Genomic DNA, 56944 nt, shown 5'->3' with positions numbered 1-56944 from the left:
GACCAGCGCCTTGACGTCTTCCGGTTGCTTCTCGATCACGCTGCAATTGAGCGCGACCACGTCGACGATCACCCCGGGGGTGCTGCTGCTGTCGATCAGCACTTTGCCTTGTTGCTTGTCGCGAACCATCGACAGGTGCGGCTCCCAGGTCACCGCCGCGGGCACGCGACCGGCGATGAACGCGGTGGCGGCATCGTCAGCGGTCATGTTCTGCACGGTGATGTCGCTCATGCTCATGCCGTTTTTCTTCAGCAGGTACGAGAGCCAGAACTGTGAAGTCGAGCCTTCGTTGACCGCGACGGATTTGCCCTTGAGCTCTTGCAGGCTCTTCACGTCCTTGCCGACCAGCACGCCGTCGCCGCCATGGCTGTCATCCAGCGCCGCGACCGCTTTGAAGCAGAACTGCGGACGATATTTGAGCACCTCATCGATGGTCGACGCCGAGCCGGACAATTGCCCCGAAGCCTGCGCGGCCATGTACATCGACGCTTCTTCGACCACCGGCAATTCGACGGTCAACCCGTTTTCCTTGAAGTAGCCCAGATCCTGAGCCAGATAGAGCGTGCCGTAACCGACCCACGTGGTGTGGCCGATGGACAGGGTGCCGGCCTGGGCGCTGGTCGCGACCGTGGCGGCCAGAGCGGTAATTGCCAAAGGGTGAGTGAGACGAATACACAAGGATTTGATCATGGAGCACTCCCGACGCTGTTGATTTAGTTTTGTCATGGGCAGTACGGTCGCCGGCCGTTGTGCAGTTGCTGCCGTTGGTCTCTCGCGGACGCTTGGGCGGACAACATTCGGCTGGCGGGCAAGATCGATGGTGGCCCATGTGCGCGGCGAGGAAAATCAGGAAATTGTTGGCTGCAAATGATGAAAAAACTGGGTAGTGCGCACTGCTTCAGGGCGGGGATTGCGGGGGTGCGCGAGGTGAGTGCAGATTGGGGGTTTTCGGCGAGTGGAAGAATCTCATCGCTGGCAAGCCAGCTCCCACAGGAATCTCAGTTGTACCCCGGTTTTTGTGAACACCGCTGAAAACTGTAGGAGTGAGCCTGCTCGCGATGGCGTCAGGTCAGTCCATATCTCGGCTGCATGACACACCGCTATCGCGAGCAGGCTCACTCCTACAAGGGTCTAGGGTGTGGCTGGATTTCATGCATACCGCTGAACCTGCGGGAGCTGGCTTGCCAGCGAAGGGGGCGACTCGGTCTCAGCGCAGCTGGAACCAGGTGGTTTTCAACTGGGTGTATTTATCGAACGAGTGCAGCGACAGATCCCGACCAAACCCCGATTGCTTGCCACCACCAAACGGCACCGTCACATCCAGCGCATCCACCGTGTTGACCGACACCGTACCCGCGCGCAACCGACGTGCCACGCGGTGTGCGCGGTTGAGGTCATCGGTCCACAACGACGCCGCCAAGCCATACACACTGTCATTGGCCAGTCGCACCGCTTCTTCCTCGCTGTCGAACGGCATCACCGCCAACACCGGGCCAAACACCTCTTCACGAAACAGCGGCATGTCGGCAGTTACACCGGTAAAAATCGTCGGCTCAATAAAATTGTCCGACCCGTTAAATCGCCGCTGCTGCCCGCCGCACACCCGCGTCGCGCCCGACTGCTCGGCACTGCGAATAAAACCCATGATGCCCGCCGTCTGCTTGCTATCGACAATCGCCCCGGCACTGCTCTGCGGATCCAGCGGATCCCCCGGCAACCAACGTTCGGCCTGCGCTTTCAGCCGTTCGACAAACTCATCATGAATGGAACGCTCCACCAACAATCGCGAATTGGCCGAGCAGACTTCACCCTGATTGAAGAAGATCCCGAACGCCGCTTTTTCCGCCGCCAGATCCAGATCCTGACAATCGGCGAACACCAGATTGGCGCTCTTGCCGCCGCACTCCAGCCAGACCTGTTTTAGGTTGGATTGCGCGGAGTACTGCATGAAATATTTCCCGACCTGGGTCGAGCCGGTGAACACCAGACAATCGACATCCGCGTGTAAACCCAGCGCCTTGCCAGTCTGCTCGCCAAGCCCCGGCAACACGTTCAGCACACCGGCCGGCAGCCCTGCTTCCAGCGCCAACTCGGCCAGACGCAATGCCGAAAACGGCGACTGCTCAGCCGGTTTTAAAATCACCGAATTGCCCGCCGCCAGCGCCGGCGCGAGCTTCCACGCAGCCATGTCCAACGGGAAATTCCACGGCACCACGGCTGCCACCACTCCGAGCGCTTCGCGGGTAATGGTCGCCAACACATTCGGCGCACTGGGTGCCAGCTGATCGTAGAGTTTGTCGATGGCTTCGGCGTACCAGCGGAACACTCCGGCAGCGCCCGGCACGTCGATGTTGTAAGCATCCATCACCGGTTTGCCCATGTTCAGCGAATCGAGCAGCGCCAGCTCTTCACGATGGCTCATCAGCAAATCAGCCAGACGCAGCAGCACTTGCTTGCGCTCGGCCGGGGAGCGTTGCGACCAGATACCGGACTCGAACACCTGACGCGCATTGCGCACTGCCGCGTCCACATCCTCTTCGCCACACGCCGCGACATTGGCCAGGCATTGCCCGGTCGCCGGGTTGATCGCGGCAAAAGTCTGCCCCGATACCGCGGTGCAATGCTTGCCGTCGATCACGGCTTGATCGGGAAACTTCAATGCAACGGCGCGGCGCTGCCACTCTGCAAGCTCGAACACGACGGATGCTCCTGAGACGTTATTGTCAATCGATGGTCGCTCAGGCCCGCACGGGCTAAAAATAGTAAAAATGTCTTCGCAGGCAATAAAAACACTGGGCAAGGACTTCCCCCAAATACTGCGCAGGTGGCTATGGTTGAAGGATAAAAACATCGTCGCGCAACGGACGTGGCGGCGCACAAATTGCTTTGAAGTCGAGTCCGCTCGTCCTGAGGTTTGCCGTGGCCGCCTACAATTTGCGTCAGTTGAAATACTTCATCACCACCGTCGAATGCGGCAGCGTTGCCGAAGCCTCGCGCAAGCTGTACATCGCGCAACCAGCGATTTCCACGGCGATCAAAGGCCTGGAGGACAGCTTCGGCGTGCAACTGCTGATCCGTCATCACGCCCAGGGTGTGTCGCTGACCCCAAGCGGTGCGCGGTTTTTTCGCAAGGCTCAAGAGCTGCTGCGCATGGCCAAGGAGTTTGAGCAGAACGCGTTGGCCGACAACGACGTGGTCGCCGGACAGATCGATATTGGTTGTTTCGAAACGGTCGCGCCGTTGTACCTGCCGCAATTGATCGCCGGGTTCTCGGCGCTGTATCCGGGGGTGAAAATCCGCATCCGCGACGGTGAACAGCAAGAGCTGGTGCAAGGGCTGACGTCGGGCACGTTTGATCTGGTCATCCTCTATGAACACGAACTCGACGCCACGATTCAGACCGAACCGCTGATGCCGGCGCAACGGCCATATGCGCTGTTGCCGGCGGATCATCGTTTTGCCCAGTACAAGCAGGTTTCGCTAAGGGATCTGTGCCTGGATCCGATGATCCTGCTCGATGTGCAGCCGAGCCGGACTTACTTCGTCAGCCTGTTTGAAGAGCTCGGGCTGACCCCACGCATCGAGTTCAGCTCGCCGTCGATCGAGATGGTGCGCGGGATGGTCGGCCAGGGTTTCGGCTTCTCGATTCTGGTAACCAGACCGCATTCGGAATGCACTTACGACGGCAAGAAAGTCGTCTGTGTGGACATCGTCGAGGACGTCACCGGTTCAGGCCTGGTGGCGGCGTGGCTCAAGCGCGGGCAGTTGACCAAACCGGCGCAGTTGTTCGCTGATTATTGCCGCGAGCAACTGACGGCCAAGTCGCACCCTTGACAGCAAAAGATCGCAGCCTTCGGCAGCTCCTACAGTAGATCGATGTCGCAGCATTATTTTGTGGCCGACTCCAATCCTGTAGGAGCTGCCGAAGGCTGCGATCTCTTGATCTTCAGGTCCCGCGCGGCTTGGCCCGTGCGGTCGCCTCGGCCACCAGCGGATCATCCGGCCAGTAATGCTTCGGATACCGCCCCTTCAAATCCTTCTTCACCTCGGCATAGGTGCTACGCCAGAAGTTCGCCAGATCCTGCGTCACCTGCACCGGCCGCCGCGCTGGCGACAGCAGATGCAACTTGACCACCTGGCGCCCGCCGGCGATTCGCGGTGTATCGGCCAGCCCGAACAGTTCCTGCAAACGCACCGCAAGGATCGGCGGAGACTCGCTGTAATCCAGACGAATCGACGACCCAGACGGTACGCTCAGATGATGCGGCGCCAGCTCATCGAGCTTCTGCGGCAATGGCCATGGCAGCAAATTGCGCACGATGCTCGACAGATCGAGATTGGCAAAATGGCTGAGTCGCGAGACTTTACCCAGATAGGGCATCAGCCAGTCTTCGAGAGTGTTCAGCAACGTTGCATCGCTGACATCTGGCCACGGACTGTCGTCCTGATTGTTCAATTCCAACTGACGCAACAACGCCACCCGCGCTTGCCACTGACGCAGCTCCGGCGTCCACGGCAACAGCTCCAGACCCTTGCGCCGCACCAGATTGACCAGCGCCTGACTGCGCGCATTTTCATCAAGACCGGTCAACGGCTCGCGGCTGAGAATCAGCTCGCCAACCTTGCGTTGCCGCTCGGCACGCAGCACGCCTTCGCGTTCGTCCCAGTCAAGTTGATCGACGTTGCGCACCTGTTCGGTGAGCACTGAATCGAACAGCGCCGGATCGAAATCCGCCGCCAGATAAATCCGCTCTTCGCGCTGGCCCTGACGGCTGCCGAGGTCGGCGATGACAATCCACGGCTCTTTCATCAGGCTGTCGGCTTCGGCGAACAGCGCCGCACGACCGTTGGCCAGGCGATATTCCGCGCCACCGGCTCGCCGCTGTTGCGCAACGCGATCGGGATACGCCAGCGCCAGCAAGGCGCCGAGCCAGCGCGGATGATCAGGATCGCTGACCGGTGCGCTGGCCTTGCCGCGCAGATAACTGCGATATTGCCGGGCGAGTTGCTTAGCCCGTTGTACGCCGCCCTGCGCACCTCGGGCGGCACGCTCTTCGCCGGATAGCAGCAGCAATCGACTGTGCAAATCCGCCCCGGCGCCACGCAAGATATCGCGCTCACCAAGCAATGCGGCGACGTCGCAGGCCATGTTGGCCAAACCCAACGCCTGTCCGCGCAACAACAAATGACCGATGCGCGGATGCGCCGGCAACTCAGCCATGGCCTGACCGTGGGAAGTCAGCGCGTCACCTTCCAGCGCACCGAGCCGTTGCAGCAAATCCTGCGCCTGTGCATAAGCCGCCGCTGGCGGAACGTCGAGCCAGACCAGTTCGCCCGGCGTCACGCCCCAACGGCCCAGTTGCAACGCCAGACTGGCGAGATCCGCCGAAAGAATTTCCGCACTGCCATAAGCAGCGAGTTGTTCGTGCTGATCCTGCGACCACAAGCGATAACAAACACCCGGTTCCAGACGCCCCGCACGACCCGCACGCTGCGTGGCGCTGGCCTTGGAAATCCGCTGGGTATCAAGGCGCGTCATGCCGCTACCGGGATCGAAACGCGGCACCCGCGCCAGCCCGGTGTCGATCACCACGCGCACGCCGTTGATGGTCAGACTGGTCTCGGCGATGTTGGTCGCCAGCACCACTTTGCGCTGACCGGCCGGCGCCGGATCGATCGCCGCGCGTTGCGCATTAAGGTCGAGTTCACCGTGCAACGGGCACAGCAACACGTCGCTGCGCTCACCCATGGCGTCGACAAGTTGTTGATGCACGCGACGGATTTCCGCCTGCCCCGGCAGAAACACCAACAGGCTGCCGGTTTCATCGTGCACCGCTTCGAGCACGGTTTGCGTAACACGCTGATCAATATATTCGCCGGGCTGAAACGGCCGCCCCCAGCGCATCGTCACCGGATACATGCGGCCTTCGCTGCGCAGGATCGGCGCGTCATCCAGCAACCCGGCGAGGCGCTCGCCTTCGAGCGTGGCCGACATCAGCAAAATCTTCAGCGGTTGTTCAGCTCGAAACAGCTCCCGACCGTTCAGACTCAAGGCCAGCGCCAGATCGGCATCAAGACTGCGCTCGTGGAATTCGTCGAAGATCAGCAAACCCACGCCTTCCAGCGCCGGGTCATCCTGCAAGCGCCGGGTGAGAATGCCTTCGGTGACCACTTCGATGCGCGTGTTGGGGCCAACCTTGCTGTCGAGGCGAATGCGATAACCGACGGTTTCACCGACCTTCTCACCCAGCTCGCTGGCCAGCCGTTCCGCGGCTGCACGCGCGGCGAGACGGCGCGGCTCGAGCATCAGAATGGTCTGCCCGGCCAGCCACGCTTCATTGAGTAGGGCCAACGGCACGCGGGTGGTTTTACCGGCGCCGGGCGGTGCTTCGAGCACGGCTTCATGGCGAGTCGCCAAGGCTTCACGCAGGGCGGGTAAAACTTCATCGATTGGCAAAGAATTCATGCTGGCTCCAAAACAGAGGCCCGAGTATAACGGCGAACTGGCGGGCGTTCGTCAGGGTCTTAACTTCACACGACGACGCTTCGTTCTTAGATCAATCAGGAGATTTTCCCATGCGCTTACCTTTTCGCCTGATCGGCGGTGTACTGGTCGCCACCCTGCTCACGCAAATCACCGCGTGCGGTTCGATTTTCTACCCGGACCGGCGTGGTCAGATCGACGGCAAGATCGACCCGGCGATTGCCGTGCTCGACGCCGTGGGCCTGCTGTTCTACGTCATTCCCGGCCTGATCGCGTTTGCCGTCGACTTTGCCACCGGCGCGATCTATTTCGAACCGGGCCACACCGCGCAGATTGACCCGGCCAAGCTCAAGCAAGCCATTGGCCCGGACGGTCAGGTCGATAATCACAAGCTGCAGGCTATTCTCGAAAGCGAGTTGGGCCGAGATTTCCCACTGGATGATCCGCGCCTGATTCAACACAAGGGCAGCACTCAACAACTGGCGATGTTCGGCCTGCAACCCGCCGCTTAAAAAGGACGTTCAATGACATCCAGCCCCGAACACGCTCGCCTGCTGCGGCTGGCGACCCGCGCCTCGGTGGCGGTCGCCTGCACGCTGATCGTCGCCAAAGCCATCGCCTGGTGGCTCAGCGGTTCGGTGAGCATGCTCGCCGGCCTCACCGACTCGGCGCTGGATGGCGTCACCTCGATGCTCAATCTGCTCGCGGTGCATTACGCGCTGCGCCCGGCCGATGACGATCACCGTTATGGTCACGGCAAAGCGGAATCCCTGGCGGGCATGGCGCAGGCGCTGTTCATTGGTGGCAGTGCGCTGTTGATCGCGTTTCAGGCGTACGAGCGACTGCACGATCCGCAACCACTTGGGGCGCCGTGGCTGAGCATCGGTGTGATCGTGTTTTCGCTGTTGCTGACGGCGGCGTTGCTAGTGTTGCAGCATCGGGTGATCAAGCAGACCGGCTCCAACGCCGTGCGCGCGGATTCGCTGCACTATCGCTCGGACATGTTGCTCAACGGCAGCATTCTGATTGCGCTGATTTTGGCCGGGTTTGGTTTTGAGCAACTGGACGCCTGGTTCGGTCTGGGGATTGCCGCGTACATTCTGTGGAGTGCAATCCAGATCGCCCGGGAAAGTTTTTCGGTGTTGATGGATGAAGAACTGCCGGCGGATGTCAGTCAGCACATGCTCGAATTGGCCTGCAGCGTGCCGGGGGTGTTGGGCGCGCATGACTTGCGCACGCGGATCTCCGGCAACCACTGGTTCGTGCAGTTGCACCTGGAATTGCCGGGGGAATTGACCCTGTCAGTGGCCCATGGCATCAGCGATCAAGCCGCCGATGCCATCCACAAAGCCTACCCGCGCGCCGAAGTGCTGGTGCACGCCGACCCGCAGGAAGTGGTGCTGGCCGCTCGGGCTCAGTAACTGACCTGATAACCGCGACTGCTCAGGCAATTGCCCTGAGCCTGGCGGTACGCCTGAACCACTTCGGGCGCTGGTTGATAGGTCGCGGTGCGCGGGTCGAAACCGCTTTGCTGCACCGCGTACTGGTAGCACTGGTAACCATCCTGCTGCACCTGTTCCGGCGACTGGCCGTTGGCCGGGTACGCTTCAACGTCATAGCCTTGAGACTGCGGTTGCGGCTGCTGCTGAACCGGCGGTTCGACCACGATGTAATCCTGCGTCGCTTCCTGATAGGCATAGTAGGAACCGGCGGCGAGGAACAGCAGCGAACCTCCGATCCACACTTCACGGGCGTAGTCCGGCAGATACTGAATGCGAATCCCGCGCGGCGGCTGCACGACGATGTAGCGTGGGCCTTGCGGGCGATACCAGTAGCCGCCGGAGAAGAAGTAATCCTGACCGCGATATGGCACGCGATAGTCGCGATCCGGGAAGCGGTCGATCACATGCCCCGGCCGATATTGCGGGCCGGGGCCCCAGCCATTGCCGTGCCCGTCCGGGCGTCCCGGCCAGCGATTGTCGTTGGGTCGGTTGTTGGTCTGCCAATGCTGATTGTTGTAGCCGTTCTGCGGACGCTCGTCGCGGTAGTAACCCTGACGCGGCTCCTGAGTCTGGCGTACGGCGTCGGGCCGAGGCTGGATCGGCAGGCTGTTGGCCGGCATTTGCGGCGGCGGTGGCGGCTGCCGCACCGGGTTGGGGTTGTAGGCCGGCCGGTTCTGATCGTGGTTTTGCCACTGGCCATTGTTGTTGCCGTTGTGCTCGAACTGACGACTGTTGTCGCCTCGAATGATCTCGTTGCTCTGTGGGCGCGGCTGATTCTGTTGCGGCGAATTCTGCGATGGATTGTTCTGCGGACGCGGCTGATTGTTACCGCCATGGCCCTGATTGCCGCCCTGAGGGCCCTGCCCGTGGCCACCGCCATCCGGCCCACGATTCTGCGGCTCGTCAGCAAGCGTTTGCGCACTGACACTCACACACAGCAAACCAACACCGGCCAGACGCCAAATGCGCGACTTCATGCTTTTTCTCACTGCGGGGCCTGTAAATGTAAGAGGGCTTGTCACTAAGACCGGCAATACACACACCGGGTTCTGCAACAGGTTATCAGTCGCGCAACTTATTTATTGAGCGCCGCCACATGAAATCGCAGGCAAGAAAAAAGGGAGACCCGTCGGCCTCCCTTTAGAGAACTTCGTCCTGGCTCGACGCTTTTGACGTCGGCTCACCTCACGCCGTCTTCTGGACAGTGTGCAGCTCGGGGGCCGGCACAACCCCGGTGGGGGTGGCGGCCGCGGCAGGCCGAATAGGGCGGGCCGCGTGGACTGTGTTACCGAGCAGTGATTCTGGTGATAAGAATAGGCCTGAGGCCGCGACAGATGATTGCGAAGATTGCTGAAATAAACTCTACTTGCGCAATTTTTAACCCTGGATAGATAATCCGCCGCAATAGTTACAACCAAGGACAGATTGATGAGCAAACTCGACCGTTACGACCTGAGCATTTTGGCGGAATTGCAGCGCGACGCCCGCATCTCCAACCAGGAGTTGGCCGAGCGCATCGGTCTGTCGCCCTCGCCTTGCTCACGTCGGGTCAAGCAACTGGAAGACGATGGCTACATTTCGCGCCAGGTTGCGCTGCTCGATCGCAAGATGCTCGGGCTGAGCCTGACCGCTTATGTGCTGATCGGAATGGATCGGCATACGCCGGAGCGTTTCGAGAATTTCGAAGCGGCAATTCGCACGTTGCCGCAGGTGCTGGAGTGCAGTCTGGTGACCGGTGTGGATGCCGATTACCAATTGAAAGTGGTAGTGCCGGACATGGATCATTATCAGAAGCTGTTGCTGGGGCACCTCACACGGATTGAGGGCGTGACCAGCGTTCGTTCGAGCTTCGTACTGAATCAGGTGCTCAACAGCACTGAACTGCCCTTGACCCACCTGCGCAACTGATCAAAGGCACCCTCACCCCAGCCCTCTCCCAAAGGGAGAGGGGGCCGACCGAGGTGTCTGGCGTCATACATCGACCTGAAAGATTGAGTCGATTATGGATTCACAACAAAACGTCCAGGTCGGCGTATTCCTTGAACATCCCCCAATCAGTCCCCTCTCCCTCTGGGAGAGGGGGCCGACCGAGGTGTCTGCTGTCATACATCGACCTGAAAGATTGAGTCGATTATGGATTCACAACATCTGGACCAAGTCGGTGTAGTTCTCAAGCATCCCCCGGTCAGTCCCCTCTCCCTCTGGGAGAGGGCTAGGGTGAGGGCAAAGGCTTCGGATCAGACCCAGATCAATGCCACCCCACACACCTTGGCGTATACTCGCCGCGCCCTTTTAGCCCCGCGCGCGCCGGAGAAACCCAATGGATCCAGCATTATTAGAAGAATGGATGATGACCGGTCTGGTCAGCATCCTGATCATTTTCATGGGTTTCATCGTCTGGGATCTGGCGAAGAAGTCCAAGGCCGGGCGCTTTGGCTCGTTCATTCTGTTCTTCGTGCTGGGCCTGGGCGTGGCCGCGTTCATCATCAAGAGTGTGGTGATCGGCCTGATCGAATCCGGCGCTCTATAAGCGCGCCGGCACTTCTTTCCACTGGCCCTGATCGAGGCCTTCGATCGTCCAGTCTCCAATCCTGACCCGCACCAGCCGCAACGTCGGCAGCCCGACTGCCGCCGTCATGCGCCGCACCTGACGGTTGCGCCCTTCGCGAATCACCAACTCCAGCCATGACGTCGGTATGGTCGCGCGAAAGCGTACCGGCGGATTGCGCGGCCACAACTGTGGCTCATCCAGTTGTCGCGCTTCGGCCGGCAAGGTCATGCCGTCGTTCAACTCGACGCCGTCACGCAGACGTTGCAACTGCTCGGCCGTCGGCACCCCTTCGACCTGTACCCAATAAGTCTTTGCCAGCTTGTGCTTCGGATCAGCAATGCGCGCCTGCAACTGCCCGTCGTTGGTCAACAGCAGCAACCCTTCGCTGTCACGATCAAGGCGTCCGGCCGGGTAAATCCCAGGCACGTCGATGTAATCCTTGAGCGTCGCTCGCCCTTCGCCGTCGCTGAATTGCGTCAGCACATCGAACGGTTTGTTGAACAGAATCAGCTTCGGCTCGGCCGGGGGTGCCTTGGCAACACGACGCGGCGAGGAAGACTGAGGCTTCGCGCCGGGACGGCGGGAAGGTGGACGCGGGGGACGGGACATAGGGAGAAAAAATATTTAGCGATCAGGGCTGACAATGCTAGTGCCCCGACCGCCAAATGGCCACGACTAACCGTTAACGGAACGGCGGTTCGTCGAAGCTGCGCAGTTTGCGCGAGTGCAGCGAGTTGAGTTCGGTGCGCAGCAGGTCCACCGCTTCGATGCCGATCTTCAAGTGCTGGCTGACCGCGCGTTCATAGAAGGCGTTGGCCGAACCCGGCAGCTTGATTTCACTGTGCAGCGGTTTATCCGAGACGCACAACAACGTGCCGTACGGCACCCGCAAGCGATAACCCTGCGCGGCAATCGTGCCGCTTTCCATGTCCACCGCGACCGCACGAGACAGGTTGATCAACGGCCGTTCCTGCGCCCAACGCAATTCCCAGTTACGGTCGTCGTAAGTCAGCACGGTGCCGGTGCGCAGGCGTTTTTTCAGGTCATCGCCCTTCTCGCCGGTGACATTCGCCGCTGCTTGCTGCAGCGCCATTTGCACTTCGGCCAGGGCCGGGATCGGAATGTTCGGCGGCACCACGCGGTCGAGAATGCCGTCGCGACGCATATAAGCGTGGGCCAGCACGTAGTCGCCGATGGTCTGCGACTGACGCAAACCGCCGCAGTGGCCAATCATCAGCCAGCAATGCGGACGCAGCACCGCGAGGTGGTCGGTGATGTTCTTGGCGTTGGACGGGCCGACGCCAATATTGACCAAGGTCACGCCGTGGCCATCGCTGGCGATCAGATGATAGGCCGGCATCTGGTAACGGTGCCAGACCACACCGGCAGCAATCGCCGACGCTTCGCCGTGATCCATGCCCTTCTCGATGATCACATTGCCCGGCAACACCATACGCACGAAACGCGGATCACTGCGCAACTGCTCCAGACCATGGACGATGAACTGGTCGACGTACCGGTGATAGTTGGTCAGCAGAATCCACGGCTGCACATGGCGCCAGTCGCTGCCGGTGTAGTGCACCAGGCGACGCAGCGAGAAATCCACACGTGCGGCGTCGAACAAGGCCAGCGGCAGCGGATCGGTATTTTCCCAGTCGTAGAGACCGTCGGCGATGCCATCGGTGGCGGCAGACAGGTCGGTGCTCGGAAACACCCGCGCCAGCACGGCAGCGGTGACGCCGGAGCCGGCCAGTTCATCGCCCTGCTCGACCACGTACGGATACGGAATGTTCTGCTGGCTGACACCGACTTCCACGGTCACCGTGAAGTCGTGCATCAATGGCGTCAGTTGTTCGAGCAGGTATTTGCGGAAGGCCGCCGGGTGGGTGACGGTGACGCTGTAGGTACCCGGCAATTGCACCTTGGCGTAAGCGCGGGTGGTCTGCGGGACTTCGCCCTGGCAGTGATAGGTCAGACGCAGTTCGGGATAACGAAACAGAGCACGCTGCGCAGCGTCGGGCTCGACGCGATCCTTGAGGTAACGCTTGAGCGCCGAGTTCAGCGCAGTGGTGGCCCGCTCATGCAACTCGGCCAGACGATCCACGGCTTGTTCGGCGGTTTGAACGACAATAAACGCTTCGGTCACGATCAGCTTCCTGTGTTCTGACTTGCAGAGCTTCATCTTGCCTGCATCGTCGCGTCACGGGAACAGTGGCATGTTGGCAACCGCACAATATATGGGCCACCACGATCCCTGTAGGAGCTGCCGAAGGCTGCGATCTTTTGATCTTGCTGTTTATAAGATCAAAAGATCGCAGCCTTCGGCAGCTCCTACAGGGGATATGTGGTGGGTCAGAGAATCTGTGGGGTTGAGCGGGTGACGATGGCTTCGACGTCCAGGCCGCGCGGCAAGGCGCCGTAGACTCGGCCGCCACCGCTCAAGCGACTGGCAATGAACGCGTCGCTGACCACCGAGTTGCCGGCCTCCAACAGGAGCTTGGCCTGCAAACCGAGCGCGATGTCTTCGGTCAGTTGCCGCGCCCGGTACTGAATGTCGCTGGTGTCCTTGAACTGCGCCTGCAATTGCTGAATATGCGCAGCCAGCCGCTTATCGCCATGCCCATCACCGAGTTCGCTGAACAACACATCCAGCACCCCGGGTTCTTTCGACAACGCGCGCAGCACATCCAGGCATTGCACATTCCCCGAGCCTTCCCACGTCGAGTTCACTGGCGCCTCGCGGTACAGACGCGGCAGGATGCTGTCCTCGACATACCCGGCACCGCCCATGCATTCCGCCGCTTCGTTGATCATCCCCGGCGCGCGTTTGCAGATCCAGTATTTGCCCACCGCTGTCACCAGCCGGGCAAATTGCGCTTCGTGGTGATCATCCAAATGATCCAGCGCCTTGCCCATGCGCAAACTCAGGGCCAGCGCGGCTTCGCTTTCCAGGGCCAGATCGGCCAGCACGTTCTGCATCAATGGCTGTTCACTGAGCAATTTGCCGCCGACCTTGCGATGCGCGCAGTGGTGGCTGGCCTGGGTCAGCGCCTGACGCATCAACGCGCTGGATCCGACCATGCAATCGAAGCGAGTCATCGCCACCATTTCGATAATGGTCGGCACGCCGCGCCCTTCTTCTCCGACCATCCACGCCAGTGCGCCACGGAACTCCACTTCGCTGGAGGCGTTGGACTGGTTGCCGAGTTTGTTTTTCAGGCGCTGGATATAGAACTGATTGCGCGTGTCGTCCGGGCGATGGCGCGGCAGCAGGAAGCAGCTCAAACCCTTGTCGGTCTGCGCCAGCGTGAGGAACGCATCGCACATTGGCGCCGAACAGAACCACTTGTGCCCGACCAGCTCATAAGCCTGCCCCGGGCCGCTGGCGCCGACCGGATAAGCCTTGGTGGTGTTGGCGCGCACGTCGGTGCCGCCCTGTTTCTCGGTCATGGCCATGCCGATGGTCACGCCGGACTTGTGCGCCATGCCGACGTTGCGCGGGTCGTATTCGCTGGCGAGGACTTTCGGCAGCCATTGCTCAGCGATGTTCGGCTGCAAACGCAAGGCCGGCACGCTGGCGAAGGTCATGGTCAACGGGCAACCGCTGCCGGCCTCGGCCTGGCTGTGCAGATAAGTCATCGAGGCGCGAGCGACGTGGGCCCCATCCTGTGGATGCGCCCATGGCAGCGAAGTCAGGCCATGCTCGATCGCCGTACGCATCAGTTCGTGATAGGCGGGATGAAACTCCACCAGATCGATGCGATGGCCGTAGCGGTCGTGGCTGGCAAATACCGGTTTGTTCTGGTTGGCGAGGAACCCCGCTTCCATCAGCGGCCCGCCGGCGAGCGCGCCGTAAGCATCGATCCGCGATTCGGCCCAACCGGCACCAAACCGGCGCGACCATTCCTGCAATGGCAGGTCGATGCGGTACAGGTTGGTGCCGTCCAGCGACGGCGGCTGGTTGGTGACTTCGTGGGTTTCGGCGAACTGATGCAGGTTCATGACGGGGCTCCTTTGGGCAACCAAGGAACTCAGTTAAGCACCGCACCGCAAGCGGTCAAAGTGTCATACCAGCCGAATTTGCGGCGCTTTTACCCTATTAACAGCACAGAACCCGGCGTTCCAGCGCGGATTGCAAATCTTCGAATTTCACCGGTTTGCTCAGGTAGTCGATTGCAGCCCCCGTTGCGCAAAGCTCACGATCAGCGTTCAACGCCAGCATGAACACCGGCAGATTGGCGCAGCCCGGCAATGCGTGAATCTGGCAGCACAACGAAGCGCCCTCATGGCTCGGCAACTGGCAATCGATCAGCACCGCATCGACCGTTTCACGCTGCAGACAATCGAGCGCAGTCGCGCGGTTGTCGGCGGTACGCACGCGAAAGCCAAGCTTGAGCAACATGCCACGCATCACCAATTGGTTGACGCTGTTGTCGTCCACCAGCAACACCGTGCAGTCCTGCGGTGCACGCACGCAATCACGCGAAGACGCAGAAATCGGCGCAGATTCAACCACCGGCAGTTCGAACTCGACATCCAGCTGAAAGCGGCTGCCGCTGCCTGGTTCGGAACGATGGGTGAGTTTGCCATCGAGCAGCTCGACCAACTGTCGGCAAATCGCCAGACCAACGCCGAGGCCGCCGTATTCACGAGTCATCGAACCGTCGAGCTGGAAAAATCGCTGATACATCGTCGCTTCGCCCAGATCGGTAAAACCGATGCCAGTGTCGATCACCGCAAACGACAGCGCCAGACGATTGCCCGTCGACGGTTTGCCGGTTACTCGCAGCGCAAGCCCGCCGACACGGGTGAACTTGATCGCGTTGTCCAACAGGCATTCCAGGCATTGCGCCAGTTTGGCGCTGTCGCCGTGCAGGCGATCCGGCAGCGTCGGCAGCACCTCGACTTTGAAGTCCAGTGACTTGCTCGACGCATTGCCATCGAACTGCACGCGCAACGCCTCGACCACCGCACGCAGGCTGAAAATGCCCGGCGCGGCCTTGAGCTTGCCGGCCTGCAATTCGGTGAGGGTGAGGATGCCGTTGACCATGCGCATCATGTCCCGCGCGGAACCGGCGGCGGTTTGCTGATATTGCTCAAGCTCCGGATCCAGATCGACGGTCTGCATCAGTTCCAGCGAACCGATCACACCGTTCATCGGCGTGCGCAGTTCATGCGTCAGGGTCGCGAGGAATTCATCCTTGAGCTTGTTGCTGTGGGCCAGTTGCTGGTTGAGCACTTCGAGTTTCTGCCCGGCGTCGTAAAGCGTTTGCGCCTGCTGCTCGCGCATCGCGTTGATGCGGTCGGCCAGTGCCAGCGACAGCAGCGCCACTTCAATGGCCGAGCCGATCTGACTGGCGTACATGGTCAGGAACACGTTCGGCAGCAAGCCCAGCACCATCAGCGTGTTGACGATGCCGCCGAGCAGAAACGCCGACCAGGCAATGATGAAGTACCGTGCCACACGCAAGCCGCGCCACCAGGCCAGAATCCCGGCGGCGAAAATCACTACCGTAAAGGTCAGCGCCAGTATCGTCGCCAGACGCAGCGACAACGCGTAACTGGTCATCAGCGACAAACCAACCACCAGCGCGCCGAACGCGATCAGTGCAATCAGCAAGCGATCAAGCCAGCGGCTGTGGTTTTTGGTCTGCAGGAAACTGCGGGCGAACTGACTACCGAACAGGCCGGCGCAACCGATGAAAAACGGCGTCGCGGCGTTGGCCCACCAAGGGTTATTCGGCCAGAAGTATTCGACCGCTGCACCGTTCACCGACAGTTGATAGAGGCCGAACGAGGCGATGTAGAAGATGTAATAGAGGTAGCTGGTGTCGCGCACGCTGAGGTAGATGAACAGGTTGTAGACCACCATCCCCAGCAATACGCCATAAATGATGCCCAGCACATACAGCCGCACCGGCTGGTCCTCGAGGTAGGCGGTGCTTGACCACAACGTTACCGGTGCCTGGATCGAGCCTTCGCTGGCAAGTCGCAGATAAACGGTTTGCTGTTGATCCGGTTCAAAGGCCAGGTCGAACAGGTAATTGTTCTGGCGGATCTCACGACTGGCGAACGGCAGCGCATCGCCAGTTTGCCGGGCGAGGCGGTAATCGCCATTGGCGTCGGCGAGATACAAATCGAGGTGATCAAGCGGCGGATAAGCCAATTCCAGCAACCAGGTGCGCTGGGCAGCGGGATTGCTCGGACGATAATGCAGGTCGATCTTCAGCCAGAACGCCGAGCGTGAGTAACCGGCATTGAGCGTGGCTTTATCGTGAAGTTTGAAATTGCCGGCGGCAGCCTGCGCGCGAACATCGGCAATGTTCGCCTGACCGCTCGGGTCTTCGAACACTTGCAGCGACCGGCCCAGAGGCAGGCTCTGGGTAAATTCGTCGAATTCGACGGCGCTCGCCATGAGGGGCAAGCAGAACAGCAACATCAGCAAATAGCGCATTGAAGCCCCAGCGTGGCTCGTCCGGTTGTGTCAGGAAGCCCCCCATTCCCTTTGAGTAGACGTAAAACCGGTATTACCTGTTATTGGTTTGGATCCAGACTAGCATAGCCGTTGATGGCCATTGAGCACCATTGAAATTTTTCCTACAAAGGCTCTAGCACGGGCGTTCCAGAGCAAAGTAGCGGACTAGAGCTGTTGGGTTGGTCAGGTAGATCAAAAGATCGCAGCCTGCGGCAGCTCCTACATTGATCTGGAGTTTCCTGTAGGAGCTGCCGCAGGCTGCGATCTTTTGATCTTGCTCCGCCAGCCACACCCGAAAATCAGCTTTGGTGGTAAGCTCGCGCACCATGAATATCTACAGCTCCCGCCCCGTTGTCCTCTGTCTCTCCGGCCACGACCCAAGTGGTGGCGCCGGCTTGCAGGCAGATATCGAAGCTCTGCTCGCGCAGGGTTGCCATGCGGCTCCGGCCGTCACCGCGCTGACCGTGCAAGACACCGTCAACGTCACTGACTTCCGCGTCCTCGACCGTGAGTGGGTATTGGCCCAGGCCAATGCCGTGCTCAACGACTCCGAAGTCGCAGCGGTCAAACTGGGCATGCTCGGCTCGCTGGAGATGGTCGACACTGTTGTCGAACTGCTCTCGGCGCACCCGCACTTGCCGGTGGTCTGTGACCCGGTACTGCGCGCCGGCGGCGGCGGACGCCTGGGCAAGGACGAGGTCGGCTATGCGATGCGCGAGCGACTGCTGCCGCTGTCGATCATTGCCACCCCTAACCTTCCTGAAGCCCGCATCCTCGCCGAACTGCCTGAGGGCACTGCGGACGAGTGTGCGGAAAAACTCCTGCCGTTCGTCAAAAACCTGCTGATCACCGGCGGCCATGGCGACGAAACTGAAATCCACAACCGCGTGTACAGCCGCGACGGTCTGCGTGAAACCTTTATCTGCCAGCGTCTGCCGGGTAGCTATCACGGTTCCGGTTGCACATTGGCCAGCGCATTGGCCGGGCGACTGGCGCAAGGCGAACACCTCGCCAGCGCCGTGCGCAGTGCACTCGATTACACCTGGCGCACCCTGCGCGATGCCGAACAACTGGGCAAAGGCCAGTTCGTCCCGCGTCGCCTGCCGCTGGATTTCTGCTCGTAACGTCGTGAGGTCTGCCCGATGAAACTACGTGGCCTGTATGCCATTACCGACAGCGAGCTGCTGGCCGGCAAGTTTCTGTCTTATGTAGAGGCGGCGCTGGAAGGCGGCGTCACCCTGCTGCAATACCGCGACAAAAGCAGCGACGAGGCCCGCCGCTTGCGCGAGGCCGAAGCGCTGCGCGATCTGTGCGAGCGCTACAAAACGCAACTGATCATCAACGATGACGCCGAACTGGCGGCACGCCTCAATGTCGGCGTGCATCTGGGCCAGACCGATGGCCCGCTGTCGCCGACCCGCGCCCTGCTCGGTTCGAAAGCGATCATCGGTTCGACCTGCCACGCGCAAATCGCGCTGGCCGAACAAGCCGCCAAAGAAGGCGCGAGCTACGTCGCCTTCGGCCGCTTCTTCAACTCCAACACCAAGCCCGGCGCGCCGACCTGCAGCCTCGACCTGCTGGACGAAGCCAAGCGCACGTTGCACCTGCCAATCTGCGCGATTGGCGGCATCACCCTCGACAACGCCGCCCCGCTGCTGGCCCATGGCGTCGACCTGCTTGCCGTGGTTCACGGTTTGTTCGGTGCCGAGAGCACCGCCGAAGTGACCCGCCGCGCCCGCGCATTCAACGAATTGTTCAAATCCTGAAGATTGAGAGCCCGATCATGTCTCGTTCCGAAACCCTGTTTGCCAATGCTCAGAAACACATTCCCGGTGGCGTAAACTCGCCAGTCCGTGCATTCAAGAGCGTTGGCGGCACACCGTTGTTCTTCAAGCACGCTGAAGGTGCTTACGTTACCGATGAAGACGACAAGCGTTATGTTGATTACGTCGGCTCGTGGGGCCCGATGATCCTCGGCCACAGCCACCCGGACGTGCTCGACGCGGTGCGCAATCAACTGCAACACGGCTTGTCGTACGGCGCGCCGACCGCGATGGAAACCGAGATGGCCGATCTGGTCTGCTCGCTGGTGCCGTCGATGGACATGGTGCGCATGGTCAGCTCCGGCACCGAAGCGACCATGAGTGCGATCCGTCTGGCCCGTGGTTACACCGGCCGCGACAGCATCATCAAGTTCGAAGGCTGCTACCACGGTCACTCCGACAGCCTGCTGGTCAAGGCCGGCTCCGGCGCCCTGACCCAAGGCGTGCCGAGCTCGGCCGGCGTACCAGCGGCATTCGCCAAACACACCCTGACCCTGCCGTTCAACGACATCGACGCCGTTGAAAAAATGCTCGCCGAAGTGGGCGAGGACGTGGCATGCATCATCGTTGAGCCGGTGGCCGGCAACATGAACTGCGTACCACCAGCGCCGGGCTTCCTCGAAGGCCTGCGCTCGCTGTGCGACAAACATGGCGTGGTGCTGATTTTCGACGAAGTGATGACCGGTTTCCGCGTCGCCCTCGGCGGTGCTCAGGCTTATTACGGTGTAAACCCTGACCTGACCACCTTCGGCAAGATCATCGGCGGCGGCATGCCGGTCGGCTGCTTCGGCGGCAAGCGCGAAATAATGGAGCGCATTGCGCCGCTGGGCCCGGTATATCAAGCCGGTACGCTGTCGGGTAACCCGCTGGCGATGGCCGCTGGTTTGACCACGCTGCGTCTGATCAGCCGTCCGGGTTTCCACGCCGAGCTGACTGACTACACCACGCGGCTGCTCGATGGTCTGCAACAGCGCGCTGATGCGGCTGGCATTCCGTTCGTGACCACCCAGGCTGGCGGCATGTTCGGTCTGTACTTCAGCGGCGCCGACGACATCGTCACCTTTGAAGACGTGATGGCCAGCGACGCGGCACTGTTCGGTCGCTTCTTCCACCTGATGCTGGAAGGTGGCGTGTACCTCGCACCGAGCGCCTTCGAAGCCGGTTTCACCTCGATCGCCCATGGTGAGGCCGAGTTGAAACTGACCCTGGACGCTGCCGAACGCGCCTTCGCTGCACTGAAGTAATCGCCGTACCGCTGACGTTGGCTATGGCCAGCGTCAGCATTCACCTACACCCACGCTGTTTTTCCGATGCTCCTGCTAAAAATCTTCCCTAAAGTGGGCGATATATTCCCCGCGCAGCAGAAAAACGAGTAAAGACTTTGTAAGGTTGGCCCTGCTTATTTCATAATGCGCGCTTATTGGATCCCTCGATGGGTCCGCGTGCCCTTCAGAGGTAAGTCGATTCCCATGAACCGCACCGGCCGCACCCTTGCCTTGGGCTGCCTGTTGCTCCTTCAGCCCCTGCTCGCGCATGCACAAGCAGGCGGCAACTCGTTGTTGATCCCGGCGATGGGTCGTTGCACCCTCAATACTCAGCCGCAAGACGTCACGCAGGCACTGGCCGCCTGCCAGAAAGCGGCGGACGAAGGGGATGCGCAAGCGCAATACGAGTTGGGTGAGTTCTACTACGACGGCAAGAATGCGCCGCGCGACCTCAATCAAGCCCTGAGCTATTTCGAAAAAGCCTCGTTGCAAGGCCACGCTCAGGCGCAATTCAAGCTCGGCACCATGTTCTTCCACGGTGAAGGCGTGCAGGCCAACAACATTCAGGCGTATATCGTGCTGAAGATGGCCGCGGTCAACGGCGCTGAAGATGCGCTGGACACCGCCGACGAAGTTTCCGAAAAGATGTCCCGCGAAGATCTTGAGACCGCCACCCAGGTGCTCGGGCAGATTTTCCGTAAATACCTGATGGAACTGCAGAGCGCCGATGGGCGTACGCCGTTTTCGCCTCTTCCCTGATCAGCGATAGTTCCCACGCTCTGCGTGGGAATTCATCCCGTGACGCTCCGCGTCACCGACGCAGAGCGTCGAGGGCGGCATTCCCACGCAGAGCGTGGGAACTATCATTGAGGCAACTCGGTTTTAGGGCTTCTCAGGCATCGGCATCGGAAACGGCATCACATTGCCGACCGCGCCGCGGGCTTCGCTGATTTTCGGGGTACCCAGACGCTCCACCTCGTCGATGCGCACAATCGAATGCATCGGCACAAAGCTGCGCACCACGCCTTCGAACTGCGCCTTGAGCTTTTCTTCGCTCGGGTCGACGACCACTTGCGTACGCTCGCCAAAGACGAACTCTTCCACTTCCAGAAAGCCCCACAGATCACTTTGATAGATCTGCTTGGCGTACATTTCGAACACCTGGCCCTGGTTGAGGAAAATCACCTTATAGATTGGAGCTTCGCGTTTGGTCATGGCGGGGGGATAACATCGGGGATAAAAATGAGGGCGCAAACTATAGCATAGCCTCCGGGCGCACAGCGGTAGGAACCTGAGGGCTTGTTCCCTATAATGCCGGGTTCTTTGAATCACGTGATGACCCTAATCCATGGCCAAGAAGCTTTACATCGAAACCCACGGTTGCCAGATGAACGAGTACGACAGCTCGCGCATGGTCGATCTGCTGGGTGAACATCAGGCCCTGGAAGTCACCGCCCGCGCGGAAGACGCCGACGTGATTCTGCTCAACACCTGCTCGATCCGCGAGCGCGCCCAGGATCGCGTGTATTCGCAGCTCGGCCGCTGGCGCGAACTGAAACTGGCCAACCCGGAGATGGTGATCGCCGTTGGCGGTTGCGTGGCCAGTCAGGAAGGCGCAGCGATTCGTGATCGCGCCCCATACGTCGATGTCGTGTTCGGCCCGCAGACGCTGCACCGCCTGCCGGAAATGATCGACGCCGCGCGCATCACCAAGCTGCCGCAAGTCGACGTGTCGTTCCCGGAAATCGAAAAATTCGACTACTTGCCCGAGCCGCGCATCGATGGCCCGAGCGCTTATGTGTCGGTGATGGAAGGCTGCAGCAAGTACTGCACGTTCTGCGTGGTGCCTTACACCCGTGGCGAAGAAGTCAGCCGGCCGTTCGATGACGTGATCGCCGAAGTCATCCACCTCGCCGAAAACGGTGTGCGTGAAGTGACTTTGCTGGGTCAGAACGTCAACGGCTATCGCGGTACGACCCACGATGGTCGTTTGGCCGATCTCGCCGAGCTGATTCGCGTAGTTGCCGCCATCGATGGCATCGACCGCATTCGTTACACCACTTCGCACCCGCTGGAATTCTCCGACAGTCTGATTCAGGCCCACGCCGATGTGCCGGAACTGGTGAAACACCTGCACTTGCCGGTGCAATCGGGTTCCGACCGGATTCTCGCGGCGATGAAGCGCAATCACACCGCGCTGGAGTACAAATCCAAGCTGCGCAAACTGCGCGCTGCGGTACCGGGGATCTGCATCAGCTCGGACTTTATCGTCGGTTTCCCCGGCGAAACCGAGAAAGATTTCGAACAGACCATGAAGCTGATTGCCGACGTCGGTTTCGACTTTTCCTACTCGTTCGTTTACAGCCAGCGACCGGGCACCCCGGCTGCCGATCTGGCCGACGACACACCGGAAGAGTTGAAGAAGGAGCGCCTGAACGCACTGCAACATCGTTTGAATCAGCAAGGTTTCGAGATCAGCCGACAAATGGTCGGCTCGATCCAGCGCATTCTGGTGACCGATTATTCGAAGAAAGACCCGGGCGAGCTGCAAGGACGCACCGAGAATAATCGTATCGTCAACTTCCGCTGCGACAATCCCACCCTGATCGGCCAGTTCGCCGACGTGCACATCGACGCGGCGCAGCCGCACTCGCTGCGCGGCTCGCTGATCCAATAAATGCAAAAGATCGCAGCCTTCGGCAGCTCCTACATGGATTACATTCCGCTGTAGGAGCTACCGAAGGCTGCGATCTTGACGGTGTCGACGCCAAGAATATTTAAGAGCTTTCGCACCCAGGCCTCTGGCGTTATCCTTGATTTCATCTCAATTGCCCCAGGGCGGCTAAATACGACCTTGAACGCACCCATAGAACCACATCGTTTTATCCTCGAGCCCTTTGAGGCTCGCCGCTTCGCCAATCTGTGCGGGCAATTCGACGAGCATTTGCGCTTGATCGAACAGCGCCTGACCATCGAGATCCGCAACCGCGGAAACCAGTTCGAGCTGATCGGCGATCCCAAGCACACCACGTCTGCGGAAAATCTGATTCGTCGCCTGTACCGGGAAACCAAGGGTTCAGAGCTGTCGCCAGATACGGTGCACCTGTTCCTGCAGGAATCGGCCGTGGTCGAGCTGGACAATCACGCCCCCGCCGAAGCCTCCGTCGCCCTGCGCACCAAGAAAGGCATGATTCGCCCGCGCGGCTTGAATCAGTTGCGCTATGTGAAGGAAATCCTCGGCAACGACATCAACTTCGGCATCGGTCCAGCCGGTACCGGCAAGACCTATCTGGCCGTTGCTTGCGCTGTCGATGCACTGGAGCGTGAACAGATCCGTCGCATCCTGCTGGTGCGTCCGGCGGTTGAAGCGGGTGAAAAACTCGGCTTTCTCCCCGGCGACCTGTCGCAGAAGATCGATCCGTACCTGCGCCCGCTCTACGACGCGCTCTACGAGATGCTCGGTTTTGAATACGTGGCCAAGCTGATCGAACGTCAGGTGATCGAAGTCGCGCCGCTGGCCTACATGCGCGGTCGCACGCTGAACAACAGCTTCATCATTCTCGACGAAAGCCAGAACACCACCGTCGAACAGATGAAGATGTTCCTCACCCGTATCGGCTTTGGCTCTACCGCAGTCATCACCGGTGACATTACCCAGGTCGACCTGCCGAAAGGCACCAAGTCGGGTCTGCACCATGTGATCGAAGTGCTCAAAGACGTGCCGGGCATCAGCTTCACGCACTTCCAGCCCAAAGACGTCGTGCGCCATCCTTTGGTCCAGCGGATCGTCGAAGCCTACGAGCGCTTCGAAAACCGTGACGAAGCCCCCAAGGACACCTCGCGAAATGCTTGAGCTAGACCTGCAAATCGCGACTGAAGCGAGCGCGCCGAGCGAGGCCGACTTCCGCCTGTGGTGCGAACTGGCCCTGCGCCAACGCACCGCCGACTCGGAAATGACCATTCGTCTGGTCGACGAGGAAGAAGGTCGCGAACTCAACCACACCTGGCGCCACAAGGATTACGCGACCAACGTCCTGTCGTTCCCGGCGGAAGTGCCTGACGAGTTTCTCGACATCCCATTGCTTGGCGATCTGGTGATCTGCGTGGCCGTGGTTGAGCGCGAAGCTGCCGAGCAAGGCAAGGAACTAAAGGCCCATTGGGCACATCTGGTCATTCACGGCTGCTTGCATCTGCTCGGTTACGACCATATAGATGATGAAGAAGCCGAAGAAATGGAAGCACTGGAACGCGGGTTGCTTGCCGAATTGGCCTATCCCGATCCGTACGCGGACGACGAACCCGAAACATCCCCTATCGTTACAACAAAGGATTCAGAGTAATCGCTATGAGCGAAGATCGATCGAGCAACGGGCAGAAGTCATGGCTGGGTAAACTGACCCAGGCTTTTGCCCACGAGCCGAAGAACCGCCAGGAGCTCCTCGAGCTGCTGCGCGATGCACATCAGAACAAACTGCTGGACAGCGAAGCGCTGGCCATCGTCGAAGGCGCCATTCAGGTGGCTGACCTGCAAGTACGCGACATCATGGTGCCGCGCTCGCAGATGATCAGCATCAAGGCGACCCAGACACCGCGTGAATTCCTTCCGGCCGTGGTCGACTCGGCCCACTCGCGCTATCCGGTCATCGGCGAAAGCCATGACGACGTGATGGGCGTGCTGCTGGCCAAGGATCTGTTGCCGCTGATCCTCAAGGAAAACGGCGACAGCTTCAACATCAAGGATCTGCTGCGCCCGGCCACCTTCGTGCCGGAGTCCAAGCGTCTGAACGTGTTGCTGCGTGAGTTCCGCGCCAACCATAACCACATGGCCATCGTCATCGACGAATACGGCGGCGTGGCGGGTCTGGTGACCATTGAAGACGTTCTCGAACAGATCGTCGGCGACATCGAAGACGAGCACGACGTCGAAGAAGACAGCTACATCAAGCCGCTGCCAAGCGGCGACTTCCTGATCAAGGCGCTGACGCCGATCGAGAACTTCAACGAGTTCTTCGACAGCGAGTTCTCCGACGACGAGTTCGACACCGTCGGCGGTCTGGTGATGAGCGCGTTCGGGCACTTGCCTAAACGCAACGAAATCACTGAAATCGGTGCTTATCGTTTCCGCATCCTGAATGCCGACAGCCGTCGGATTCATTTGCTGCGACTGACACCAATCGCCCGGTAACACATCTAAGGATTGAAATGCGCTGGACAACCCGCCCCGGCTGGCCCGGTAACCTGCTGGCCGTGGCGGCCGGTGCAATCACCACCTTCGCTCTGGCGCCTTTCAACATCTGGCCGTTGGCTTTGCTGGCGGTCGGCCTGTTCTATGCCGGCCTGCGCGAGCTAAGTCCGCGTCAGGCGCTGGGCCGTGGCTGGTGTTTCGGTTTCGGCCTGTTCGGCGCCGGCACCAGCTGGATCTATTACAGCATCCACCATTTCGGCGGCGCTTCGGTGCTGCTGGCCGGGTTCCTGATGCTGTTGTTCACAGCAGCGATTGCCTGGTTCTTCGCCCTGCCCGCCTGGTTGTGGGCGCGCTGGCTGCGCCGTAATGAAGCGCCGCTGGCCGACGCCTTGGCATTTGCCGCGCTGTGGGTCGGTCAGGAAATGTTTCGCGGCTGGTTCCTTACTGGTTTCCCTTGGCTGTACTCCGGTTACAGCCAGCTCGACGGTCCGCTGTCGGGGCTCGCGCCAGTCGGCGGCATGTGGCTGGTGTCGTTCGTGCTGGCACTGACTGCTGCGCTGATCTACAACGCACCGCGCTTGCTGCAAACCGGACGCAAAGGTTTTGTCGTTGCCGGCCTGGTGCTGCTGATCGGGCCTTGGGCAGCGGGCATTGCGCTCAAGGGCCACGCCTGGACCAGCCCGTCCGGCGCGCCGCTGAGCGTTGCCGCGATTCAGGGCAACGTCGCACAGAGCATGAAATGGGATCCGGCCGAACTCAACGCGCAGCTGGCCTTGTACCGCGATTTGAGCTTCCGTTCGAAACCGGTGGACCTGCTGATCTGGCCGGAAACCGCCGTGCCCGTGCTCAAGGAGTCCGCCGAGGGCTACCTGAGCATGATGGGCAACTTCGCCGCTGAGCGTAAATCGGCGCTGATCACCGGCGTGCCGATTCGCGAAATGGTCCGCCACGAAAGACGTTTCTTCAACGGGATTACCGTGGTCGGCGAAGGTGACGGCACTTACCTGAAGCAGAAACTGGTGCCGTTCGGCGAATACGTGCCGCTGCAGGACATTCTCCGTGGCTTGATCGCGTTCTTCGACTTGCCGATGTCCGACTTCGCCCGTGGCCCCGCCGATCAGGCGCTGTTGCAGGCCAAGGGTTACCAGATTGCGCCGTTCATCTGCTACGAAGTGGTGTACCCGGACTTCGCCGCCGGTCTGTCAGCGCGCAGTGATTTGCTGCTGACGATCAGCAACGACACCTGGTTCGGCACCTCGATCGGCCCGCTGCAGCATTTGCAGATGGCGCAGATGCGGGCGCTGGAGGCGGGCCGCTGGATGATTCGCGCGACCAACAACGGTGTGACTGGCTTGATCAACCCGTTCGGGCAGATCACCGAGCAGATTCCGCAGTTCGAGCAGGGCGTGCTGTACGGCGAAGTAGTGCCGATGCACAACTTGACGCCGTATCTGCAATACCGCTCGTGGCCGCTGATGATCGTGTGCCTGCTGTTGTTTGGCTGGGCACTGATGGCGAGCCGGATGTCGAAAACCCTTTAAAGCCCTCCGACATGATCGTTCCCACGCTCCGCGTGGGAACGCCGCCGGGGACGCTCCGCGTTCCGCTTCGGATGTGGCGCAGAGCGCCACGGGATGCATTCCCACGCAGAGCGTGGGAACGATCAATCAGTCAGCCTTATAAAACAGCGAATACCCCACCTGCCCCACCGCCTCATTCAGCAACTGCCCGCTCTGCCAGATCGATTTGAATTCCGGCAACCAGCCACCAAACGGTCTCGCGTTATCAGTGCCCAAAAAGCCCACCGGCGCCGGCACCACTTCAAATCCTGCCTGCTCAAAACTCCATACCGAGCGCGGCATGTGCCACGCCTGCGTCACCACGACTACGCGCTTGATCCCTTGCGGCAACAAAATATCAGCCGTGAATTTCGCGTTTTCCCACGTCGTACGACTCTCGCCTTCCTGCCAACGCACCATCACGCCAAAATCGTCGCGCAATGAATCCGCCATCAACTTCGCCTCGGTCGGTGGCGTACCGTAATGCAAGCCACCCGTGGTCAGAATCGGCAGGCCCGACGCCTTGGCCAGCCGCGCTGCATAACGCTGGCGCTCAAGCCCCACGCCGGTCGGCTGATCCTCGCCCCACGCCAGATCACCACGCTCGCGCCCGGAGCCCAACACCACAATGGCATCGGCACGCTGCGCCAGCGTTGCCCACTCCTCACGGGCCAATGGCGGTTCACGCTCCAGCGCCTTGGCGCTCCACTGCACGACGACTGGCAGGCTCATCAGCCAGAACCCGCCCAAACCCATAGCAAAAAACACACCGGCCAGGCGCGGCCGTGAGCGGCGCAGCCACCACGCAGCCAGCAACAGCAGCAAAAAAATGCCGGGCGGCAATAGAAGTTGTTTGATGAAATAACGAAAGGGCATCGGGCATCTCCAGAGATGCCCGAAGCCTAAGAGTGTTAATAACGCGTTACAACCAGTAGGTGGGATCCCGTTGAAAAAGATCCGTTTCTTGACCTGCCATGCGCTTACTTGGCCTGCACAGCCCGTACTTTGACGGTGTCTCTGCCGGGCGCCTTGTCCTTGAGCCAGATGACCTTGGCCGAATGTGCTGCATCGAGCTGCTTCACTGCTTGTGACAGGCATCCATGCGTTTCACGTTCACTGCGATCCAGATAGGCCTTGACCAGTTTGAACTCGGCGGGGCTCAAGCCACGCAATTCCAGTTCCAGGGGGCGCTCATCGCGCAGCCGGTCAGCGGTTTTTACGGCGTCCAGGGCCATACCCAGACGATCGATCAATCTTTCGTACAACTCGGGTTTCGTTACGTTTTTTTTCCGTTGCTCCACCATCCCTCACCTCATTGAAGATAAGACTCACTCCCCAGTTAGAGCTTAGCTTCGCTGCACAAACCGGCTGTACGCCGCGACCAACGGCCCCCGGTGCATGTATTGCGGCGTATGTAGCTGTAATCAGGGTTTCCCTAGGCCAAGCGCGGTCATGTATGCTACGGCGCTTCCTGTAATTCCACTTCCAGCTCGTCCGGGCCAACCCCGGAACCTGCGTTGAAGAGGATTAGGCCACCCCTATCCAGTACAAAAGTAGCCATGCACGAACAATATCAGCCCCGTGAAATTGAAGCCGCCGCCCAGTCCTTCTGGGACGAGCAAAAGTCCTTTGAAGTCAGTGAACAGCCAGGCAAGGAAACCTTCTACTGCCTGTCGATGTTCCCTTACCCCAGCGGCAAGCTACACATGGGGCACGTGCGCAACTACACCATCGGCGACGTGATCTCCCGCTATCAGCGCATGCAAGGCAAGAACGTTCTGCAACCGATGGGGTGGGACGCCTTCGGCATGCCGGCGGAAAACGCCGCGATGAAGAACAACGTAGCGCCCGCCAAGTGGACCTACGAAAACATCGCCTATATGAAGTCGCAACTGCGCAGTCTGGGCCTTGCGGTCGACTGGTCGCGCGAAGTGACCACCTGCAAGCCGGATTACTACCGCTGGGAACAATGGCTGTTCACTCGCCTGTTCGAAAAAGGCGTGATCTACCGTAAAAACGGCACCGTGAACTGGGACCCGGTCGACCAGACCGTTCTGGCCAACGAGCAAGTGATCGACGGTCGCGGCTGGCGTTCCGGCGCGCTGATCGAAAAGCGCGAAATCCCGATGTACTACTTCAAGATCACCGCCTACGCGGATGAGCTGCTGGAGAGCCTCGACGAACTGACTGGCTGGCCTGAACAGGTCAAGACCATGCAGCGCAACTGGATCGGCAAATCCCGCGGCATGGAAGTGCAGTTCCCACATAACGTCGACTCGATCGGCGAAGCCGGCACCCTCAAAGTCTTCACCACCCGTCCGGACACCCTGATGGGCGCGACCTATGTCGCCGTGGCTGCCGAGCACCCGCTGGCCACCCTGGCCGCGAAAAACAACCCTGAGCTGCAAGCGTTCATCGCTGAATGCAAGGGCGGCAGCGTCGCTGAAGCCGACGTCGCCACGCAAGAGAAGAAAGGCCTGCCGACCGGCCTGTTCGTCGAGCATCCGTTGACCGGTGAAAAACTGCCGGTCTGGGTCGCCAACTATGTGTTGATGCACTACGGCGACGGCGCTGTAATGGCGGTACCGGCGCACGATGAGCGCGATTTCGAATTCGCCCACAAGTACAACCTGCCGGTCAAATCGGTCGTACGTACCAGCGCCGGCGACACCAACCCGGCGCCGTGGCAAGACGCGTACGGCGAACACGGCACGCTGATCAACTCCGGCGACTTCGACGGTCTCGACTTCGCTGGCGCGTTCGACGCCATGGAAGTCGCGCTGATCAAGAAAGAACTGGGCGCCTCGCGCACCCAGTTCCGCCTGCGCGACTGGGGCATCAGCCGCCAGCGCTACTGGGGCTGCCCGATCCCGATCATCCACTGCGATGCGTGCGGTGACGTGCCGGTGCCGGAAGATCAACTGCCTGTCGTCCTGCCGGAAGACGTGGTGCCGGACGGTGCCGGTTCGCCGCTGGCGCGCATGCCAGAGTTTTACGAATGCAGCTGCCCGAAATGCGGCCAGCCTGCCAAGCGTGAAACCGACACCATGGACACCTTCGTCGAGTCGTCTTGGTACTACGCACGCTACGCCTCGCCGCACTTTGAAGGCGGTCTGGTGGAAAAATCCGCCGCTGACCACTGGCTGCCGGTGGATCAGTACATCGGTGGTATCGAACACGCGATTCTGCACCTGCTCTATGCGCGTTTCTTCCACAAGCTGATGCGCGACGAAGGTCTGGTCAGCTCCAACGAGCCGTTCAAGAACCTGCTGACCCAAGGCATGGTGATCGCCGAGACTTACTACCGTCGCGAAGCCAATGGTGCTTACACCTGGTTCAACCCGGCAGACGTAGAACTCGAGCGTGACAGCAAAGCCAAGGTCATCAGCGCCAAGCTGAAGTCCGACGGCCTGCCGGTGGAAATCGGCGGCACCGAGAAAATGGCCAAGTCGAAGAACAACGGCGTTGACCCACAGTCGATGATCGATCAGTTCGGCGCCGACACCTGCCGTCTGTTCATGATGTTCGCCTCACCGCCTGACATGAGCGCAGAATGGTCCGACTCCGGCGTCGAAGGTTCGCACCGTTTCCTCAAGCGTGTCTGGCGTCTGGCGCAAGCCCACGTAACCCTCGGCCTGCCGGGCAAACTGGATGTCGCCGGCCTGAGCGACGAGCAGAAAGCCGTGCGCCGCTCGATCCACCTGGCCATCAAACAGGCCAGCCACGACGTCGGCCAGAACCACAAATTCAACACCGCCATCGCCCAGGTGATGACACTGATGAACGTGCTGGAAAAAGCCGCGCAAGGCACCGAACAGGATCGTGCGCTGCTTCAGGAAGGCCTGGAAGCAGTAACACTGTTGCTGGCGCCAATTACCCCGCACATCAGCCACGAATTGTGGAGTCAGCTGGGCCACGCCGATCCGGTGATCGACGCGGGTTGGCCGGCAGTGGACGAAAGTGCATTGGTACAGGACAGCCTGACCCTGGTTATCCAGGTCAACGGCAAGTTGCGCGGCCAGATCGAAATGCCGGCCAGCGCGACCCGCGAAGAAGTCGAAGCCGCCGCGCGCACCAACGAAAACGTACTGCGTTTCGTCGACGGACTGACCATTCGCAAAGTGATCGTGGTTCCGGGCAAACTGGTCAACATCGTCGCCAGCTAAATTGGATTGGGCGTCAGGTCCGCCTGACGCACTGTAAAACCTTTCGGGCCGCAAGGTCGGCCCACATGGTTTCAAGGGGAGCAACACAATGATCAAACGCAATCTGCTGGTGATGGGCCTCGCTGTTCTGCTGAGCGCCTGCGGTTTCCAGCTGCGTGGCACAGGCACCACCGAACTGACGATCAAGGAGCTCGACCTGAGCGCCCGCAACGCCTACGGCGAGACCGTCACCGATCTGCGCCAGATGCTCGAGTCCAGCGGCGTCAAGGTATACAACGGTGCGCCGTACAAGCTGTACCTGGCTGACGAACAGGAAAACCAGCGAATTCTCAGCTACGCCGGTGCCGGCCGTACTGGCGAATACCAGGTCAACACCGTCCTGAGCTACGACATCATTGGCGAAAACAACCTGAACCTGCTGAGCAGCAAGCTTGAAGTGCAGAAGGTGTTCATCCACGACGGTAACAACCTTGTTGGTTCCGATCAGGAAGCCAACGACGCCCGTCGTGAAACCCGTCGCGAGCTGGTTCAGCGCATGATGCTGCGCCTGCAACAGCTGACTCCAGCGCAACTGGAGCAACTGCAGCAAGCCGCCAACGACCGCGCCAAAGCTGAAGCCGATGCGCTGCAAGCGGCACAAAAGGCTGAAGCGGAAACCCCGCGTCAGTCGCCCCTCGAAGTACCGCAGCAGTAAGACGTTCGGGGCGCTCCGGCGCCCCGATCGACCTTTCTTATGAAGCTCGCACCCGCCCAACTCGGTAAACACCTGCAAGGCGCCCTCGCGCCGGTCTATATCATCAGTGGCGATGACCCGCTGTTGTGTCAGGAAGCTGCTGACGCCATCCGCAATGCTGCTCGCCAGCAAGGTTTCGACGAACGTCAGGTCTTTGCCGCTGACGCCAATTTTGATTGGGGCACGTTGTTGCAGGCCGGCGCGAGCATGTCATTGTTCGCGGAAAAACGCCTGCTGGAACTGCGCCTGCCTTCAGGCAAGCCGGGTGACAAGGGGGCCGCGGCCTTCATCGAATATTGCTCACGCCCCGCTGAAGACACGGTGCTGCTGATCAGTTTGCCCAAGCTCGATGGCAGCGCGCAGAAAACCAAGTGGGGCAAGGCGCTGGTTGAAGGCCAGCAGACCCAGTTCATCCAGATCTGGCCGGTGGATGCCAATCAACTGCCAAGCTGGATTCGACAACGTCTGTCGCAGGCCGGTTTGTCGGCCAGCCAGGATGCGGTCGAATTGATTGCTGCACGCGTCGAGGGCAATTTGCTCGCGGCCGCGCAGGAAATCGAAAAGCTCAAGTTGATGGCCGAAGGAGGCCAGATCACCGTTGAAACGGTGCAGGCCGCCGTAGCGGACAGTGCGCGCTTCGATGTGTTTGGCTTGACCGATGCGGTGCTCAACGGCGAACCGGCTCACGCATTGCGCATGCTGGAAGGCTTGCGCGGTGAAGGTGTCGAGCCACCGGTGATTCTCTGGGCACTGGCGCGGGAGTTGCGTCTGCTGGCCAACATCTCGTTGCAGTACAGCCAGGGCACGCCGCTGGACAAGTGCTTCAGTCAGGCCAGGCCGCCAGTCTGGGACAAGCGCAAACCGCTGATGAGCAAAGCCCTGCAACGCTACTCGGCGCAACGCTGGGCGCAGTTGCTGCTCGAAGCCCAGCGTATCGATGCGCAGATCAAAGGCCAGGCGGCGGGTTCACCGTGGATGAGCCTGAGTCGCTTGGCGTTGTTGATGGCCGGTCAGCGACTTTCACTGCCTGCTGAATAGAATCAAAGATCGCAGCGTGCCGCAGCTCCTGCACCGATCCCTGTAGGAGCTGCGGCATACTGCGATCTTTTGATCTTGTTTTCCGACAAACACCATCCACATTTGCCCTATAGACAGACGCCCAACATCGGCAGATTATTTGCCGCGCAAACCCCACTCACTCGAGAGAACCCTCATGAGCAAAAAGCCATCGAAACATGGCCCCAACAAGGCCAAATCCATTGTCGCCCAGCCTTTGTTCCGCAGTCGTCAGGAACGACCAGCCAAGGGCAAAGGCAGCTACCGCCGCGAAGCCTTCCAGTCTGACAGCTGGGAGGCTTCTTACTTTCTGGCCGCTTAAAGCGCAGTACCCCCCGCTCATGTTAAGGTCTGCACCTGATTCGTTTTCCTGGAACTGTGCATGCCCCTAAGTCTTTCCCGTCGCTGGCCTGTTCGCCAGATGATCGCTGCCTCCAGCTTCATTCTGCTTGTCGCCTGCGCGGAAAAACCCACCGCCGCCGATGCGCAACCCCTTCAAGCCGCGCCTGTCGCCACGGCCCCAGCGATCATCCCGCCGGTAGTGCCGTCCGCCGACCCTCTCGATCTTCAGCCCACTCAGACCTTTGCCGAATGGCAGGCAGGTTTTCGCAAGGACGCGCTGGCCGCCGGGATTCGTCCTGATCTGTTTGATCGCGCCTTTGCCAATGTCAGCTTCGATGCCAGCGTGATTCGCGCCGACCGCAGCCAGCCGGAGTTTTCCCGCCCGGTGTGGGAATACCTCGACGGCGCGCTGTCGCCACTGCGCGTGCGCAAAGGTCAGGCATTGATCAGCCAGTACGCCGATATTCTGCAAAGCATCGAGCAACGTTATGGCGTCGATCGTCAGGCGCTCGTTTCGGTATGGGGCATGGAGAGTAATTTCGGCCAGTTCCAGGGCAGCAAATCGGTGATCAACTCACTGGCCACCCTCGCCTACGAAGGCCGTCGCCCGGGCTTTGCCCATGCGCAATTGATCGCCGCCCTGCAAATTCTGCAACAGGGCGATATCACGCCAGAGAAGATGCTTGGCTCCTGGGCCGGCGCGATGGGCCAGACCCAGTTCATTCCGACCACTTACAACACCCACGCCGTGGATTTCGACGGTGACGGTCGCCGTGACATCTGGGGCAGCCCGGCGGATGCGCTGGCTTCCACTGCGCATTACTTGCAAAGCTCCGGCTGGCAGCGTGGCCAGCCGTGGGGTTTTGAAGTGCAACTGCCGAGCAGTTTCAATTACACCCTGGCTGACGGCGCGATTCGCAAGAGTGTCGCTGAATGGCGTCAGTTGGGCGTGATTCTGCCAAACGGCGGGCAGGCGCCTGCGGGCACTGAACAGCTGTCCGCCGCCCTCTTGCTTCCGGCGGGCTACCGTGGCCCGGCGTTCCTCATCCTCGACAACTTCCGTGCGATCCTCAAGTACAACAACTCGTCGTCGTATGCGTTGGCAGTGAGCCTGTTGTCCGAGCGTTTCGACGGCGCAGGCTTGATCAACGGCACCTGGCCGAAAGATGACCTGCCATTGAGCCGTACCGAGCGGATGGAGTTGCAGACCCTACTGAGTGCGCGCAATTACGATGCCGGCACGGCTGACGGGATTATCGGCGCCAATACCCGCAAGGCGATTCGCAGTGCGCAGCAGGCGCTTGGCTGGCCGGCGGATGGCTATCCGACGCACAAGTTGCTGGAAAGCCTGCGGAGCCAATAAAGCCAGATCAAAAGATCGCAGCCTGCGGCAGCTCCTACATGGATCGCATTCCAATGCAGGAGCCGCCGCAGGCTGCGATCTTTTGCATTATCGGGTCACCACATCCTGCTCCAGCAGCAACTCCTGCTTCCCGGCATCCAGACGCACCAGCGCGCCCATCGGCAGCGTCAGGTTCGGATCGCAATGGCCGCTGCGCCACCCCGACAGGACCGGAATCCGCAACGGTTCAAATGTCTGCTTGAGCAAGCGGTTCAATGCCGCGACATCCACTCCTGCCACATCCCCAACCAACACTCCGCGCAATTTGGCCAACTTGCCGGCCAGACGCATCTGGGTCAGCAACCGGTCGATGCGATACAACGGCTCGTTGATGTCTTCGATGAGCAGAATCACCCCTTCGACATCAATCTCGTAAGGCGTGCCCAACGTTGATGCAATCATCGCCAGATTGCCGCCGAGCAAGCGTCCGTGAGCGATACCGGGCGCAACCGTGGTCAATGGATAAGCCACCGGATGACTCAGCACACTCCCCGCCCTCAACTGGCCGCGCAGCATGGCGAAGAACGAAGTGACGGTCGGCGGCTCCTTGTCGCCCAGCAGGTCGGCATTGAGCAGCGGTCCGTGAAAGGTCACGAAGCCGGCATAGCGACTGATGGCCAGGTGCAGTGCGGTGATGTCGCTGTAGCCGACAAATGGCTTGGCGTTACGACTCAGCAGATCGTAGTCGATCCGGTCCAGCAGTCGTGGCGTACCGTAGCCACCGCGCAAGCAGATGATCGCGTCAACTTCAGGGTCGGCGAACGCGGCATGCAGATCGTTGAGCCGCACGTCATCGCTGCCTGCCAGATAGCCATCCTTCTCGTAGACGCCAGGAAACACTTTCAACCCATAACCCCGGGCGCGCATCCATTGCACAGCCTTGTCGGTGTCCAGCGCACCGGGCCCGGCTGGCGCGATCACGCCGATCAGCCCTTCCGACGGCAACGCGGGCACCGGTTTATGGGGAAACAGTGTGTGGGTGGGTCGAACGGTCATCCATGGATCTCCCTGTGTGAACTCATGCGCACACAGTAGTCAGGAACGGGAGGAAACAGAAGAGGCTCTGCTGCCCCGCGCATTGCAGGAAAAGTATGCGCCTGGCGTAGGACAGGCAAAAAAATGCCCGCGAAGACTAACGTCTCGCGGGCATTTTTTACGTTCAGCAGCGGATCAGGACCCCATCAACTCAGCCTTCACCAGCTTGGCTTGCTCGTCGGCGTGGTACGAAGAACGCACCAGCGGGCCCGAAGCGACGTTCTTGAAGCCCATCTTGTAACCTTCCTCGGCGAACCAGGCGAAGGTGTCCGGATGGACGAAACGCTGCACCGGCAAGTGGCTACGCGACGGTTGCAGGTACTGACCGAGGGTCAGCATGTCGATGTCGTGTTCGCGCATGCGCTTCATGACTTCGATGACTTCTTCGTCGGTCTCGCCCAGACCCAGCATCAAGCCGGATTTGGTCGGAATGTGCGGCATCATCTGCTTGAAGCGTTGCAGCAGAGTCAGCGACCACTGGTAATCCGAACCCGGACGCGCAGCCTTGTACAGGCGCGGCACGGTTTCCAGGTTGTGGTTGAACACATCCGGTGGCTCGGCAGCAGTGATTTCCAGCGCGACGTCCATGCGGCCACGGTAGTCCGGGACCAGGGTCTCGAGCTGCACGTTCGGCGACAGTTTGCGGATTTCGCGGATGCAGTCGGCAAAGTGCTGGGCACCACCGTCGCGCAGGTCGTCGCGGTCAACCGAAGTGATCACCACGTACTTGAGCTTGAGGTCGGCGATGGCGATGGCCAGGCTTTCCGGCTCGTTGACGTCCAGTGGCTTCGGACGACCGTGGCCAACGTCGCAGAACGGGCAGCGACGGGTGCAGATGTCACCCATGATCATGAACGTCGCGGTGCCGCCGGAGAAGCACTCACCCAGGTTCGGGCAGGAGGCTTCTTCGCAGACGCTGTGCAGCTTGTGTTTACGCAGCAGGCTCTTGATCCGGTCGACTTCCGGCGAAACCGGGATGCGTACGCGAATCCAGTCAGGCTTCTTCGGCAGTTCGGTGGTCGGAATGATCTTTACCGGGATGCGTGCAACCTTCTCGGCGCCGCGCAGCTTGACGCCGGCTTCTACCTTGGGACGCGGGGCCGGGCGCTCGGTCACGTCGAGCGTCGGGATCATGGTTTGCACTGCATCAGTAGTCATATCAGTCGATTCCGCCCGTCAGGGTCGTCTGCTCAGCATAGTCGAGGTGTTTGACGAGCTGCGCACGCAGCCGGGCACTTACCTCGGCAAATTCAATCGATCCTGCGTGATCGCTCAGCTGGGTCATTGTCAACCCGGCATAGCCGCAGGGATTAATCCGTCGAAACGGTTCCAGGTTCATATCCACGTTCAGGGCCAGGCCATGAAAGGAACAACCGTGGCGAATCCGCAAACCCAGAGAAGCGATTTTAGCTCCATCGACATAGACGCCGGGAGCATCTGGCTTGGCCGCAGCGGTTACGCCGTAGCTGGCCAGCAGTTCAATCAGGCAAGCCTCCATGCGACTGACCAGATCACGCACGCCGAAACCCAGCTTGCGTACATCCAGCAACAGGTAAGCCACCAACTGGCCGGGGCCATGATAAGTCACCTGCCCGCCGCGATCGACCTGCACCACCGGGATATCTCCCGGCAGTAACAGGTGTTCGGCCTTGCCGGCCTGGCCCTGAGTGAACACCGGTGGGTGTTCGACGAGCCAGATTTCGTCGGCGGCATCGCTGCCGCGTTCGTTGGTAAAGCGTTGCATGGCATGCCAGACCGGCTCGTAAGCCATCTGGCCGAGCTCACGAAAGCCCAGCGTGCCCGGCATCACAACACCATGTGCACGAAGCCGGTCGCCCGCAGTTCGCTGTTGATGTTGTACAGCTGATCCTGATCGGTCGCGACGATGTGCAACTGAATTGTGGTGTATTTGCCGTTGCTGCTCGAACGCTCGTCGACACGCTCATCGTTGATCTTCGCGAATTTCTTCACGATTTCGATGATCTTGTCTTTGTGGCCAACCCCCGTGTCGCTGATCACCTTAACCGGATAATCAACCTGGGGAAATTCGATCTTTGGCGCCTTTACTTCGGTATCGGTCATGGCGTAACGGCCTCTTGAGCGCAAGCCGTGATAACGCGCATGGCCCCGCACCGGATCGGGGCGGGGCCATGCAGGTCAACACAAATCAGTTGAACAAGCCGTAGAAGAATAGACGGATGCTATCCCACATGCGGCGGAAGATACCACCCTCCTCGACGCCATCCAGAGCGATCAGGTCAGCGCTGTGCACGACCTTGTCTTCCAGTTTGACTTCGACTTTACCGATCACGTCGCCCTTGGCGATTGGCGCAACCAGTTGCGGGTTCATGGTCATGCTCGCAGCAAGCTTCTTCAGCTGGCCTTTTGGCAGGGTCATGGTCAGGTCTTCAGCCAGGCCGGCCTTGACTTGATTGGTGGTGCCTTTCCACACCGGGGCCTGAGCCAGTTCGGTGCCCTTCTGGTAGAAGGTCTGGGTTTCGAAGAAGCGGAAGCCGTAAGTCAAAAGCTTCTGGGTTTCAGCGGCGCGGGCCACTTCGCTGTTGGTGCCGAACACCACGGCGATCAGGCGCTGGCCATCACGTACAGCCGAGGACACCATGCAGTAGCCGGCTTCGTCGGTGTGACCGGTTTTCAGACCGTCGACCGTCTTGTCGCGCCACAGCAGCAGGTTGCGGTTAGGCTGCTTGATGCCGTTCCAGAAGAACTCTTTCTGCGAGTAGATCGCGTAGTGAGCCGGGTCTTCATGGATGATCGCACGGGCCAGGATCGCCATGTCGTGAGCCGACGAGTAGTGCTCAGGGTTTGGCAGACCGGTCGGGTTCATGAAGTGGGTATTGGTCATGCCCAGATCAGTCACAGTCTTGTTCATCAGGTCGGCGAACGCATCTTCGCTGCCGGCGATGTGCTCGGACAGCGCGACGCTGGCGTCGTTGCCGGACTGGATGATGATGCCGTGCAGCAGGTCGCTGACGGTGACCTGCGAGCCAACCTTGATGAACATCCGCGAACCGCCAGTGCGCCAGGCGTTTTCGCTGACGGTCACCGGATCGTTTTCACCGATCTGGCCACGACGGATTTCCAGGGTCGCGATGTACGCGGTCATCAGCTTGGTCAGGCTGGCCGGTGGCAGACGCTGGTCGCCATTGTTCTCTACCAGCACGTTGCCGCTCGCGGCATCCATGAGTACGTAGGCTTTGGCGGCCAGTTGCGGTGGCGACGGCATCATCTCGGCCGCGAAGGCGGCTGGCGAGAGGAGCAGCGGGACTAGCAGACACAGGCGTTTGGCAAAGGTGGTGATGTTCATCCGTCTCTCGAAATCGCTAATGGAAACTGCCCTTGCGGACAAAATTTAATCAGATGACTTTCTAACGAGCCATCGCGTGTTCAGTTGCTCACTCCAGTCACCCTTGCCGGGCTTTTGTTCTTCGACGAGCCAACAACCTGATTCACCCCCCAATCGCTGGCGAATCGTCAATCAAGTTCTACGTGTTACTCGGTGACCACACTTGGCGAACCAAGGTTGGCCAGGCGCACGCTGTTCTGTACCTGGGCAATTTCACCCGGCGAACCGATCGGCCCCAGGCGCACCCGGTGCAGCGTCTGCTGATTGCGCACGATCGAGCTGATGAACACCGGAGCGCTCACCATCCCGCTGAGCTTCGACCTCAGCAGTTCTGCAGCGTCCGGGTTGGCGAACGCGCCCACCTGCAGATACTGGCCAGACGCTGGTGCAGAAGCGTTTTTTTTTGCGCTCATCGGCACCGGAACGGTGTCAGAGGCATGTTGCTGCGGCGGTGGCGTCCACTGCTCGACGGTGCCGGCCGAGGCCGTAATCACCGGGGCGCTATTCTGCGCCACTTGCGGCTCGTTGAGCATCAGCGGCGCCGGACGCCCCTTGGCGGCCCAATATTGTTGCGGATCGATACCTTCGACCTTGACCCGTGCAGTGCCGGTTTCGGCGTAGCCGAGTTTCTTCGCCGCCGCATAGGACAGATCGATGATGCGGTCGGAGTAGAACGGCCCACGGTCATTGACCCGCAGAATCACTGTCCGATTGTTATCCAGGTTGGTCACCCGAACGTAACTTGGCAGTGGCAAGGTCTTGTGGGCTGCACTCATGCCGTACAGGTCGTAGACCTCGCCGTTGGCGGTGTTCTGACCATGAAACTTGGTGCCGTACCAGGACGCCGTGCCGGAGGCGACGTAAGTCTTGGATTCCTGCAACGGGAAGTAAGTCTTGCCCAGCACGGTGTACGGGTTGGCCTTGTACGGGCCGGTGTGCAGGGTCGGCGTGGCATCCGGGATGCGCGACACATCGACGTCCCACCATGGCGCGCCGTCTTTATGCGCGCGATTGATGTCCAGGCCGGGCTGCGCCCGCACGGCGGTATTCGAGGTTTTCTGAGTCGGCGAACGGCTGGTCGAACAACTGGCGACCAGCACTGCCAACGCAGCGAATGCCACCAGCTTCAGGGGTTTACTGTTAGGCAATGCCTGCATTACTTGACGCCCCGTGCTTGTACCAGCTGTTCAGACAGTTGATGTACGGCCATGGCGTACATCACGCTGCGGTTATAACGCGTGATCGCGTAGAAATTCTTCAGGCCCATCCAGTATTCCGGGCCGTTATCGCCTTCGAGGCGAAATGCCGTAACCGGCATATCATCGCGCAGCGCATCATGACTTGACCAGCCCAGCGCCCGCAACTCTGAGACCGTCTTCGTCGGCTCGATGCCAGTGGTCAGGCCTTCATCGACCTGATCGCCACGGACATCGGCGCGGCTGACCACCGGCTCACCGGCAACCCAGCCGTGACGCTTGAAGTAGCTGGCGACGCTGCCGATCGCATCATCCGGGTTGTTCCAGATGTTGATGTGGCCGTCACCGTCGAAATCCACCGCGTAAGCGCGAAAGCTGCTCGGCATGAACTGCGGCAGGCCCATGGCCCCGGCGTACGAGCCTTTGAGGGTCAATGGGTCGACCTGTTCTTCGCGCGCCAGCAGCAGGAACTCACGCAATTCCTTGCGGAAAAATTCGGCACGGGGAGGATAGTCGAAACCGAGCGTCGACAAGGCATCGATCACCCGGTAATTACCGGTATTACGTCCGAAAAAGGTTTCAACGCCGATGATCGACACGATGACTTGTGCCGGTACGCCGTATTCCTGCTCGGCACGGGCCAAAGTTGCCTCGTGCTGACGCCAGAAATCCACACCGCGGGCAATGCGCGCGTCGGTGATGAACATCGGCCGGTATTCTTTCCACTGCTTGACCCGTTCGGCGGGCCTTGAGATCGCATCGAGAATCGCCTGCTTGCGTTGAGCCTCGCGGAACACCGCCATCAGTTGCTCACCGGCGAAACCGTAGTCGCGGGTCATTTCACCGACGAATTCGGCCACCTGCGGCGAGCCTTCGTATTCGCCGGCCAGCGCTTCCTGCATGCTGCCCAGGAGGCCCATCAGGCCTACCACTGGCGCGCATCGAGTCGCCCAGCCACGCATTACTTGCATTGCACTCTTCACCTTATTCAAACCTGTGCGATCCACTTGCGATGGGTATGGATCGACATCAAAACCCCAAACGCTGACAGCAGCGTCACCAGCGAAGTTCCTCCGTAGCTAATGAACGGCAACGGCACCCCTACAACCGGCAACAGGCCACTGACCATACCGATGTTGACGAAAACGTAAACAAAAAACGTCATGGTCAAGGCACCGGCGAGCAATTTGCCGAACAGCGTTTGCGCCTGGGCGGTGATCACCAGTCCCCGGCCAATCAGCAGCAAATAGATCAGCAACAAAGCACAAATGCCCACCAGGCCGAACTCTTCGCCAAGCACCGCAATGATGAAGTCGGTATGGCTTTCCGGCAGGAAGTCCAGGTGCGACTGGGTGCCGAGCAGCCAGCCCTTGCCGAATACGCCGCCGGAACCGATCGCGGCTTTCGACTGAATGATGTTCCAGCCGGTGCCCAGCGGATCGCTTTCCGGGTCGAGGAAGGTCAGGATTCGCTGTTTCTGGTAGTCGTGCATGATGAAAAACCACATCGCCACCGACACCGGGACCGCCGCCGCCAGCACGCTGAGAATCCAGCGCCAGCGCAGCCCACCCATGAACAGGACAAACGCACCGCCCGCCAGAATCAGCAGCGAAGTGCCGAGATCGGGCTGACGCACGATCAGCGCGAACGGCACACCGATCAGCATCAGGCTGATGCCGACATGCTTGAGTTGCGGCGGCAGCGTACGCTTGGACAAATACCAGGCAATGGTCGCCGGCATCAGGATCTTCATGAATTCCGAGGGCTGGAAGCGGATCACCCCGGGGATATTGATCCAGCGTGTGGCGCCCATGGCGTTGTGGCCCATGATGTCCACCACCAACAGCAGCACCACGCCGATCACATAGCCGAGCGGCACCCAACGCGCCATGAAACGCGGCTCGAACTGGGCGATGATAATCATCGAGACCAGACCGATACCGAACGAAGTGGCCTGTTTGGCCAGCAGGTCCCAGCTCTTGCCACTGGCGGAATACAGCACGAACAGGCTGCCGGCGGCGAGGATCAGCAGCAGGATCAGCAACGGTCCGTCGATATGCAGTCTTTGCAGCAGCGTCGCGCGGCGACGCATCACATCCTCACTGGAGAGCATGCGATCAAAGTTATTCATCACGGGCCGTAGCCTCCGCACTGATTGGGCTGGCGTATTCGGCCTTCAAGCGTCCGTCCTGATCGAGCAGCCAGGCGTCCATGACCTGACGTACGACGGGAGCAGCAACCCCGGAGCCGGACTCACCGTTTTCGACCATCACCGATACAACGATTTTCGGGTCATCAGCCGGGGCGAAACCGACGAACAAGGCATGGTCACGGTGGCGCTCCTGAACCTTGGAGCGGTCATATTTCTCGCCCTGCTTGATCGCCACGACCTGAGCGGTACCCGACTTGCCGGCAATCCGGTATTGCGCGCCGATGGCGGCTTTGCGCGCGGTACCCCGCGCGCCGTGCATCACCTGCTGCATGCCGTGGTTGACCTTGGTCCAGTCCGACGGGTCGCGCAGGATAATGTCCGGCATCGGGTTTTCATCCACCGGCTTCACCCCTTCGAGGGATTTGGCCAGGTGCGGGCGGTTCCAGATGCCTTTGTTGGCGACCAGCGCCGTGGCCTGGGCCAGTTGCAGCGGGGTCGATTGCATATAGCCCTGGCCGATCCCGAGGATCAGGGTTTCGCCAGGGAACCACGCCTGCTTGCGCGTCGCCCGCTTCCATTCGCGGGACGGCATCAGGCCGGGGGATTCTTCGAACATGTCGAGCGAGACCTTCTGGCCGATGCCGAACTTGTTCATGTACGCCGACAGCCGATCGATGCCGAGCTTGTGCGCCAGGTCATAGAAATAGGTGTCGTTGGACCGCATGATCGCCGTATCGAGGTCGACGAAGCCGTCACCGGTGCGGTTCCAGTTACGGTATTTGTGATCATAGTTCGGCAGCATGTAGTAGCCCGGGTCGAACACCCGGCTGGATGCCGTCACCACCCCGGAATCGAGGCCGGCAATCGCCACCGCCGGTTTGATCGTAGAGCCCGGCGGATACAGGCCGCGCAGCACGCGGTTGAACAGCGGCCGGTCGATGGAATCACGCAACTCGGCATAGGCCTTGAAGCTGATCCCGGTGACGAACAGGTTCGGGTCGAAACTCGGCTGGCTGACCATCGCCAGCACTTCGCCGGTCTTCGGATCCAGCGCCACCACTGCGCCGCGACGTCCGCCCAATGCTGCCTCGGCCGCTTCCTGCAATTTGATGTCCAGACTGAGGACGATGTCCTTGCCAGGAATCGGGTCGGTGCGCTTGAGCACCCGCAACACGCGGCCGCGAGCGTTGGTCTCGACTTCTTCGTAACCGACCTGACCGTGCAATTCCGGCTCGTAGAACCGCTCGATGCCGGTTTTGCCGATGTGATGGGTGCCGCTGTAGTTGACCGGATCGAGGCTCTTCAGCTCTTTCTCGTTGATCCGCCCCATATAGCCCACCGAGTGCGCAAAGTGCGCACCCTGCGGGTAGTGACGAACCAGCTGCGCAACCACTTCCACACCGGGCAGACGGAACTGGTTCACCGCGATGCGGGCGATCTGCTCTTCGGTCAGCTCGAACAGGATCGGTACCGGCTCGAACGGCCGGCGCCCCTGGCGCATGCGCTTCTCGAAGATCACCCGGTCCTCGGGCGTCAGCTCCAGCACTTCGACGATGACGTCGAGCACTTGCTGCCAGTCGCCGGAGCGCTCGCGGGTCATGCTCAGGCTGAAGCTTGGCCGGTTGTCTGCCACCACCACGCCGTTGCGGTCGAAAATCAGCCCGCGCGTTGGTGGAATCGGCTGCACGTGGACGCGGTTGTTCTCCGACAGTGTCGAGTGGTACTCGTACTGAATCACCTGCAAGTAATACAGCCGCGCGATCAGCACGCCGATCAACAGCATGATCGCAATGGCCCCGAACACGACGCGGCTACGCACCAGGCGTGCGTCCTTTTCGTGGTCCTTGATGCGGATCGGCTGAGACATGAGGGCTGGATTACTTGTGGTAAGGGTGACCGGACAGCACGGTCCAGGCACGGTACAACTGTTCGCCGATCAGGATCCGCACCAGCGGGTGCGGCAACGTCAGCGGCGACAACGACCAGCGCTGATCGGCACGGGCACAGACTTCCGGCGCCAGCCCTTCCGGGCCACCGACCATGAAATTGACCGTGCGCGAATCCAGCCGCCAGCGGTCGAGTTCGACCGCAAGCTGCTCGGTGCTCCAGGGTTTGCCATGGACTTCCAGCGTGACGATCCGCTCGTTCGGCCCGACCTTGGCCAGCATGGCTTCGCCTTCCTGGCGGATGAAACGGGCCACGTCGGCATTCTTGCCACGGGTGTTGAGCGGTATTTCCACCAGTTCCAGCGCCAGCTCGGACGGAAGACGCTTGGCATATTCATGCCAGCCTTCTTCCACCCACTTGGGCATGCGTGAACCGACGGCGATCAGGCGCAGTCGCACAGCAATCCCTTACAGCTGGTCTTTGTTGAGCTTGGTGAAATGCTCGTGGGTGTTTTCCGGGCTGTGGTGCTTGGCATCCGCCGCACGACTTTGCTCGGCACCGGCCCACAGGCGCTCCAGGTCGTAGAACTGACGTGCCGAGGCAGTCATCATGTGCACGATCACCAGGTCCAGGTCCAGCAGCACCCAGTCGCTGTCGCCCTTGCCTTCTTCGCCCAGCGGCTTGGCGCCCTGCTTTTTGACTTCTTCGCGAACCTTGTCGAGCATCGCGTTGATCTGGCGGTTGGACGTACCGGTGGCGATGATCATGTAGTCAGTGATGCTCTGCTTGTCGCGAACATCGATGATCTGGATGTCTTGTGCCTTGACGTCTTCCAGCGCAGCTACGGCCAGCTTGACCAGTTCGTCGCCCTTCAGCGGCTCGTTGGTGTTGACCGGCTCTGGCAGCGGGGCGCTCTTGAATGTGCCTTTGCGCTTTACTTTGGTTTGGTCTTTGTCAGTCATATAAAACTCGTTTTGCTCATATATTCGGCGGCTTGGCGACACGTGGATTCGTATCAGTGAAGCACGCCTTGTTCAATTCGACGCACGGTACAGACCGTGCGCATCGATGTAGGCCAGGACCGCGTCGGGCACCAGGAAACGTACCGACTTACCGCTGGCCAGCAGTTGACGGATCTGGGTGGCGGAAACCGCGAGCGGTGTCTGCCAGACGAATGCAATCTGTCCGCTCGGCCCTTTCAGGGCCAGCGGGTCGCTCACCGAACGCGCTGCCAGCAGGTTGCGCAAGGCATCCGGCGGTTCGCTGTCGGCGTCCGGGCGCTGTAGCACCAGGATGTGGCAATGCTGGAGCAACTCTTCCCAGCGATGCCAAGTGGGCAGGCCGCAAAATGCGTCCCAGCCCAAAAGCAGAAAAACCTGGGTCTCGGCGGGCATTTCAGCGCGCATCGACTCCAGGGTATCAATGGTGTAGGACGGTTTGTCCCGCTGCAGTTCGCGGGCGTCCACCACCAGCGGCGGCACTCCGGCCACCGCGCACTCGACCATTGCCAATCGATCCTGCGCCGACACCTGCGGCGTACCGCGATGTGGCGGCCGCGCATTCGGCATCAGGCGCAACTCGTCGAGCGCCAACGCTTCGGCGACTTCCAGCCCACCACGCAAATGGCCGATGTGCACCGGGTCGAACGTGCCGCCCAGGACGCCAATGCGTCGCGGACGGGTTTCGCTGCCGGGCTGCGGCGCTGTCAGGTCGAGTTCGGACAAGTCAGACCGTCGCCTGGCCGCGCAACTGGCCATCACCGACCACGATGTACTTCTCGCAGGTCAATCCTTCGAGACCCACCGGGCCGCGGGCGTGCAGCTTATCAGTAGAAATGCCGATCTCGGCACCCAATCCGTATTCAAATCCATCGGCAAAGCACGTCGGGGTGTTGATCATCACCGACGCCGAGTCGACTTCCGCCACGAACCGGCGGGTGTCGGCGAGGTTTTCGCTGACGATCGAGTCGGTGTGATGGGAGCCGTAATGGTTGATGTGTTCGATGGCCTGATCCAGACCGTCGACCACGCGAATCGACAGAATCGGCGCCAGGTACTCGGTGCCCCAGTCTTCTTCGCTGGCCGCAACGGCATCAATAATCGCCCGGGTGCGTTCGCAGCCACGCAGCTCGACGCCTTTTTCGCGGAACCGGGCAGCCATCGACGGCAGGAAATCCTTGGCAACAGTCTGATCGACCAGCAGCGTCTCCATCGCACCGCAGATGCCATAACGATAAGTCTTGGCGTTGAAGGCGATGCGCTGGGCTTTCGGCAGATCAGCGTGGGCACTGACGTAAACGTGGCAGATACCATCCAGGTGTTTGATCACCGGCACGCGGGCGTCACGGCTGATGCGCTCGATCAGGCCACGGCCACCGCGCGGCACGATGACATCGACGTACTCGGGCATGGTGATCATCGCGCCAACGGCGGCACGGTCGGTGGTTTCGACCACTTGCACCACGGCGGCGGGCAATTCAGCCTCGGCCAGACCACGCTGAATGCACGCGGCAATCGCGCGGTTGGAGTGAATCGCCTCGGAGCCGCCGCGCAGGATCGTCGCGTTGCCGGACTTCAGGCACAGGCTGGCGGCATCGATGGTCACGTTCGGCCGGGACTCGTAGATGATCCCGATCACGCCCAGCGGCACGCGCATCTTGCCGACCTGAATCCCCGACGGACGGAAGCTCATGTCGCGGATCGCACCGACCGGATCCGGCAACGCAGCCACCTGACGCAGGCCGACGATCATGCCGTCGATACGCGCCGGGGTCAGTTCCAGACGCTCCAGCAATGCCGGCTCCAGACCATTGGCGCGACCGGCAGCCAGATCCTGTTCATTGGCTGCAGCAAGCTCGGCGCGCGCAGCGTCGAGGGCATTGGCAGCAGCCTGCAAGGCGCGGTTTTTCTGCGCGGTGCTGGCACGGCCGATGACCCGCGAAGCTTCGCGGGCGGCGCGACCCAATCGGGTCATGTAGTCAAGAACGGACTCAGTCATGGTCTGCTGGGGTCTTGGCAAAGAGGAAAGCGGCAGATTATAGCTGTCGCGTCCCGGGACTAACAGCGGTGACGGGCGGATGGTCAAAATGAGCCGCGAATCGCCGACGTTCAGGCGTAATTAAGCCGCGCATTGTTATCATCACGACCTCTTCAGCCTGGATAAACCTTGTCTGCCATGTCCAACCTGACTGTTCGCTCCCACGCCGAACGCCTGCCGCTGGGGCTCCCGGACGCTTTTTTTGACCGGGACGCCCAAGTGCTGGCCAGAGAATTACTCGGTAAAGTCATCCGTCATCGCGTCGGCGATCTGTGGCTCAGCGCGCGGATCATCGAAACGGAAGCGTATTACTGCGCGGAAAAAGGCAGCCACGCGTCCCTCGGCTACACGGAAAAACGTAAGGCTTTGTTTCTGGATGGCGGCCACATTTATATGTATTACGCCCGTGGCGGCGATTCGCTGAACTTCAGCGCGCAAGGGCCGGGTAATGCCGTATTGATCAAATCGGCCTATCCGTGGGTCGATGAAGTCAGCGGGCCGGCGAGTCTGGCGCAGATGCTGGTGAATAATCCGGATGCGCAGGGCCGACCGCGGCCGTCGCAAAAGCTCTGCGCCGGGCAGACATTGCTGTGCAAAGCGCTGGGCTTGAAGGTGCCAGTGTGGGACGCCAAGCGTTTCGATCATGAACTACTTCTGGTAGAAGACACCGGCCCGGCGCCCTCGCAGATTATTCAAACCACGCGACTGGGCATTCCCCACGGTCGTGATGAACACCTGATGTACCGCTTCGTCGATGCCACTTATGCGCAATGGTGCACGCGGAACCCGCTGCGGCGCGGTCAGGTCGAAGGCCGGGATTATTTTTTGCTGTAAACACACACTCATGCAGGAGCTGCCGAAGGCTGCGATCTTTTGATCTTTTGAAAAGCAAAGATCGCAGCCTTCGGCAGCTCCTACAGGGGGATCATCAATGGTTTGGAGTTTGTTGGTATGGGCCCATGGCTCGATAGCGTAACCGGTTGGCTGGCAGCCAACCCGCAGTGGCTGGCCGCCGCGGTATTCATCGTCGCGTGTGTGGAATGCCTGGCGATTGCCGGTTTGATCGTGCCCGGCACGGTGTTGTTGTTTGCCGTGGCGGTACTGGCCGGCAGTGGCGCGCTATCGTTGAGCGAAACCCTGCTGCTGGGCTTCCTCGGCGGGATTCTCGGGGATTTGATCTCGTATTTCCTTGGCCGCCACTTCCACCAGAACATCCGGCGCCTGCCAGGCTTGCGCCATCACCCGGAATGGATGGCCGGCGCCGAAAGCTATTTCCAGCGTTATGGCATCGCCAGCCTGTTGGTCGGGCGTTTTATCGGTCCATTACGGCCGATGCTGCCGATGGTTGCCGGCATGTGCGACATGCCCTTCCCGCGTTTCGCCGCCGTCAGTTTGCTGGCCGCCGCCGGCTGGAGCCTCGCTTATCTGCTGCCAGGCTGGGCCACGGGCGCGGCGATCCGTTTGCCGCTGCCGGAAGGTTTCTGGCTGCAAGCCGGAATTGTCGCGGCGAGCATCGCCGTCATGGTCGGTCTGAGTGTCAACAGCAGCCTGCGCCGCCATCGCCGCGCAACGATCTGGATCAGCAGCATGAGCCTGCTGATTCTGATCGGTCTGTTCAGTGGCTACCCGTACCTCACCGCGCTCGACCAAGGCGTGATGACGCTGGTGCAGGAACATCGCCAGCCGATGCTCGATGAAATCGCCGTGACGTTCACCCTTATCGGCGAATTCCGCAACATGCTGATGTTCAGCGCCCTGCTCACCGGTCTGTTGCTGCTGTGCCGGCAATGGCGCCAGGCAATTTTCGCCGGCGGCGTGTTGCTCTGCACAGCGCTGCTGAACACCGGCACCAAGATGTTTTTCGCCCGGGTTCGCCCGGAAGTGCTGAGTGATCCGCTGACCAGTTACAGCATGCCCAGCGGCCACGCTTCCGGCTCGTTTGCGCTGTTCCTGGTGCTGGCCGTTCTGGCGGGCCGCGGGCAACCGCCGCGCATGCGCCTGACCTGGCTGTTTGTCGGTTGCATTCCGGCGCTGTCGATTGCCTTGTCGCGGGTTTATCTGGGGGCGCATTGGCCGACGGACATCCTCGCCGGGGCGATGTTGGCGGCGTGCGTGTGTGCGGCGGGGTTGTGGCTGAGCCAGCGTAAACAGCCACTGAACGCCATGCCGTTCAAGGTCTGGTGGCTGATTTTGCCGGCGTTGGTGGTGTTGTTCAGTCTGTTTGTGTTTCGACATTTGCCAAACACGATGTTGCGTTACGCGTATTGAACGTCAAAAGATCGCAGCCTTCGGCAGCTCCTACATGTGTTCATGTGTTCGTCATGCAGGAGTTGCCGAAGGCTGCGATCTTTTACGATGTTTCAGGCAAACAGCTCGCCCTGCAGCTCATCGAGCAGCGCCTGGATCGCATCCAGTCGCTGCTGCGGATCGTCGAGCTGCAGCAGGTCGATCTTGTCTTCTTCGGCGAACGGCAACAGATAGGCCAGCTGATTGGCCAGTGACTGCTGGCCGAGCGCTTCGGTGCCCATGTTCAAGGCTTCAACCATCGGGTGTTCCGCCAACGCTTTGAGCAGCGCAACCAGGTCGGCGTCTTCGTCCTGCAGCGGTTGCTCGGGCTCTTCGTCGAGCCACTCGACGTCGGCGAGGATCAACTGATCGCGCTGCACTTCAGTGCGCAATACATTGAAACGCCGCCCGCCCTGCACGCGAATTCCCAGCAGGCCGTTGTCCTGCTGCTGGAAATCGGTGATTCGCGCCTCGCAGCCGACCAGTGCATACCCTTCCGGCGCCAGCCCGACTTCGCTGCCTTCAAGAATGCACACCACGCCGAAGCCACCGCCCTGCTTCATGCAGCGGCCGATCATGTCCAGGTAGCGCGCTTCGAAGATCTGCAAGTCGAGGTTGCAGCCGGGAAACAGCACTGTGTTCAGCGGGAAAAGCGGCAGACTCATAGACATTTCCTTACACCACCATCGACACCGCCAACGGCAGGAACACCGCCGTGGCCACGCCCATCAGACTCATTGCCAGCGCCGCGAAGGCACCGCATTCATCGCTCTCCTGCAACGCCACCGAGGTGCCGACGGCGTGTGCGGTCATGCCCAGCGCCATGCCGCGGGCTTCGGGACTGCTCACGCCGAGGCGAGTCAGCAGCGCCGGGCCGAAGATCGCCCCGATCACCCCGGTGATCAACACGAACACCGCTGCCAGCGCCGCGACGCCACCGATCTGTTCGGCCACCAGCATTGCGATCGGCGAGGTTACCGACTTCGGCGCCATGGTCATCAGGATCATGTGATCAGCGCCAAACCACCAGCCCAGCAATACGCCCATGCCGGTCGCCACTACTCCGCCTATCACCAGCGTAGTAAAAATCGGCCAGAACAATTGGCGAATGCGTTTGAGGTTGAGATACAGCGGCACTGCCAGCGCCACCGTGGCCGGGCCGAGCAGAATACTGAGGATCTCGGTGCTCTTGCGGTACTCGGCGTAGGTTAGGCCGCAGCCAACCAGCACACCGATCACCAACAGCATGGAGACCAGCACCGGTTGCAGAAAGATCCAGCGGGTTTTCTCGAACGCTGCCAGCACCAGTTGATAGGCACCGAGGGTGATGCCGATGCCGAACAGCGGGTGATGGATAACCGAAGCCCAGGCACCTTGCCAGTCGAAGAGCATCAGGATTCCTCCGACCGGTGCGCGTGATGCTTGACCATGCGTTGCATCAGCACGCCGGCAAACGCCATCGAGAGGATCAGCGACACCACCAACGCGCCGACAATCGCCCAGAAATCGGCCGCGATCGCCGTGGCATATACCATCACGCCGACGGCCGGAGGCACCAGCAGCAGCGGTAGATAACGCAGCAGACTGCCGGCCGCGAGGTTCAGCGGCTCGCCGACTTCACCGCGAACAATCAGGAAAATCAGCAACAACAGCAGACCGATGATCGGCCCCGGCAGCACTGGCAACAACACGTGATTGAGCGCCGTGCCGAGCAATTGAAACAGCACCAGCATGGTCAGGCCTCGTAACAACATCCGACTTCTCTCCCCGTCTCTCTCCCGTTCATCGCCCGCATTATAAGCACGCCTGCGCTATGGATCGGCATTCGCCAAAAGCATGGTCGGTTGACCGGAGCAAATCGCCATGATGATCTACAGTGGTTCGCAGGGCGGTCAAATCCCCCACCTGAAAAACTATAAAATCGATGAACCCAAGGAGAGTCTCAATGCCCTATGTTCCCGTTGCAGAGCTCAAAGATTATGTCGGCAAGGAACTCGGACGTTCCGAATGGCTCACCATCGACCAGGAGCGTATCAACCTGTTCGCCGAAGCCACCGGGGATTATCAGTTCATTCACGTCGACCCGGTCAAAGCCGCGCAAACGCCATTTGGCAGCACCATTGCCCACGGTTTCCTGTCGTTGTCGCTGATCCCCAAACTGATGGAAGACATCCTGATCCTGCCGCAAGGCGTGAAGATGGTGGTCAACTATGGTCTGGACAGTGTGCGTTTCATCCAGCCAGTGAAGGTCAATTCGAAAGTTCGCCTGAAGGTCGATCTGGGTGAAGTGACCGAGAAAAAACCCGGCCAGTGGCTGCTCAAAGCGACCGCAACGCTGGAGATAGAAGGCTCGGAAAAACCGGCCTACATCGCCGAGCCGTTGTCGCTCTGCTTCGTCTGATCGTTCCGGATGCGAAGCAGCGCACGCTGTTTCGCGTCATGTCTCTATTTATGCGACGCATAGCTGCGGCATACTCGGTCGCCTAATTGCCCGGATCCCGCTATGCGCTCACTCGCTTCTCTTGCACCCATTGCCCTGACCCTGATGCTCACCGCTTGCGGCGACGGCGAATCGCTGTTGCCGCCGGATGCGCGCCTGCCCGACGGCGGACGCTATCGCGGTGAACTGGTCGATGGCTTGCTGCAAGGTCAGGGGCGCGTCGACTACCCCAATGGCAGTTGGTACGCCGGTCAGTTCGACAAGGGCCAATGGCATGGTCAGGGCGAATGGCACGGCAGCAATGGCGAGGTCTATCGCGGCCAGTTCCAGCTTGGGCTGTTCGACGGTCAGGGCAGCCTGACTACCAACGCCAGCAGTTACACCGGCGGTTTCAAGCAGGGCCGGCGTGACGGCGAAGGCACCCTGAAAGAAAACGCCATGACCTACCGGGGCGAGTTCAAGGCTGATCAGTATTCCGGGCTCGGTCGCCTGGAGATGGACGACGGCAGCTCCTACCAAGGCCAGTTCGCCCACGGCAAACCCAACGGCGAAGGCCAACGCGGCGATTCCAGCGGCAACTCGTTCACCGGGCATTTCGTCAACGGTCAGCTGGAGGGCAACGGCACCTTCAACAGCGCCGACGGCGACATCTATGTCGGTGGCTTCAAGAACAATCAATTGCACGGCAAGGGTCGCTACGAAAACGCTGACGGCGATGTCTGGCTTGGCCAGTTCAAAGAAGGCGCGCTGACCGGCAAGGGCGAATTGATCGGCGCCGACGGCAGCCATTACATCGGCTCGTTCAGCGACTGGCGCTTCAGCGGCCCGGGCCGTTTGAACCTGTCTGACGGCAGTTTCTACATCGGCGGTTTCGACAACGACAGTTATTCCGGGCGCGGCACATTGGTGCTGACCGATGGCAGCGTCATGAGCGGCAGCTGGATCAACGGCCAGCGTGTACGCGATGCCGATGGCAAGTTGCTGCCCGATACACTTGAGCTCGGTTTGCTTGCTCAGGGCCGCCTGCTTGAAGACGCATTGGCCGCCATCCCTGCGTCGACCCCGGCGGTCGAGTTGTACACCCTGACCCTCGGCGGCGACGGCAAGCAAAGCGTATTCCTGCGTGAATCCGACTACGTCGCCAACATGCTCAACACACGCTTCGGCGCTTACGGCCAGATCCGGCTGGTCAACCACCGCGATCACCTCGCCGACCGGCCGATGGCCACCCGCGAGAACCTGCGCCGCGCCGCGCAAACCCTCGCCGAACGCAGCGGCCCGGAAGATTTGCTGTTCATCTACCTGACCAGCCACGGCACCGCCGAACATGAACTGGTCCTCGACCAGCCGCGCATGGAACTGGCCGACCTGCCCGCCGACGAACTCGCCGCCGTGCTGGCACCGCTGAAAAACCGTGACAAGATCATCGTCATTTCATCCTGCTACTCCGGCGGTTTCATCCCGGCACTGAAAGACGAACGCACGTTGATCATGACCGCCTCGCGCGCCGACCGGGTGTCCTTCGGCTGCTCGGAAGAAGCCAACTTCACCTACTTTGGCGACGCGCTGTTCGCCCAGGCGCTGAACCAGACCGATGATCTGGAGCAAGCCTTCAAACTGGCCAAGGCCACCGTTGCCGAGCGCGAGCTGGCGGACAATTTCGAAGCCTCGGAGCCGCAGATCTGGGCGCCGAAAACCGTGCTGTCGCACTGGCAACTGCTGCGTAAACAGCAAGCAAGAAAAGCTTTGCAAAGTGCTGCATTGAACGACGGAGCGATAAAGAGCAACTAAGCTGAACAGTATCAAGGGAGAGACACTATGTACTTGACGCCTCAGCACGTATTGCTTGCCGGAGCCACCGGTTTGACCGGTGAACATCTACTCGACCGTTTGCTCAACGAGCCAACGATTTCTCGCGTGCTCGCCCCTTCGCGTCGACCATTGGCCGAACATCCGCATCTGGAAAACCCGGTCGGCGATCCGCAGGCGTTTCTGCCGCAACTCAGTGGCCGTGTCGATATCGCCTACTGCTGCCTCGGTACCACGATCAAACAGGCCGGCTCGGAAGCCGCGTTTCGCGCCGTAGATCTGGACATGGTGGTGGCCTTCGCAAAACGCGCAAGGGAGATGGGCGCGCGGCACCTGATTGTGATCAGCGCAATCGGCGCGGATCCAAAATCATCGGTTTTCTACAATCGGGTCAAAGGCGAAATGGAGCAGGCCTTGCGTGCGCAGGACTGGCCGCAACTGACCATTTGCCGGCCATCGCTGTTATTGGGTGAACGCACGGAGCCGCGTCTGGCCGAGCAACTGGCCGGGCCGCTGTCGAAGCTGATTCCGGGTAAATACCGTGGCATCGAGGCCTGCCAATTGGCGCGGGCGATGTGGCGATTGGCGCTGGAAGAACAGGACGGGGTTCGGGTGATCGAGTCGGATGATTTGCGCAAGCTCGGCAAATAATCTTCCGCCGCATGATCGTTCCCACGCTCTGCGTGGGAATGCAGCCACGGACGCTCTGCGTCCCAAAGCGTGACGCAGAGCGTCACCGGAGGCGTTACCACGCGGAGCGTGGGAACGATCTGTCTAACTACAATCCGCCTGTTGCCTGAAAACTAACGCCGATCACCGTCAGCAATGACAACGGCAACAACAGCGTATCGAGCAACGCACTCCCCGGTAGATCCACACCCGGATAGCTCGGCGCTTCAGCCCCAAACCGATCCATCGCGCAGCACCCGCCATTCATCGCGTACAAATCCAGCCGCGTCCCGGAGTACACCACCGGCGCGCCCGGTTTCGCCGCATCCAAGGTGCGCGCCGTGGCGCACCCGGTCAGCAACACCACCAGCCCGATCAGCAGCAGCTTATTCATCACTGCTCAAATGATGCTCACCCCAACGCGGCAGCATATCCTGGGGAATGCCCAGCAGATTGAGAATCCGCGCCACGACGAAATCGATCAGGTCATCGATGGTCTGCGGCTGGTGATAGAAACCCGGCGAGGCCGGCAGAATGGTCACGCCCATGTTCGACAGCTTGAGCATGTGCTCCAGATGAATGCTCGAATACGGCGCTTCACGCGGCACCAGAATCAACTGGCGACGCTCCTTCAAAGTGACATCTGCGGCGCGCTCGATCAGGTTGTTGCAGGCGCCGGTGGCAATGGCCGACAACGTGCCCGTCGAACATGGCACCACCACCATCGCTGCCGGCGCGCCGCTGCCCGAGGCCACCGGCGACATCCAGTCTTCCTTGCCGTACACGCGGATCTGCCCGGCGGCCGCCCCGGTGTATTCGGTGAGGAACGCCTGCATCATCTGCGGCTTGGGCGGCAGCGTGACATCGGTCTCGGTGGCCATCACCAGTTGTGCAGCCTTGGAGATCAGAAAGTGCACTTCGCGATCTTCACGCACCAGACAATCGAGCAGGCGCAAACCGTACTGCGCGCCCGAGGCGCCGGTCATCGCCAGCGTGATGCGCTCCGGGCCGTTGCCCTGCGAAAAAGTGTTCATTGCAGCGCCTCGGCGAGTTTGCCGTGCAGGCCGCCGAAGCCGCCGTTGCTCATGATCACCACGTGTGTGCCGGGCTGAGCCTGACTCTTCACGCGTTCGATAATGCCTTCCAGCGAATCGCTGACAATCGACGGCACGGTGCACAACGCGGCGGTGCCGGCCAGGTCCCAGCCGAGGTTGGCCGGGGCGTACCAGATCACCTGGTCGGCATCGACCACGCTGTCCGGCAAACCGTCACGGTGGGCGCCGAGCTTCATCGAGTTGGAGCGCGGTTCGATGATGGCGATCAGCGGTGCGTCGCCGATGCGTTTGCGCAAACCGTCGAGGGTGGTGGCAATAGCGGTCGGGTGGTGGGCGAAGTCGTCGTAGATGGTGATGCCGCGTACTTCAGCGACTTTCTCCATGCGCCGTTTGACGTTCTTGAATGCGCTCAAGCCGGCGATGCCCATCGATGGCACTACACCCACGTGACGCGCAGCCGCCAGAGCCGCCAAGGCGTTGGCAACGTTGTGCTGACCGGTCAGCTCCCATTCGACGGTGCCTTGCGACACGCCTTCGAACATCACTTCGAAGGCCGAACCGTCTTCGCTGAGCAGTTTGACCTGCCACTGACCGCCGGCACCGGTGGTCTGCACCGGGGTCCAGCAGCCCATTTCGATCACGCGCTGCAACGCCGGCTCGGTAGTCGGGTGGATAACCAGGCCTTCACTCGGGATGGTCCGCACCAAGTGATGGAATTGCCGCTCGATTGCCGGCAGATCCGGGAAGATGTCAGCATGATCGAACTCAAGGTTGTTGAGGATCGCAGTGCGTGGGCGGTAGTGAACGAATTTCGAGCGCTTGTCGAAAAACGCGCTGTCGTACTCGTCAGCCTCGATCACGAAGAACGGCGTACCGCCCAGACGTGCGGACACCGAGAAGTTCTGCGGTACACCGCCGATCAGGAAACCCGGGCTCATGCCGGCGTGTTCCAGCACCCAGGCGAGCATGCTGCTGGTGGTGGTTTTGCCGTGGGTACCGGCGACGGCCAGCACCCAGCGACCTTGCAGCACGTGATCGGCCAGCCACTGCGGGCCGGAAACGTACGGCAGGCCTTTGTTCAGCACATACTCCACCGCCGGGTTGCCGCGGGACATGGCGTTGCCGATCACCACCAGATCCGGTGCCGGATCGAGTTGCGCCGGGTCGTAACCTTGCGTCAGTTGAATGCCTTGGGCTTCAAGCTGCGTGCTCATCGGTGGATAGACGTTGGCGTCGGAGCCGGTCACGTGATGGCCCAGCTCTTTGGCCAGCACCGCCATCGAGCCCATGAAAGTCCCGCAGATACCCAGAATATGAATGTGCATAGTCGACCTCGTAAAACATGGCCGCAGGTTAGCGTAGGGAGGGGGAAATCGCACTCTTTAGGTGAGGGGCGGGGTGGGTGGGCCGTAACATCTCGACTCGACTGCAGACTACCGCCCTCACCCCAGCCCTCTCCCAGAGGGAGAGGG

General features: G+C 60.6%; 54 protein-coding genes (1 of these 54 cut by a window edge). 24 read left to right on the top strand and 30 right to left on the bottom strand.

Features of this window, described 5'->3' with window-relative positions; translation table 11 throughout:
- On the bottom strand, positions 1 to 690 hold the 5' portion of the coding sequence (locus tag CQ009_RS19650) for an ABC transporter substrate-binding protein (protein ID WP_105708292.1). 297 nt of this gene lie to the left of the window's left edge; only the first 690 of its 987 coding nucleotides appear in the window; the start codon lies at positions 688 to 690; its stop codon lies off the left edge, out of view.
- Between the two features lie 517 nt (positions 691 to 1207).
- Positions 1208 to 2698 carry an aldehyde dehydrogenase gene (locus tag CQ009_RS19640; protein WP_105708290.1) on the bottom strand — a complete coding sequence of 497 codons (1491 nt, stop codon included), beginning with the start codon at positions 2696 to 2698 and terminating at the stop codon, positions 1208 to 1210.
- 221 nt (positions 2699 to 2919) lie between these two features.
- Here CQ009_RS19640 and CQ009_RS19635 point away from each other — a divergent pair, with 221 nt between their 5' ends.
- Entirely contained in the window at positions 2920 to 3834 is a 915-nt protein-coding gene (locus CQ009_RS19635; protein ID WP_105708288.1) for a LysR family transcriptional regulator, read from the top strand.
- 112 nt (positions 3835 to 3946) lie between these two features.
- Here the strand turns inward: CQ009_RS19635 and hrpB are convergent, their stop codons facing one another.
- Positions 3947 to 6466: an ATP-dependent helicase HrpB gene (gene hrpB, locus CQ009_RS19630; RefSeq protein WP_105708286.1), complete on the bottom strand. Its 2520-nt coding sequence runs from the start codon at positions 6464 to 6466 to the stop codon at positions 3947 to 3949.
- 110 nt (positions 6467 to 6576) lie between these two features.
- Between hrpB and CQ009_RS19625 the strand changes: the two genes are divergently transcribed.
- Both CQ009_RS19625 and CQ009_RS19620 read left to right on the top strand, forming a co-directional pair.
- Positions 6577 to 6996, top strand: a complete 420-nt coding sequence (locus CQ009_RS19625) for a hypothetical protein (RefSeq protein ID WP_007909665.1) — start codon at positions 6577 to 6579, stop codon at positions 6994 to 6996.
- A gap of 12 nt (positions 6997 to 7008) precedes the next feature.
- Positions 7009 to 7905 carry a cation diffusion facilitator family transporter gene (locus CQ009_RS19620; protein ID WP_064392286.1) on the top strand — a complete coding sequence of 299 codons (897 nt, stop codon included), beginning with the start codon at positions 7009 to 7011 and terminating at the stop codon, positions 7903 to 7905.
- Here the strand turns inward: CQ009_RS19620 and CQ009_RS19615 are convergent.
- A complete protein-coding gene (locus CQ009_RS19615) occupies positions 7899 to 8963 on the bottom strand; it encodes a DUF6515 family protein (protein WP_105708284.1) in 1065 nt (354 codons plus the stop codon). The two genes, CQ009_RS19620 and CQ009_RS19615, sit on opposite strands and share 7 nt — an antisense overlap.
- Positions 8964 to 9414: 451 nt before the next feature.
- Between CQ009_RS19615 and CQ009_RS19610 the strand changes: the two genes are divergently transcribed.
- Positions 9415 to 9894 carry an Lrp/AsnC family transcriptional regulator gene (locus CQ009_RS19610; RefSeq protein ID WP_008081091.1) on the top strand — a complete coding sequence of 160 codons (480 nt, stop codon included), beginning with the start codon at positions 9415 to 9417 and terminating at the stop codon, positions 9892 to 9894.
- Positions 9895 to 10306: 412 nt separating this feature from the next.
- Positions 10307 to 10516: a DUF2788 domain-containing protein gene (locus CQ009_RS19605; protein WP_007909655.1), complete on the top strand. Its 210-nt coding sequence runs from the start codon at positions 10307 to 10309 to the stop codon at positions 10514 to 10516.
- On the opposite strand, the gene CQ009_RS19600 is transcribed toward CQ009_RS19605, so the two are convergent.
- The 4 genes from CQ009_RS19600 to CQ009_RS19585 all read right to left on the bottom strand — a co-directional run bounded on the left by CQ009_RS19600 (position 10511) and on the right by CQ009_RS19585 (position 16991).
- Complete coding sequence (locus CQ009_RS19600) at positions 10511 to 11146, bottom strand: pseudouridine synthase (protein WP_064390726.1); 636 nt, start codon at positions 11144 to 11146, stop codon at positions 10511 to 10513. The two genes, CQ009_RS19605 and CQ009_RS19600, sit on opposite strands and share 6 nt — an antisense overlap.
- A gap of 73 nt (positions 11147 to 11219) precedes the next feature.
- Positions 11220 to 12719, bottom strand: a complete 1500-nt coding sequence (gene amn, locus CQ009_RS19595; protein WP_161806656.1) for an AMP nucleosidase — start codon at positions 12717 to 12719, stop codon at positions 11220 to 11222.
- Positions 12720 to 12889: 170 nt separating this feature from the next.
- Positions 12890 to 14539, bottom strand: coding sequence for an acyl-CoA dehydrogenase family protein (locus CQ009_RS19590; protein WP_105708282.1), 1650 nt, complete (start codon positions 14537 to 14539; stop codon positions 12890 to 12892).
- 97 nt (positions 14540 to 14636) lie between these two features.
- The gene (locus CQ009_RS19585; RefSeq protein WP_105708280.1) at positions 14637 to 16991 is read right to left on the bottom strand and encodes a hybrid sensor histidine kinase/response regulator; all 2355 of its coding nucleotides are present in this window, start codon (positions 16989 to 16991) and stop codon (positions 14637 to 14639) included.
- Positions 16992 to 17338: 347 nt separating this feature from the next.
- Between CQ009_RS19585 and CQ009_RS19575 the strand changes: the two genes are divergently transcribed.
- From CQ009_RS19575 to CQ009_RS19560, 4 genes are all read left to right on the top strand, one after another.
- A complete protein-coding gene (locus CQ009_RS19575; RefSeq protein ID WP_007909650.1) occupies positions 17339 to 18136 on the top strand; it encodes a hydroxymethylpyrimidine/phosphomethylpyrimidine kinase in 798 nt (265 codons plus the stop codon).
- Between the two features lie 18 nt (positions 18137 to 18154).
- Positions 18155 to 18778: a thiamine phosphate synthase gene (gene thiE, locus CQ009_RS19570; RefSeq protein WP_105708276.1), complete on the top strand. Its 624-nt coding sequence runs from the start codon at positions 18155 to 18157 to the stop codon at positions 18776 to 18778.
- 17 nt (positions 18779 to 18795) lie between these two features.
- Positions 18796 to 20079 carry a glutamate-1-semialdehyde 2,1-aminomutase gene (gene hemL / locus CQ009_RS19565; protein WP_038361864.1) on the top strand — a complete coding sequence of 428 codons (1284 nt, stop codon included), beginning with the start codon at positions 18796 to 18798 and terminating at the stop codon, positions 20077 to 20079.
- A gap of 225 nt (positions 20080 to 20304) precedes the next feature.
- On the top strand, positions 20305 to 20859 hold the full coding sequence (locus CQ009_RS19560; protein ID WP_003228518.1) for a tetratricopeptide repeat protein: 555 nt from the start codon (positions 20305 to 20307) through the stop codon (positions 20857 to 20859).
- A 123-nt stretch (positions 20860 to 20982) separates the two neighbouring features.
- Here the strand turns inward: CQ009_RS19560 and CQ009_RS19555 are convergent, their stop codons facing one another.
- Positions 20983 to 21315, bottom strand: coding sequence for a DUF1820 family protein (locus CQ009_RS19555; RefSeq protein WP_102899901.1), 333 nt, complete (start codon positions 21313 to 21315; stop codon positions 20983 to 20985).
- A gap of 133 nt (positions 21316 to 21448) precedes the next feature.
- On the opposite strand from CQ009_RS19555, the gene miaB reads away from it, so the two are divergent.
- From miaB to lnt, 5 genes are all read left to right on the top strand, one after another.
- On the top strand, positions 21449 to 22777 hold the full coding sequence (gene miaB / locus CQ009_RS19550; RefSeq protein WP_105708274.1) for a tRNA (N6-isopentenyl adenosine(37)-C2)-methylthiotransferase MiaB: 1329 nt from the start codon (positions 21449 to 21451) through the stop codon (positions 22775 to 22777).
- 177 nt (positions 22778 to 22954) lie between these two features.
- Positions 22955 to 23953, top strand: coding sequence for a PhoH family protein (locus tag CQ009_RS19545; RefSeq protein ID WP_038361873.1), 999 nt, complete (start codon positions 22955 to 22957; stop codon positions 23951 to 23953).
- On the top strand, positions 23946 to 24440 hold the full coding sequence (ybeY, locus tag CQ009_RS19540; protein WP_105708272.1) for an rRNA maturation RNase YbeY: 495 nt from the start codon (positions 23946 to 23948) through the stop codon (positions 24438 to 24440). The genes CQ009_RS19545 and ybeY overlap by 8 nt, the downstream gene beginning before the upstream one ends.
- 5 nt (positions 24441 to 24445) lie before the next feature.
- Positions 24446 to 25285 carry an HlyC/CorC family transporter gene (locus tag CQ009_RS19535; RefSeq protein ID WP_007909641.1) on the top strand — a complete coding sequence of 280 codons (840 nt, stop codon included), beginning with the start codon at positions 24446 to 24448 and terminating at the stop codon, positions 25283 to 25285.
- 17 nt (positions 25286 to 25302) lie between these two features.
- Entirely contained in the window at positions 25303 to 26826 is a 1524-nt protein-coding gene (gene lnt, locus CQ009_RS19530) for an apolipoprotein N-acyltransferase (protein ID WP_105708270.1), read from the top strand.
- Positions 26827 to 26952: 126 nt separating this feature from the next.
- Here lnt and CQ009_RS19525 read toward each other — a convergent pair whose 3' ends face one another.
- Positions 26953 to 27720 carry a YdcF family protein gene (locus CQ009_RS19525; RefSeq protein WP_105708268.1) on the bottom strand — a complete coding sequence of 256 codons (768 nt, stop codon included), beginning with the start codon at positions 27718 to 27720 and terminating at the stop codon, positions 26953 to 26955.
- A gap of 104 nt (positions 27721 to 27824) precedes the next feature.
- Positions 27825 to 28148: a hypothetical protein gene (locus CQ009_RS19520; RefSeq protein WP_064390736.1), complete on the bottom strand. Its 324-nt coding sequence runs from the start codon at positions 28146 to 28148 to the stop codon at positions 27825 to 27827.
- 255 nt (positions 28149 to 28403) lie between these two features.
- Between CQ009_RS19520 and leuS the strand changes: the two genes are divergently transcribed.
- From leuS to CQ009_RS19495, 5 genes are all read left to right on the top strand, one after another.
- Positions 28404 to 31010: a leucine--tRNA ligase gene (leuS, locus tag CQ009_RS19515; RefSeq protein ID WP_105708266.1), complete on the top strand. Its 2607-nt coding sequence runs from the start codon at positions 28404 to 28406 to the stop codon at positions 31008 to 31010.
- An 88-nt stretch (positions 31011 to 31098) separates the two neighbouring features.
- Entirely contained in the window at positions 31099 to 31704 is a 606-nt protein-coding gene (gene lptE, locus CQ009_RS19510; RefSeq protein ID WP_064390738.1) for an LPS assembly lipoprotein LptE, read from the top strand.
- 39 nt (positions 31705 to 31743) lie between these two features.
- Entirely contained in the window at positions 31744 to 32781 is a 1038-nt protein-coding gene (gene holA, locus CQ009_RS19505) for a DNA polymerase III subunit delta (protein WP_105708263.1), read from the top strand.
- A gap of 175 nt (positions 32782 to 32956) precedes the next feature.
- Complete coding sequence (arfA, locus tag CQ009_RS19500) at positions 32957 to 33121, top strand: alternative ribosome rescue factor ArfA (protein WP_064390740.1); 165 nt, start codon at positions 32957 to 32959, stop codon at positions 33119 to 33121.
- Positions 33122 to 33181: 60 nt separating this feature from the next.
- Positions 33182 to 34504, top strand: coding sequence for a lytic murein transglycosylase (locus CQ009_RS19495; RefSeq protein ID WP_064390741.1), 1323 nt, complete (start codon positions 33182 to 33184; stop codon positions 34502 to 34504).
- Between the two features lie 87 nt (positions 34505 to 34591).
- Here the strand turns inward: CQ009_RS19495 and CQ009_RS19490 are convergent, their stop codons facing one another.
- The 13 genes from CQ009_RS19490 to CQ009_RS19430 form a co-directional block, all read right to left on the bottom strand.
- On the bottom strand, positions 34592 to 35539 hold the full coding sequence (locus CQ009_RS19490) for an LD-carboxypeptidase (protein ID WP_064390742.1): 948 nt from the start codon (positions 35537 to 35539) through the stop codon (positions 34592 to 34594).
- 174 nt (positions 35540 to 35713) lie between these two features.
- Entirely contained in the window at positions 35714 to 36712 is a 999-nt protein-coding gene (lipA, locus tag CQ009_RS19485; RefSeq protein WP_161806657.1) for a lipoyl synthase, read from the bottom strand.
- A gap of 25 nt (positions 36713 to 36737) precedes the next feature.
- On the bottom strand, positions 36738 to 37385 hold the full coding sequence (gene lipB / locus CQ009_RS19480; protein WP_105708261.1) for a lipoyl(octanoyl) transferase LipB: 648 nt from the start codon (positions 37383 to 37385) through the stop codon (positions 36738 to 36740).
- Positions 37385 to 37660 (bottom strand): DUF493 domain-containing protein, encoded by a 276-nt coding sequence (locus tag CQ009_RS19475; RefSeq protein WP_008087908.1) that lies wholly within the window; start codon positions 37658 to 37660, stop codon positions 37385 to 37387. The genes lipB and CQ009_RS19475 overlap by 1 nt, the downstream gene beginning before the upstream one ends.
- An 85-nt stretch (positions 37661 to 37745) precedes the next feature.
- Positions 37746 to 38903 (bottom strand): D-alanyl-D-alanine carboxypeptidase family protein, encoded by a 1158-nt coding sequence (locus CQ009_RS19470; RefSeq protein ID WP_064390744.1) that lies wholly within the window; start codon positions 38901 to 38903, stop codon positions 37746 to 37748.
- 185 nt (positions 38904 to 39088) lie between these two features.
- Positions 39089 to 40099, bottom strand: a complete 1011-nt coding sequence (locus tag CQ009_RS19465) for a septal ring lytic transglycosylase RlpA family protein (protein WP_064390745.1) — start codon at positions 40097 to 40099, stop codon at positions 39089 to 39091.
- Positions 40099 to 41109, bottom strand: coding sequence for a lytic murein transglycosylase B (gene mltB, locus CQ009_RS19460; RefSeq protein WP_064390746.1), 1011 nt, complete (start codon positions 41107 to 41109; stop codon positions 40099 to 40101). The genes CQ009_RS19465 and mltB overlap by 1 nt, the downstream gene beginning before the upstream one ends.
- Before the next feature lie 17 nt (positions 41110 to 41126).
- Positions 41127 to 42230 carry a rod shape-determining protein RodA gene (gene rodA / locus CQ009_RS19455; RefSeq protein WP_064390758.1) on the bottom strand — a complete coding sequence of 368 codons (1104 nt, stop codon included), beginning with the start codon at positions 42228 to 42230 and terminating at the stop codon, positions 41127 to 41129.
- 31 nt (positions 42231 to 42261) lie between these two features.
- Positions 42262 to 44157, bottom strand: coding sequence for a penicillin-binding protein 2 (gene mrdA, locus CQ009_RS19450; RefSeq protein WP_064390747.1), 1896 nt, complete (start codon positions 44155 to 44157; stop codon positions 42262 to 42264).
- A gap of 10 nt (positions 44158 to 44167) precedes the next feature.
- Positions 44168 to 44635: a 23S rRNA (pseudouridine(1915)-N(3))-methyltransferase RlmH gene (gene rlmH, locus CQ009_RS19445; RefSeq protein WP_003185785.1), complete on the bottom strand. Its 468-nt coding sequence runs from the start codon at positions 44633 to 44635 to the stop codon at positions 44168 to 44170.
- Between the two features lie 9 nt (positions 44636 to 44644).
- Positions 44645 to 45139: a ribosome silencing factor gene (rsfS, locus tag CQ009_RS19440; RefSeq protein ID WP_016986117.1), complete on the bottom strand. Its 495-nt coding sequence runs from the start codon at positions 45137 to 45139 to the stop codon at positions 44645 to 44647.
- Between the two features lie 72 nt (positions 45140 to 45211).
- Complete coding sequence (gene nadD / locus CQ009_RS19435) at positions 45212 to 45934, bottom strand: nicotinate-nucleotide adenylyltransferase (protein WP_105708259.1); 723 nt, start codon at positions 45932 to 45934, stop codon at positions 45212 to 45214.
- A complete protein-coding gene (locus CQ009_RS19430; RefSeq protein WP_105708257.1) occupies positions 45903 to 47174 on the bottom strand; it encodes a glutamate-5-semialdehyde dehydrogenase in 1272 nt (423 codons plus the stop codon). The genes nadD and CQ009_RS19430 overlap by 32 nt, the downstream gene beginning before the upstream one ends.
- Positions 47175 to 47351: 177 nt before the next feature.
- Between CQ009_RS19430 and CQ009_RS19425 the strand changes: the two genes are divergently transcribed.
- Positions 47352 to 48047 carry a DNA-3-methyladenine glycosylase gene (locus CQ009_RS19425; protein ID WP_105708254.1) on the top strand — a complete coding sequence of 232 codons (696 nt, stop codon included), beginning with the start codon at positions 47352 to 47354 and terminating at the stop codon, positions 48045 to 48047.
- Positions 48048 to 48164: 117 nt separating this feature from the next.
- The gene (locus CQ009_RS19420) at positions 48165 to 49481 is read left to right on the top strand and encodes a bifunctional DedA family/phosphatase PAP2 family protein (RefSeq protein ID WP_064390751.1); all 1317 of its coding nucleotides are present in this window, start codon (positions 48165 to 48167) and stop codon (positions 49479 to 49481) included.
- A gap of 92 nt (positions 49482 to 49573) precedes the next feature.
- On the opposite strand, the gene CQ009_RS19415 is transcribed toward CQ009_RS19420, so the two are convergent.
- The 3 genes from CQ009_RS19415 to CQ009_RS19405 are packed head-to-tail and all read right to left on the bottom strand — an operon-like array spanning position 49574 to position 51253.
- The gene (locus tag CQ009_RS19415) at positions 49574 to 50164 is read right to left on the bottom strand and encodes an LON peptidase substrate-binding domain-containing protein (RefSeq protein ID WP_064390752.1); all 591 of its coding nucleotides are present in this window, start codon (positions 50162 to 50164) and stop codon (positions 49574 to 49576) included.
- A gap of 10 nt (positions 50165 to 50174) precedes the next feature.
- The gene (locus CQ009_RS19410) at positions 50175 to 50891 is read right to left on the bottom strand and encodes an LrgB family protein (protein WP_105708252.1); all 717 of its coding nucleotides are present in this window, start codon (positions 50889 to 50891) and stop codon (positions 50175 to 50177) included.
- Positions 50891 to 51253 carry a CidA/LrgA family protein gene (locus CQ009_RS19405; RefSeq protein ID WP_105708249.1) on the bottom strand — a complete coding sequence of 121 codons (363 nt, stop codon included), beginning with the start codon at positions 51251 to 51253 and terminating at the stop codon, positions 50891 to 50893. Before CQ009_RS19405 ends, CQ009_RS19410 begins: the two co-directional genes overlap by 1 nt.
- A gap of 191 nt (positions 51254 to 51444) precedes the next feature.
- Here CQ009_RS19405 and CQ009_RS19400 point away from each other — a divergent pair, with 191 nt between their 5' ends.
- The 3 genes from CQ009_RS19400 (at position 51445) to CQ009_RS19390 (ending at position 54399) form a co-directional block, all read left to right on the top strand.
- Positions 51445 to 51900 carry a MaoC family dehydratase gene (locus CQ009_RS19400; protein WP_064390755.1) on the top strand — a complete coding sequence of 152 codons (456 nt, stop codon included), beginning with the start codon at positions 51445 to 51447 and terminating at the stop codon, positions 51898 to 51900.
- A gap of 102 nt (positions 51901 to 52002) precedes the next feature.
- Complete coding sequence (locus CQ009_RS19395; protein ID WP_105708247.1) at positions 52003 to 53730, top strand: C13 family peptidase; 1728 nt, start codon at positions 52003 to 52005, stop codon at positions 53728 to 53730.
- A 27-nt stretch (positions 53731 to 53757) separates the two neighbouring features.
- Positions 53758 to 54399 (top strand): oxidoreductase, encoded by a 642-nt coding sequence (locus CQ009_RS19390; protein ID WP_053124198.1) that lies wholly within the window; start codon positions 53758 to 53760, stop codon positions 54397 to 54399.
- 127 nt (positions 54400 to 54526) lie between these two features.
- Here the strand turns inward: CQ009_RS19390 and CQ009_RS19385 are convergent, their stop codons facing one another.
- The 3 genes from CQ009_RS19385 to mpl are packed head-to-tail and all read right to left on the bottom strand — an operon-like array spanning position 54527 to position 56797.
- Positions 54527 to 54811, bottom strand: a complete 285-nt coding sequence (locus CQ009_RS19385; protein ID WP_053124200.1) for a YceK/YidQ family lipoprotein — start codon at positions 54809 to 54811, stop codon at positions 54527 to 54529.
- The gene (gene ubiX, locus CQ009_RS19380; protein WP_053124202.1) at positions 54804 to 55451 is read right to left on the bottom strand and encodes a flavin prenyltransferase UbiX; all 648 of its coding nucleotides are present in this window, start codon (positions 55449 to 55451) and stop codon (positions 54804 to 54806) included. The genes CQ009_RS19385 and ubiX overlap by 8 nt, the downstream gene beginning before the upstream one ends.
- Positions 55448 to 56797 carry a UDP-N-acetylmuramate:L-alanyl-gamma-D-glutamyl-meso-diaminopimelate ligase gene (mpl, locus tag CQ009_RS19375; RefSeq protein ID WP_007909560.1) on the bottom strand — a complete coding sequence of 450 codons (1350 nt, stop codon included), beginning with the start codon at positions 56795 to 56797 and terminating at the stop codon, positions 55448 to 55450. The genes ubiX and mpl overlap by 4 nt, the downstream gene beginning before the upstream one ends.
- Positions 56798 to 56944 lie beyond the last annotated feature (147 nt).

The sequence above is a fragment of the Pseudomonas sp. MYb2 genome, assembly GCF_002979955.1.
Classification (GTDB): Bacteria; Pseudomonadota; Gammaproteobacteria; order Pseudomonadales; family Pseudomonadaceae; genus Aquipseudomonas.
Note: the sequence above shows the minus strand (reverse complement) of the source record. Positions and strands in the feature narration are given on the sequence as shown.

Coding starts and splice junctions, on each gene's coding strand:
- amn (WP_161806656.1), bottom strand. CDS start 12,719: ATGAAGCTCTGCAAGTCAGAACACAGGAAGCTGATCGTGACCGAAGCG.
- ybeY (WP_105708272.1), top strand. CDS start 23,946: ATGCTTGAGCTAGACCTGCAAATCGCGACTGAAGCGAGCGCGCCGAGC.
- CQ009_RS19590 (WP_105708282.1), bottom strand. CDS start 14,539: ATGAACCTGCATCAGTTCGCCGAAACCCACGAAGTCACCAACCAGCCG.
- CQ009_RS19395 (WP_105708247.1), top strand. CDS start 52,003: ATGCGCTCACTCGCTTCTCTTGCACCCATTGCCCTGACCCTGATGCTC.
- lipA (WP_161806657.1), bottom strand. CDS start 36,712: ATGATCCCGACGCTCGACGTGACCGAGCGCCCGGCCCCGCGTCCCAAG.
- CQ009_RS19600 (WP_064390726.1), bottom strand. CDS start 11,146: ATGTCCCGTCCCCCGCGTCCACCTTCCCGCCGTCCCGGCGCGAAGCCT.
- lptE (WP_064390738.1), top strand. CDS start 31,099: ATGATCAAACGCAATCTGCTGGTGATGGGCCTCGCTGTTCTGCTGAGC.
- CQ009_RS19585 (WP_105708280.1), bottom strand. CDS start 16,991: ATGCGCTATTTGCTGATGTTGCTGTTCTGCTTGCCCCTCATGGCGAGC.
- CQ009_RS19465 (WP_064390745.1), bottom strand. CDS start 40,099: ATGCAGGCATTGCCTAACAGTAAACCCCTGAAGCTGGTGGCATTCGCT.
- CQ009_RS19560 (WP_003228518.1), top strand. CDS start 20,305: ATGAACCGCACCGGCCGCACCCTTGCCTTGGGCTGCCTGTTGCTCCTT.
- CQ009_RS19400 (WP_064390755.1), top strand. CDS start 51,445: ATGCCCTATGTTCCCGTTGCAGAGCTCAAAGATTATGTCGGCAAGGAA.
- CQ009_RS19495 (WP_064390741.1), top strand. CDS start 33,182: ATGCCCCTAAGTCTTTCCCGTCGCTGGCCTGTTCGCCAGATGATCGCT.
- arfA (WP_064390740.1), top strand. CDS start 32,957: ATGAGCAAAAAGCCATCGAAACATGGCCCCAACAAGGCCAAATCCATT.
- CQ009_RS19615 (WP_105708284.1), bottom strand. CDS start 8,963: ATGAAGTCGCGCATTTGGCGTCTGGCCGGTGTTGGTTTGCTGTGTGTG.
- CQ009_RS19385 (WP_053124200.1), bottom strand. CDS start 54,811: ATGAATAAGCTGCTGCTGATCGGGCTGGTGGTGTTGCTGACCGGGTGC.
- CQ009_RS19410 (WP_105708252.1), bottom strand. CDS start 50,891: ATGCTCTTCGACTGGCAAGGTGCCTGGGCTTCGGTTATCCATCACCCG.
- CQ009_RS19520 (WP_064390736.1), bottom strand. CDS start 28,148: ATGGTGGAGCAACGGAAAAAAAACGTAACGAAACCCGAGTTGTACGAA.
- hrpB (WP_105708286.1), bottom strand. CDS start 6,466: ATGAATTCTTTGCCAATCGATGAAGTTTTACCCGCCCTGCGTGAAGCC.
- rodA (WP_064390758.1), bottom strand. CDS start 42,230: ATGCGTCGCCGCGCGACGCTGCTGCAAAGACTGCATATCGACGGACCG.
- nadD (WP_105708259.1), bottom strand. CDS start 45,934: ATGGCCAGTTGCGCGGCCAGGCGACGGTCTGACTTGTCCGAACTCGAC.
- CQ009_RS19415 (WP_064390752.1), bottom strand. CDS start 50,164: ATGAGTCTGCCGCTTTTCCCGCTGAACACAGTGCTGTTTCCCGGCTGC.
- ubiX (WP_053124202.1), bottom strand. CDS start 55,451: ATGAACACTTTTTCGCAGGGCAACGGCCCGGAGCGCATCACGCTGGCG.
- mrdA (WP_064390747.1), bottom strand. CDS start 44,157: ATGTCTCAGCCGATCCGCATCAAGGACCACGAAAAGGACGCACGCCTG.
- CQ009_RS19475 (WP_008087908.1), bottom strand. CDS start 37,660: ATGACCGATACCGAAGTAAAGGCGCCAAAGATCGAATTTCCCCAGGTT.
- CQ009_RS19525 (WP_105708268.1), bottom strand. CDS start 27,720: ATGCCCTTTCGTTATTTCATCAAACAACTTCTATTGCCGCCCGGCATT.
- mltB (WP_064390746.1), bottom strand. CDS start 41,109: ATGCAAGTAATGCGTGGCTGGGCGACTCGATGCGCGCCAGTGGTAGGC.
- CQ009_RS19610 (WP_008081091.1), top strand. CDS start 9,415: ATGAGCAAACTCGACCGTTACGACCTGAGCATTTTGGCGGAATTGCAG.
- CQ009_RS19535 (WP_007909641.1), top strand. CDS start 24,446: ATGAGCGAAGATCGATCGAGCAACGGGCAGAAGTCATGGCTGGGTAAA.
- miaB (WP_105708274.1), top strand. CDS start 21,449: ATGGCCAAGAAGCTTTACATCGAAACCCACGGTTGCCAGATGAACGAG.
- CQ009_RS19390 (WP_053124198.1), top strand. CDS start 53,758: ATGTACTTGACGCCTCAGCACGTATTGCTTGCCGGAGCCACCGGTTTG.
- holA (WP_105708263.1), top strand. CDS start 31,744: ATGAAGCTCGCACCCGCCCAACTCGGTAAACACCTGCAAGGCGCCCTC.
- CQ009_RS19625 (WP_007909665.1), top strand. CDS start 6,577: ATGCGCTTACCTTTTCGCCTGATCGGCGGTGTACTGGTCGCCACCCTG.
- CQ009_RS19420 (WP_064390751.1), top strand. CDS start 48,165: ATGGGCCCATGGCTCGATAGCGTAACCGGTTGGCTGGCAGCCAACCCG.
- CQ009_RS19555 (WP_102899901.1), bottom strand. CDS start 21,315: ATGACCAAACGCGAAGCTCCAATCTATAAGGTGATTTTCCTCAACCAG.
- hemL (WP_038361864.1), top strand. CDS start 18,796: ATGTCTCGTTCCGAAACCCTGTTTGCCAATGCTCAGAAACACATTCCC.
- CQ009_RS19490 (WP_064390742.1), bottom strand. CDS start 35,539: ATGACCGTTCGACCCACCCACACACTGTTTCCCCATAAACCGGTGCCC.
- CQ009_RS19470 (WP_064390744.1), bottom strand. CDS start 38,903: ATGAACATCACCACCTTTGCCAAACGCCTGTGTCTGCTAGTCCCGCTG.
- CQ009_RS19605 (WP_007909655.1), top strand. CDS start 10,307: ATGGATCCAGCATTATTAGAAGAATGGATGATGACCGGTCTGGTCAGC.
- CQ009_RS19430 (WP_105708257.1), bottom strand. CDS start 47,174: ATGACTGAGTCCGTTCTTGACTACATGACCCGATTGGGTCGCGCCGCC.
- leuS (WP_105708266.1), top strand. CDS start 28,404: ATGCACGAACAATATCAGCCCCGTGAAATTGAAGCCGCCGCCCAGTCC.
- CQ009_RS19575 (WP_007909650.1), top strand. CDS start 17,339: ATGAATATCTACAGCTCCCGCCCCGTTGTCCTCTGTCTCTCCGGCCAC.
- thiE (WP_105708276.1), top strand. CDS start 18,155: ATGAAACTACGTGGCCTGTATGCCATTACCGACAGCGAGCTGCTGGCC.
- lipB (WP_105708261.1), bottom strand. CDS start 37,385: ATGCCGGGCACGCTGGGCTTTCGTGAGCTCGGCCAGATGGCTTACGAG.
- CQ009_RS19425 (WP_105708254.1), top strand. CDS start 47,352: ATGTCCAACCTGACTGTTCGCTCCCACGCCGAACGCCTGCCGCTGGGG.
- CQ009_RS19620 (WP_064392286.1), top strand. CDS start 7,009: ATGACATCCAGCCCCGAACACGCTCGCCTGCTGCGGCTGGCGACCCGC.
- lnt (WP_105708270.1), top strand. CDS start 25,303: ATGCGCTGGACAACCCGCCCCGGCTGGCCCGGTAACCTGCTGGCCGTG.
- rsfS (WP_016986117.1), bottom strand. CDS start 45,139: ATGACTGACAAAGACCAAACCAAAGTAAAGCGCAAAGGCACATTCAAG.
- CQ009_RS19405 (WP_105708249.1), bottom strand. CDS start 51,253: ATGTTGTTACGAGGCCTGACCATGCTGGTGCTGTTTCAATTGCTCGGC.
- mpl (WP_007909560.1), bottom strand. CDS start 56,797: ATGCACATTCATATTCTGGGTATCTGCGGGACTTTCATGGGCTCGATG.